The sequence below is a fragment of the Arthrobacter sp. P1_C12_2 genome, from assembly GCF_056406415.1.
On sequence record NZ_JBFUAF010000011.1, the window covers coordinates 1 to 56573 of the forward strand.

General features: G+C 68.2%; 49 protein-coding genes and 3 tRNA genes (1 of these 52 running past the window's edge). 23 read left to right on the forward strand and 29 right to left on the reverse strand.

Annotated features, from left to right (window positions below; all coding sequences use genetic code 11):
• Positions 1-95 precede the first annotated feature (95 nt).
• From AC1DZQ_RS12915 to AC1DZQ_RS12950, 8 genes are all read left to right on the forward strand, one after another.
• Positions 96-2072 carry an APC family permease gene (locus tag AC1DZQ_RS12915; RefSeq protein ID WP_476963905.1) on the forward strand — a complete coding sequence of 659 codons (1977 nt, stop codon included), beginning with the start codon at positions 96-98 and terminating at the stop codon, positions 2070-2072.
• 404 nt (positions 2073-2476) lie between these two features.
• Complete coding sequence (locus tag AC1DZQ_RS12920; protein ID WP_476963906.1) at positions 2477-2575, forward strand: potassium-transporting ATPase subunit F; 99 nt, start codon at positions 2477-2479, stop codon at positions 2573-2575.
• Positions 2576-2582: 7 nt separating this feature from the next.
• Positions 2583-4250: a potassium-transporting ATPase subunit KdpA gene (kdpA, locus tag AC1DZQ_RS12925; protein ID WP_476963907.1), complete on the forward strand. Its 1668-nt coding sequence runs from the start codon at positions 2583-2585 to the stop codon at positions 4248-4250.
• On the forward strand, positions 4247-6385 hold the full coding sequence (gene kdpB, locus AC1DZQ_RS12930; RefSeq protein ID WP_476963908.1) for a potassium-transporting ATPase subunit KdpB: 2139 nt from the start codon (positions 4247-4249) through the stop codon (positions 6383-6385). Before kdpA ends, kdpB begins: the two co-directional genes overlap by 4 nt.
• 7 nt (positions 6386-6392) lie before the next feature.
• Complete coding sequence (gene kdpC / locus AC1DZQ_RS12935; protein ID WP_476963909.1) at positions 6393-7022, forward strand: K(+)-transporting ATPase subunit C; 630 nt, start codon at positions 6393-6395, stop codon at positions 7020-7022.
• A gap of 12 nt (positions 7023-7034) precedes the next feature.
• Complete coding sequence (locus AC1DZQ_RS12940) at positions 7035-9725, forward strand: DUF4118 domain-containing protein (protein WP_476963910.1); 2691 nt, start codon at positions 7035-7037, stop codon at positions 9723-9725.
• Positions 9722-10396: a response regulator gene (locus AC1DZQ_RS12945; protein ID WP_476963911.1), complete on the forward strand. Its 675-nt coding sequence runs from the start codon at positions 9722-9724 to the stop codon at positions 10394-10396. Before AC1DZQ_RS12940 ends, AC1DZQ_RS12945 begins: the two co-directional genes overlap by 4 nt.
• Before the next feature lie 82 nt (positions 10397-10478).
• Positions 10479-12296 (forward strand): sensor domain-containing diguanylate cyclase, encoded by a 1818-nt coding sequence (locus AC1DZQ_RS12950; RefSeq protein ID WP_476963912.1) that lies wholly within the window; start codon positions 10479-10481, stop codon positions 12294-12296.
• Here AC1DZQ_RS12950 and AC1DZQ_RS12955 read toward each other — a convergent pair.
• Positions 12293-13426 (reverse strand): acyl-CoA dehydrogenase family protein, encoded by a 1134-nt coding sequence (locus AC1DZQ_RS12955; protein WP_476963913.1) that lies wholly within the window; start codon positions 13424-13426, stop codon positions 12293-12295. The genes AC1DZQ_RS12950 and AC1DZQ_RS12955 overlap by 4 nt on opposite strands.
• Positions 13427-13746: 320 nt before the next feature.
• Here AC1DZQ_RS12955 and AC1DZQ_RS12960 point away from each other — a divergent pair, with 320 nt between their 5' ends.
• Positions 13747-15492 (forward strand): AMP-binding protein, encoded by a 1746-nt coding sequence (locus tag AC1DZQ_RS12960; RefSeq protein WP_476963914.1) that lies wholly within the window; start codon positions 13747-13749, stop codon positions 15490-15492.
• A 2-nt stretch (positions 15493-15494) separates the two neighbouring features.
• Positions 15495-16001, forward strand: coding sequence for a MarR family winged helix-turn-helix transcriptional regulator (locus AC1DZQ_RS12965; protein ID WP_018775963.1), 507 nt, complete (start codon positions 15495-15497; stop codon positions 15999-16001).
• 70 nt (positions 16002-16071) lie between these two features.
• On the opposite strand, the gene AC1DZQ_RS12970 is transcribed toward AC1DZQ_RS12965, so the two are convergent.
• On the reverse strand, positions 16072-16425 hold the full coding sequence (locus AC1DZQ_RS12970; protein ID WP_476964036.1) for a hypothetical protein: 354 nt from the start codon (positions 16423-16425) through the stop codon (positions 16072-16074).
• A gap of 150 nt (positions 16426-16575) precedes the next feature.
• Between AC1DZQ_RS12970 and AC1DZQ_RS12975 the strand changes: the two genes are divergently transcribed.
• The gene (locus tag AC1DZQ_RS12975) at positions 16576-19755 is read left to right on the forward strand and encodes a bifunctional cytochrome P450/NADPH--P450 reductase (RefSeq protein WP_476963915.1); all 3180 of its coding nucleotides are present in this window, start codon (positions 16576-16578) and stop codon (positions 19753-19755) included.
• 18 nt (positions 19756-19773) lie between these two features.
• Here the strand turns inward: AC1DZQ_RS12975 and AC1DZQ_RS12980 are convergent, their stop codons facing one another.
• From AC1DZQ_RS12980 to AC1DZQ_RS12995, 4 genes are all read right to left on the reverse strand, one after another.
• A complete protein-coding gene (locus AC1DZQ_RS12980; RefSeq protein WP_476963916.1) occupies positions 19774-20553 on the reverse strand; it encodes an enoyl-CoA hydratase in 780 nt (259 codons plus the stop codon).
• A 67-nt stretch (positions 20554-20620) separates the two neighbouring features.
• Entirely contained in the window at positions 20621-21565 is a 945-nt protein-coding gene (mmsB, locus tag AC1DZQ_RS12985) for a 3-hydroxyisobutyrate dehydrogenase (protein WP_476963917.1), read from the reverse strand.
• Complete coding sequence (locus tag AC1DZQ_RS12990; protein WP_476963918.1) at positions 21558-22673, reverse strand: enoyl-CoA hydratase/isomerase family protein; 1116 nt, start codon at positions 22671-22673, stop codon at positions 21558-21560. The genes mmsB and AC1DZQ_RS12990 overlap by 8 nt, the downstream gene beginning before the upstream one ends.
• Positions 22673-24172, reverse strand: a complete 1500-nt coding sequence (locus AC1DZQ_RS12995) for a CoA-acylating methylmalonate-semialdehyde dehydrogenase (protein ID WP_476963919.1) — start codon at positions 24170-24172, stop codon at positions 22673-22675. The genes AC1DZQ_RS12990 and AC1DZQ_RS12995 overlap by 1 nt, the downstream gene beginning before the upstream one ends.
• A gap of 131 nt (positions 24173-24303) precedes the next feature.
• Between AC1DZQ_RS12995 and AC1DZQ_RS13000 the strand changes: the two genes are divergently transcribed.
• A complete protein-coding gene (locus tag AC1DZQ_RS13000; RefSeq protein ID WP_476963920.1) occupies positions 24304-25110 on the forward strand; it encodes an exodeoxyribonuclease III in 807 nt (268 codons plus the stop codon).
• A gap of 31 nt (positions 25111-25141) precedes the next feature.
• The gene (locus tag AC1DZQ_RS13005; protein WP_476963921.1) at positions 25142-26053 is read left to right on the forward strand and encodes a DUF8083 family protein; all 912 of its coding nucleotides are present in this window, start codon (positions 25142-25144) and stop codon (positions 26051-26053) included.
• 73 nt (positions 26054-26126) lie between these two features.
• On the opposite strand, the gene AC1DZQ_RS13010 is transcribed toward AC1DZQ_RS13005, so the two are convergent.
• The 14 genes from AC1DZQ_RS13010 to AC1DZQ_RS13075 form a co-directional block, all read right to left on the reverse strand.
• Positions 26127-27194, reverse strand: coding sequence for a LacI family DNA-binding transcriptional regulator (locus AC1DZQ_RS13010; RefSeq protein ID WP_476963922.1), 1068 nt, complete (start codon positions 27192-27194; stop codon positions 26127-26129).
• A gap of 100 nt (positions 27195-27294) precedes the next feature.
• Positions 27295-27549, reverse strand: coding sequence for a hypothetical protein (locus tag AC1DZQ_RS13015; protein ID WP_229993469.1), 255 nt, complete (start codon positions 27547-27549; stop codon positions 27295-27297).
• 10 nt (positions 27550-27559) lie between these two features.
• Positions 27560-28459 (reverse strand): carbohydrate ABC transporter permease, encoded by a 900-nt coding sequence (locus AC1DZQ_RS13020; RefSeq protein ID WP_476963923.1) that lies wholly within the window; start codon positions 28457-28459, stop codon positions 27560-27562.
• A complete protein-coding gene (locus AC1DZQ_RS13025; RefSeq protein ID WP_476963924.1) occupies positions 28456-29493 on the reverse strand; it encodes a carbohydrate ABC transporter permease in 1038 nt (345 codons plus the stop codon). Before AC1DZQ_RS13025 ends, AC1DZQ_RS13020 begins: the two co-directional genes overlap by 4 nt.
• 7 nt (positions 29494-29500) lie before the next feature.
• A complete protein-coding gene (locus AC1DZQ_RS13030; protein WP_476963925.1) occupies positions 29501-30784 on the reverse strand; it encodes an ABC transporter substrate-binding protein in 1284 nt (427 codons plus the stop codon).
• A gap of 148 nt (positions 30785-30932) precedes the next feature.
• Positions 30933-31544, reverse strand: coding sequence for a hypothetical protein (locus AC1DZQ_RS13035; RefSeq protein WP_476963926.1), 612 nt, complete (start codon positions 31542-31544; stop codon positions 30933-30935).
• On the reverse strand, positions 31541-32200 hold the full coding sequence (locus AC1DZQ_RS13040) for a hypothetical protein (RefSeq protein WP_476963927.1): 660 nt from the start codon (positions 32198-32200) through the stop codon (positions 31541-31543). The genes AC1DZQ_RS13035 and AC1DZQ_RS13040 overlap by 4 nt, the downstream gene beginning before the upstream one ends.
• Entirely contained in the window at positions 32197-32580 is a 384-nt protein-coding gene (locus AC1DZQ_RS13045; RefSeq protein ID WP_476963928.1) for a hypothetical protein, read from the reverse strand. The genes AC1DZQ_RS13040 and AC1DZQ_RS13045 overlap by 4 nt, the downstream gene beginning before the upstream one ends.
• Positions 32577-32768 carry a hypothetical protein gene (locus tag AC1DZQ_RS13050; protein ID WP_476963929.1) on the reverse strand — a complete coding sequence of 64 codons (192 nt, stop codon included), beginning with the start codon at positions 32766-32768 and terminating at the stop codon, positions 32577-32579. Before AC1DZQ_RS13050 ends, AC1DZQ_RS13045 begins: the two co-directional genes overlap by 4 nt.
• Positions 32765-33298 (reverse strand): Asp23/Gls24 family envelope stress response protein, encoded by a 534-nt coding sequence (locus AC1DZQ_RS13055; RefSeq protein WP_476963930.1) that lies wholly within the window; start codon positions 33296-33298, stop codon positions 32765-32767. Before AC1DZQ_RS13055 ends, AC1DZQ_RS13050 begins: the two co-directional genes overlap by 4 nt.
• A gap of 198 nt (positions 33299-33496) precedes the next feature.
• Complete coding sequence (locus tag AC1DZQ_RS13060; RefSeq protein ID WP_476963931.1) at positions 33497-33955, reverse strand: hypothetical protein; 459 nt, start codon at positions 33953-33955, stop codon at positions 33497-33499.
• Positions 33956-34293: 338 nt separating this feature from the next.
• A tRNA-Phe gene (locus tag AC1DZQ_RS13065) sits at positions 34294-34369 on the reverse strand.
• A gap of 48 nt (positions 34370-34417) precedes the next feature.
• Positions 34418-34491, reverse strand: a tRNA-Asp gene (locus tag AC1DZQ_RS13070).
• 105 nt (positions 34492-34596) lie between these two features.
• Positions 34597-34669: transfer RNA gene (locus AC1DZQ_RS13075), tRNA-Glu, on the reverse strand.
• Between the two features lie 167 nt (positions 34670-34836).
• Here AC1DZQ_RS13075 and AC1DZQ_RS13080 point away from each other — a divergent pair.
• Positions 34837-35856, forward strand: a complete 1020-nt coding sequence (locus AC1DZQ_RS13080; protein WP_476963932.1) for a PHP domain-containing protein — start codon at positions 34837-34839, stop codon at positions 35854-35856.
• 4 nt (positions 35857-35860) lie between these two features.
• On the opposite strand, the gene AC1DZQ_RS13085 is transcribed toward AC1DZQ_RS13080, so the two are convergent.
• Together AC1DZQ_RS13085 and AC1DZQ_RS13090 are read right to left on the reverse strand one after the other, a co-directional pair.
• Positions 35861-36406: a methyltransferase family protein gene (locus AC1DZQ_RS13085; RefSeq protein ID WP_476963933.1), complete on the reverse strand. Its 546-nt coding sequence runs from the start codon at positions 36404-36406 to the stop codon at positions 35861-35863.
• Between the two features lie 126 nt (positions 36407-36532).
• Positions 36533-37135, reverse strand: a complete 603-nt coding sequence (locus tag AC1DZQ_RS13090) for a LysE/ArgO family amino acid transporter (RefSeq protein WP_476963934.1) — start codon at positions 37133-37135, stop codon at positions 36533-36535.
• 69 nt (positions 37136-37204) lie between these two features.
• Between AC1DZQ_RS13090 and AC1DZQ_RS13095 the strand changes: the two genes are divergently transcribed.
• The 5 genes from AC1DZQ_RS13095 (at position 37205) to AC1DZQ_RS13115 (ending at position 42294) form a co-directional block, all read left to right on the forward strand.
• Complete coding sequence (locus tag AC1DZQ_RS13095) at positions 37205-38086, forward strand: ArgP/LysG family DNA-binding transcriptional regulator (RefSeq protein WP_476963935.1); 882 nt, start codon at positions 37205-37207, stop codon at positions 38084-38086.
• Between the two features lie 98 nt (positions 38087-38184).
• Positions 38185-39204, forward strand: coding sequence for a DMT family transporter (locus tag AC1DZQ_RS13100; protein ID WP_476963936.1), 1020 nt, complete (start codon positions 38185-38187; stop codon positions 39202-39204).
• 9 nt (positions 39205-39213) lie between these two features.
• The gene (locus AC1DZQ_RS13105) at positions 39214-39666 is read left to right on the forward strand and encodes a metallopeptidase family protein (RefSeq protein ID WP_476963937.1); all 453 of its coding nucleotides are present in this window, start codon (positions 39214-39216) and stop codon (positions 39664-39666) included.
• A 10-nt stretch (positions 39667-39676) separates the two neighbouring features.
• Entirely contained in the window at positions 39677-40597 is a 921-nt protein-coding gene (locus AC1DZQ_RS13110; RefSeq protein WP_476963938.1) for a cation diffusion facilitator family transporter, read from the forward strand.
• Positions 40598-40788: 191 nt separating this feature from the next.
• On the forward strand, positions 40789-42294 hold the full coding sequence (locus AC1DZQ_RS13115; protein WP_476963939.1) for a C40 family peptidase: 1506 nt from the start codon (positions 40789-40791) through the stop codon (positions 42292-42294).
• A 97-nt stretch (positions 42295-42391) separates the two neighbouring features.
• On the opposite strand, the gene AC1DZQ_RS13120 is transcribed toward AC1DZQ_RS13115, so the two are convergent.
• From AC1DZQ_RS13120 to AC1DZQ_RS13145, 6 genes are all read right to left on the reverse strand, one after another.
• Positions 42392-43141 carry an ABC transporter permease gene (locus AC1DZQ_RS13120; RefSeq protein ID WP_476964037.1) on the reverse strand — a complete coding sequence of 250 codons (750 nt, stop codon included), beginning with the start codon at positions 43139-43141 and terminating at the stop codon, positions 42392-42394.
• A gap of 187 nt (positions 43142-43328) precedes the next feature.
• Positions 43329-44405 carry an ABC transporter ATP-binding protein gene (locus tag AC1DZQ_RS13125; RefSeq protein WP_476964038.1) on the reverse strand — a complete coding sequence of 359 codons (1077 nt, stop codon included), beginning with the start codon at positions 44403-44405 and terminating at the stop codon, positions 43329-43331.
• Between the two features lie 56 nt (positions 44406-44461).
• The gene (locus AC1DZQ_RS13130) at positions 44462-45550 is read right to left on the reverse strand and encodes a LolA family protein (RefSeq protein WP_476963940.1); all 1089 of its coding nucleotides are present in this window, start codon (positions 45548-45550) and stop codon (positions 44462-44464) included.
• Positions 45551-45659: 109 nt separating this feature from the next.
• On the reverse strand, positions 45660-46442 hold the full coding sequence (locus AC1DZQ_RS13135) for a hypothetical protein (protein ID WP_476963941.1): 783 nt from the start codon (positions 46440-46442) through the stop codon (positions 45660-45662).
• A 78-nt stretch (positions 46443-46520) separates the two neighbouring features.
• A complete protein-coding gene (locus AC1DZQ_RS13140; RefSeq protein WP_476963942.1) occupies positions 46521-49283 on the reverse strand; it encodes a PEP/pyruvate-binding domain-containing protein in 2763 nt (920 codons plus the stop codon).
• A gap of 42 nt (positions 49284-49325) precedes the next feature.
• Positions 49326-50363, reverse strand: a complete 1038-nt coding sequence (locus tag AC1DZQ_RS13145; protein ID WP_476963943.1) for a universal stress protein — start codon at positions 50361-50363, stop codon at positions 49326-49328.
• 470 nt (positions 50364-50833) lie between these two features.
• On the opposite strand from AC1DZQ_RS13145, the gene AC1DZQ_RS13150 reads away from it, so the two are divergent.
• Complete coding sequence (locus tag AC1DZQ_RS13150) at positions 50834-51463, forward strand: FAD-binding protein (protein WP_476964039.1); 630 nt, start codon at positions 50834-50836, stop codon at positions 51461-51463.
• A 28-nt stretch (positions 51464-51491) separates the two neighbouring features.
• On the opposite strand, the gene AC1DZQ_RS13155 is transcribed toward AC1DZQ_RS13150, so the two are convergent.
• Positions 51492-52085, reverse strand: a complete 594-nt coding sequence (locus AC1DZQ_RS13155) for a copper resistance CopC family protein (RefSeq protein ID WP_476963944.1) — start codon at positions 52083-52085, stop codon at positions 51492-51494.
• A 121-nt stretch (positions 52086-52206) separates the two neighbouring features.
• Between AC1DZQ_RS13155 and AC1DZQ_RS13160 the strand changes: the two genes are divergently transcribed.
• From AC1DZQ_RS13160 to AC1DZQ_RS13170, 3 genes are all read left to right on the forward strand, one after another.
• A complete protein-coding gene (locus AC1DZQ_RS13160; protein ID WP_476964040.1) occupies positions 52207-53649 on the forward strand; it encodes an NCS2 family permease in 1443 nt (480 codons plus the stop codon).
• Positions 53650-53832: 183 nt separating this feature from the next.
• Positions 53833-54792: a formimidoylglutamase gene (gene hutG, locus AC1DZQ_RS13165; protein ID WP_476963945.1), complete on the forward strand. Its 960-nt coding sequence runs from the start codon at positions 53833-53835 to the stop codon at positions 54790-54792.
• 134 nt (positions 54793-54926) lie between these two features.
• Positions 54927-56573 carry the start of an NAD-glutamate dehydrogenase gene (locus AC1DZQ_RS13170; RefSeq protein WP_476963946.1) on the forward strand. It continues 3195 nt past the right edge of the window, so only the first 1647 of its 4842 coding nucleotides appear in the window; it begins with the start codon at positions 54927-54929; its stop codon lies beyond the right edge, outside the window.

Here is a 56573-nt window from a genome sequence, read left to right on the forward strand (position 1 = left end):
TCCGTCAAGATCGGCGCCGGGCCGGTGGCGGCTCCCGGAGCCGGTGTTATCGTCGGCAGTGAACACGATGGCGGGCATCGCGCGGAGAGGCACACATGACCACGATGAACAGGCCGCCTGCGGATCCTTCGGCGTTGCGGCCGGGAGCCAGGGAGAACTTCAGGAGCTGGCTGCTGTTCGGCCTGCAGGACGCCAAGGGAATCCATCAGGGCCCTGGCGCGGTGAGCGACTCCCACCTGAAGAAGCACTCGTGGTGGCAGGTGATGTGCCTGACCGGCGTCGATTACTTCTCCACCCTGGGCTACCAGCCCGCGATCGCGGCTCTGGCCGCCGGCGTAATCTCCCCGCTGGCCACCCTGGTGCTGGTGGCCGTTACCCTGCTGGGCGCCCTGCCGGTGTACCGCCGGGTTGCCGGGGAAAGCCACCGTGGGGAAGGCTCCATCGCCATGCTCGAGCGGCTGATGCCGCGCTGGGGTGGAAAGCTCCTGGTGCTGGTCCTGCTGGGGTTCGCCGCGACGGACTTCATGATCACCATGACGCTGTCCGCCGCTGACGCCACCGCTCACGCCATCCAGAACCCGCTCGCGCCGGCCTGGATGCAGGGCCAGAATGTCGCGGTCACACTGTTCCTGCTGGCCCTGCTGGGGGCCGTGTTCCTCCGCGGCTTCAAGGAGGCCATCGGTGTTGCGGTCGTTCTTGTCGGCATCTACCTGGCCCTGAATGTCGTCGTGGTGATAACGACGATCTTTGAAGTGTTCGCCCAGCCGGTTGCCGTCGACAACTGGTGGCTGGCCCTGACCACCCAGCATGGGAACTGGTTCATGGTGGTCGGGATCGCGCTGCTGGTCTTCCCCAAGCTGGCCCTGGGACTCTCAGGCTTCGAAACGGGCGTGGCCGTGATGCCCCAGATCCAGGGGCGCCCCGGTGACACCGAAGACAAGCCGGTAGGCCGGATCGAGGGGACCCGCCGGCTGCTTACAACTGCCGCCGTCATCATGAGCGCATTCCTCATCACGACCAGCTTCACCACGGTGATCCTGATCCCGGCGCAGGACTTCGAGCCCGGCGGGCCGGCGAACGGCCGCGCCCTGGCGTTCCTGGCCCACGAATACCTCGGGAACGGCTTCGGGACCGTCTATGACCTGAGCACCATCGCGATTCTGTGGTTCGCCGGCGCCTCCGCGATGGCGGGGCTGCTCAACCTCGTGCCCCGCTACCTGCCCCGCTACGGCATGGCTCCCGGCTGGGCCCGGGCCGTGCGGCCCCTGGTGCTGGTGTTCACGCTGATCGGTTTCCTGATCACCTGGCTGTTCGACGCCGACGTCGACGCCCAGGGCGGCGCCTACGCCACCGGCGTCCTGGTCCTGATGACCTCGGCCGCCGTCGCCGTCGCACTTTCGGCCCGCCGCCGGCAACAGCGCAAGCGCACCATCGGCTTCGGTGTCATCGCCGTGGTGTTCATCTACACCACGGTCGCCAACATCTTCGAACGGCCCGAAGGCATCAGGATCGCAGCGTTCTTTATCGTGGGCATCATCGTGATCTCCCTGCTCTCGCGCATCCGGCGCTCCTTCGAACTCCACGCCACCCATGTCCACTTGGACCGTCAGGCACTGGAGTTCATGTCCTCCAACCTGGACGGGCCCATCTCGCTCATCGCCCACGAGCCCCTCCGGCTCAGCCCCGAGGCCTACCGGGACAAACTGACTTCCGCGATCGAGGTCAGCCACCTGCCAGTGGACTACCAGGCGTTGTTCCTGGAAGTGATCGTGGACGATTCCTCCGACTTTGAGACGGCACTGGAGGTCCGCGGCGTGGTCCGGCACGGATACCAGATCCTGGAAGTCCACGGGCCCGTGGTGCCCAACACCATCGCATCGGTGCTGCTCCACATCAGGGACGTGACGGGGCTGATGCCCCACATCTACTTCCGCTGGACCGAGGGAAACCCGGTCACCAACCTGCTGCGCTTCCTCGCGTACGGTGAGGGCGAAATAGCCCCGGTCACCCGCGAGGTGCTCCGCGAAGCCGAGCCCGACGTCACACGGCGCCCCTGGGTCCACGTCGGCTGAGCCCCCTCTCGTCAGCTCCTGAAGGCCCACAGCCCGGGGAGTTCGTGGGGTCTTTTCCGCCCCGACCGTTCGGTTCCGGGGGAACGGATCCTTGCAGGAACGGACGCCGGCATGCCGGAAAGACGCGGGGATGGCGTCGAAAATCCACCCACCTTCCGCGCACGTTAGGACGGCGTCAAGATCCGCCCTGCGGGCGTTAAGAAACCATCAGGAACCGGCTTTTTCGCTCTGCAGAGGAGTTGACTTTCAGTAGCCCCGCAAACGGGGCGCGGATGAAAGGAAGCTGCAATGGCCGACCTGGCTGTTATCGGAATCCTCATGGTGGCCATGGGATTTGTCATGTGGATCGGCCACGTCCTGGCCGGGATGGTCGGCGGTGCCGATGACCCGCCGGAGAGTGGCAAGTGAGCGGCGACGCGATCATGTGGCTCGTCCTGCTGCTGGCCGGACTGGGTCTCTTCGGCTACCTGCTGGCCGTCCTGATCCATCCCGAAAAGTGGTGAGCGGATCATGACCTTCAACCCTGCATCCTTTGCTGTCCAGGTGGCGGCGCTGCTCATCGTCCTGGCGGCCGTGCACAAGCCTCTGGGCATCTACCTCGCCCGGGTTTTCGAGGGCACGACGTCCACCCGGCCCGAGCGCCTCTTCTACCGGCTCGCCGGGATCGACGCCGGTACCGACCAGACCTGGTCCGTGTACCTGCGCAGCGTCCTGGCGTTCTCGGCTGTTTCCATCCTGGCCGTGTTCGGCCTTCAGCGGCTGCAGGGCGTCCTGCCGGGCAGCGGATCCCTGCCTGGTGTGGATCCGTGGGTAGCCATGAACACCGCCATCTCCTTTGTCACCAACACGAACTGGCAGACCTACGTCCCGGAGACCACGGTGGGGATATTCGTGCAGATGTCTCTGCTGGCGGTGCAGAACTTCCTTTCGGCCGCCGTCGGCATCGTCGTCGCCGTCGCCCTGATCCGGGGCATTGCCCGGACCAGGACGCAGCGGCTGGGCAACTTCTGGGTGGACCTGGCCCGGACCTCGTTCCGGATCCTGCTGCCGCTCGCGTTCGTCGCTGCAGTGGTGATGGTCCTCGGCGGCGTGGTGCAGAACTTCTGGCCAACCGACGTCACCAACCAGGCGTCCGGGATCAGCCAGGTCATTCCCGGCGGCCCGGTGGCGTCCCAGGAAGCCATCAAGATCCTCGGGACCAACGGCGGCGGCTACTTCAACGCCAACTCCGCCCACCCATTCGAGAACCCCAGCGCCTTCATCAGCCTCTTCGAGGTGTTCCTGATCCTGCTCATCCCCTCCGCCCTGCCGTATGCCTTCGGCAGGATGGTCGGCGACCAGCGGCAGGGCTACACGGTCGCCGCCGTCATGGGCACCCTGTGGCTGGCTTCGACTGCCCTGATGGGATGGGCCGTGGCGTCCGGCGAGGGAACCGCGACGGCGGCCGCCGGCGGCCTCGGCGAAGGCTTTGAGCAGCGCTTCGGTCCCGTGCCGAGCGCGATCTTCGCCACCTCCACCACCCTGACCTCCACCGGCGCCGTCAACGTCGCCCACGACTCGCTGCCGCCGCTGGCCGGCGGAGTGGCCATGGTGAACATGATGCTCGGCGAGGTCGCCCCCGGCGGGACCGGTTCCGGGCTCTACGGGCTGCTGATCCTGTCCATCATCTCCGTGTTTATCGCCGGGCTGATGGTCGGGCGCACCCCGGAGTATCTGGGCAAGAAGATCGGCCCGACGGAAATGAAGCTGGCGGCCATGTACATCCTGGTCACCCCGATCGTGGTGCTAGCCCTGTCCGGCATCACCGTCATGCTGCCCGACATCATGGCCAACGCCCCCGCGACGGGTCCGCACCAGTTCAGCGAAGTGCTCTACGCCTTCACTTCAGGAGCCAACAACAACGGCTCCGCTTTCGGCGGGATTACCACCTCGGGCCCCTACCTCTCAACCATGCTGGGCCTGGGCATGCTGCTGGGCCGGTTCCTCCCGATTGTCCTGGTGCTCGCGCTGGCCGGGTCCCTGGCCCGGCAGGGCAAGGTGCCCGTCTCCGCCGGCACCGTCCCCACCCACGGGCCGCTGTTCGGCTCGCTGCTGCTCGGCGTGACCGTGATCATGACCGCCCTGAGCTACTTCCCTGCCCTTGCCCTCGGACCCCTCGCAGAAGGACTCCTCAAATGACCCGATCCAGCACGGCATCAGCCACGGACACCGCCGCCCAGACCTACGCCGACGGCAACCCCCTCGGCACGCCGGGCGAACACAAACACCACACCAAGGCCCCGGCGAAACTAACGCTCTCCTCCGTCGCGGCCGCCCTGCCACTCGCGGTCCGGAAACTCTCCCAGCGGCAAATGATCCATTCCCCGGTGATGTTCACAGTGGAAGTTGGTGCCGTACTCTGTACCGCGATCTGCTTGATCCGGCCCTCTGCCTTCAGCGTCGCGGTCACCGTCTGGCTGTGGCTTACCGTCCTCTTCGGCACGCTCTCGGAGTCCATCGCAGAGGGCCGCGGCAAGGCCCAGGCCGACAGCCTGCGCGCCAGCCGCAAAGGCGTCCAGGCCAGGCTCCGCCAGCCCGACGGCACCACGAACGCCGTCCCCGGCACGGAGCTGCGGCGGGGCGACATCGTCATCTGCGAAGCCGGGGACGTCATCCCCTCGGACGGCGAAATCATCGAAGGCCTCGCGAGCGTCGACGAATCGACCATCACCGGCGAATCAGCCCCGGTGATCCGCGAATCAGGCGGTGACCGGTCCTCCGTCACCGGCGGCACGAGGGTCCTCTCGGACCGCATCGTCATCCGGATCACCGCCGAGCCGGGTCAGACGTTCATCGACCGGATGATCAAGCTGGTCGAGGGCGCAGTGCGGCAGAAGACGCCCAACGAAATCGCGCTCCACGTGCTGCTGGTGTCCCTGACCATCGTGTTTCTGGCCGTCACCATGTCACTGGCCCCGTTCGCCGCCCTCGCCGGCGCCACCCCGTCCCCGATCGTGCTGGTCGCCCTATTGGTGTGCCTGATCCCGACCACTATCGGGGCCCTGGTACCCGCGATCGGCATCGCCGGCATGGACCGCCTGGTCCAGCACAACGTGCTCGCCACGTCCGGCCGTGCCGTGGAAACCGCCGGGGACATCACCACCCTGCTGCTGGACAAGACCGGAACTATTACGTACGGCAACCGCCGCGCCGTCAATTTCTTCCCCGCCAACCAGGTGGACAGGATCCGGCTCATCGAAGCGGCCCGGGTCTGCAGCCTGGCCGACGAAACCCCCGAGGGACGCTCCATCGTGGACCTCGCCGCGGACAAGGGCGTGACCGGATCCGATCTGGCCGCCCTCGAACGCGGCTGCGGCAATTTTGCCGTGGTCCCCTTCAGCGCCAGCACGCGCATGAGCGGGCTTGACCTTGACGGGCTGCAGATCCGGAAGGGCGCCGCCACCGCGGTAGCGGCCTTCGTGGCCGGCTACGGCGGGCACTCCCCGGCGGAGGTCGAGCACCGGGTGCAGGAAATCTCCGCTCAGGGGGRTACACCCCTGCTGGTCGCCCAGGTAGCCAAGGACGGCCGGGCGGACATCCTGGGCACCATCCACCTCGCCGACGTCGTCAAACCCGGCATGCACGCCCGCTTCGCCGAACTGCGGAAAATGGGCATCCGGACCGTGATGATCACCGGGGACAACCCCGTCACCGCCAAGGCGATCGCCGCCGAGGCCGGCGTCGATGATTTCCTGGCCGAAGCCACCCCGGAAGACAAACTCGCGGTCATCAAAAAAGAGCAGGCCGCAGGCCGGCTGGTGGCCATGACCGGTGACGGCACCAACGACGCCCCGGCCCTGGCCGCGGCAGACGTCGGCGTCGCCATGAACTCCGGCACCCCGGCCGCGAAGGACGCCGCGAACATGGTGGACCTCGACTCGGACCCCACCAAACTCATCAACATCGTCGGCATCGGCAAGCAGCTCCTCATCACCCGCGGCGCCCTCACCACGTTTTCCGTGGCAAACGACGTCGCGAAGTACTTCGCGATCGTCCCGGCCCTTTTCGCTGCCGCCTTCCCCGGGCTGGGACTGCTGAACATTATGGGTCTGGCCACCCCGTCCTCGGCCATCCTGTCCGCGGTGATCTTCAACGCCCTGATCATCATCGCCCTGGTCCCGCTCGCGCTCCGCGGCGTGAAATACCGCGCCGTTTCCGCCAATCAGGCACTGTCCCGGAACCTGTTGATCTACGGCCTGGGCGGGCTCATCGCACCCTTCATCGGCATCAAGATCATCGACCTGATGATTTCCCTCATCCCCGGAATCGGCTAGGAATCCCATGAACGCACTCACCGGCTACCTCCGGCAGGCAGGAACCGCCCTGCGCTTCCTGATCCTCGCCACATTGGTCCTCGGCGCGGCCTACCCCCTGGCCGTCTTCGGCGTCGGGCAGCTGATCGCCCCCTACCAGGCCAACGGCTCCATCCTCAAAGACGCTGCCGGCGCCCCGGCCGCGTCCGCCCTGATCGCCCAGGCCTCCGCCGATGACGCCGGCGCTCAGGACCCGCGCTGGTTTCACGCCCGGCCCTCGGCCGTGAAGTGGGACCCGGCGTCGTCCTCGGCGTCCAATTTGGGGCCCAACGATCAGAAACTGCTCGACGCCGTCACCGCCAACCGCTCCGCCGTCGCCGCCGCTGAAGGCGTGGGTGCGGCAGCGGTGCCGGCCGACGCCGTGACCGCCAGCGGTTCCGGGCTGGACCCGGACATCTCCCCGGCGTACGCCAAACTGCAGCTTGCGCGGGTGGCAGCAGCGAACGGCCTCAGCACCGACGCCGTTGCCTCCCTGGTGCAGCAGCACACCAGCAGTGGACTAGCCGCGTTTCTCGGCCAGCCGTCGGTCAACGTGACTGCCCTCAACCTCGCCGTGGCGGCGGCCGCCCCGCCGTCGCAGCCGGCACAATCCAAGTGAGAGAATGACGGCATGGCACGTGGAATGCTGCGGATCTTCCTGGGGGCGGCGCCGGGTGTGGGCAAGACCTACGAGATGCTCGAAGAAGCCCACCGTCTCGGCAAGCGCGGCGAGGACGTCGTGGTGGCGTTCGCCATGGACCACGGACGCAGCGAGACGCGGGCGCTCCTGGAGGGACTCGAAGTCATTCCGCCCAAGAGGCTGCCCTACCGGGGCACGGAGTTTGAGGAGATGGACCTCGACGCCGTTCTGGCCCGGGCGCCGGGGACCGCGGTTGTGGACGAATACGCCCACTCCAACATCCCCGGAAGCCGCAATCCCAAGCGCTGGCAGGACGTCGCTATGCTCCTTGACGCCGGCATCAACGTTCTTTCCACCGTCAACGTCCAGCATCTGGCGTCCCTCGGCGACGTCGTCAGCGCCATCACCGACGTCCATCAGGCGGAGACGGTGCCGGACGACGTCGTCCGCCGCGCAGATCAGATCCACCTCGTGGACATCTCCCCCGAACTGCTCCGCCAGCGCCTGGGCGACGGCAAGATCTACGCGGCCGACAAGATCGACGCCGCCCTCTCGAACTATTTCCGCTTGGGCAACCTCACGGCACTGCGCGAACTTGCCTTGCTGTGGCTGGCCGACCGGGTAGACGAGGGCCTGGCCAAGTACCGCGCCGAACAGGGCATCGACGAAAGCTGGCCGGCCCGGGAGCGAATCGTCGTTGGGCTGACCGGCGGCCCGGAAGGGGAAGTCCTGATCCGCCGGGGGGCCCGCATCCTCAACCGCGTCAATGGCGGAGACCTGCTGGCAGTACACGTCCGCGCCGCGGATGGTGTGGCCAGCGAATCCCCCCAGGCGCTGGAAGCCCAGCGCCGCCTGATCCAGGATCTGGGCGGCAGCTACCACATCGTGACCGGGGAGGATCCTGCTGCAGCCCTCCTGGACTTCGCCCGCAGCGTCAACGCGACCCAGATCGTCGTCGGCATCTCCCGCCACAAAAAGCTCGCCGGCCTGCTGGGAAACCTGCTCGGCGGCGGGGTAGGCACCCGGGTGGTCCGCGATTCCGGGGACATCGATGTCCATATGGTCTCCCATCCCCTCGGCGGCCGGGGAACCCGCCCGTCACGGCAGCGCGACCTTGGCCGCGTGCGGGTCGCCATCGGGTTCGGCCTTGCTGTGCTGCTCCCGGTGATCCTGCAACTCCTGCTTTCGTTCCTGAACCCAGACCGGAATGTGGCCGCCGCCATGCTGGTCCAGCTCACCGGTTCGGTGGCGGTGGCGCTCATCGGAGGGTTGTGGCCGGCCATCCTGGCCGCGCTGTGGAGCAGCCTCCTGGTGAACTACTTTTCGACTCCGCCGCTGGGCAACCTGACGATCAGCGATCCGCAGAACTTCCTGGCCCTTCTGGTGTTTGTGGGCGTCTCTGCCGCAGTTGCCGTTGTGGTCGACCTATCGGCCCGCCGCTCCAAGGAGGCGGCACGGGCCCGCGCCGAAGCCACGACGCTGGGGGACCTGACGCGCAGCGCCGCCGGCTTGGAGGACACGGTTCAGGCATTGCTGGAACAAGCCTTGAGCGTCTTCCAGGTGCGTGGTGCCGCTCTTTTCAGCCTTGGCTACGGCTTGCCGGACGACGGCGCAGACGACGGCGGCGGAGCAACACCAAACCGGCGGTGGCATCTTCAGGCCGCCGCCGGAGAAATTCCAGACCTGTCCCCTAGCGAGACAGAAACCGATGCCGCCCCGGACAACGTGGAAGAAATCGACGCCACCACCCGCCTTGTATTGTTCGGACGGATTTTGCCGGCAAGCGACCGGCGCCTCCTGGGGGCGTTCGGACTTCATCTGGGGGCACAGCTGGAACGCCAGCAGCTGGTGGCCAGCCGGCGGGAAATGCTTCGCTTGGCCGAGAGCAACACGATGCGTACCTCCATCCTCCGCGCCGTCTCGCACGACCTGCGCACCCCCTTGGCCGGGATCAAACTTGCAGTCGGCGGACTTCGGCACGGCGACGTCCATTTCACCAAGGAAGAGGAGCAGGAGCTGCTGGCGACGATAGAGGAGTGTTCGGACAGGTTGGACGCGCTGGTGGGCAATCTGCTGGACATGTCCCGGATCACCGCGGATGCCGTAAATCCCCTGCTCAGGCCCGTGCGCTGGTACGAAGTAATCCCGGGTTCCCTGGGCGCCGTCCCCGCGGGGAGAGTGCGGGTGGACCTGCCTCCCAACATGCCGGAGATCGAAGCCGACCCCGGAATGCTGGAACGGGTGATTGCGAACATCGTCGAGAACGCCGTGAAATATGCCCCTGATTCTGACATCGTCCTGGTCGGGGCGGCCGGCGGGCTGAGCCCGGCGACTCTCGAAGGGCGCCCCGCCGGCGAGCTGCGGGTCATCGATCACGGACGCGGAATCCCGGCGGAGAGTGTCTTGGAAATGTTCCGGCCATTCCAGCGGCTCGACGACGCGCCGCAAACCACCGGGATCGGGCTCGGGCTGGCGGTGGCGAAAGGGTTCACCGATGCCATGGGCGGCAGCCTGACTGCCGAAGCGACGCCCGGCGGCGGCTTGACGATGATTGTCCGGCTTCCGTTGTCCACGGGCACCCCGTATGACGGGCACCGCGCCCAGGCCCCGCTCGAGCCGCAGTCACTCATGACGCGCCGCGGCCATGCGCTGCCCCTTGCGTCCGGACCGGACGCAGCATGACGGCGGTACTGGTGGTCGACGACGACGCGCATCTGCTTCGGGCCCTCCGGATCACGCTCCAGGCCCACGGCTACGCCGTCACCACCGCGGTAGACGGGACCTCTGCGCTGCTGGCAGCCACCCAGAGCCCGCTCTCACTCATCATCCTGGACCTCGGCCTGCCTGACATTGACGGGACCCGCGTCCTGAAGGAGCTGCGCGGTTTCAGCAGTGTGCCGGTCCTGGTGCTGTCCGCCAGGCACGGCTCCGAAGACAAAGTCGAGGCTCTCGATGCCGGCGCGGATGACTACATCACCAAACCGTTCGGCCTGGACGAGCTCCTTGCCCGGCTCCGGGCCCTGCTGCGCCGCAGCGTCGAACCGGAACACGAAGCGGTGGTCAGGACCGATGCCTTCACCGTGGACCTTGCCAAGCACCGGGTGACCCGGGACGGCGGGGACGTCCGGCTGACCCCCACGGAATGGAAAATTCTGGAGGTTCTGGTCCGGAATCCGGAAAAACTCATCACGCAGCAACACCTGCTCTCCAAGGTCTGGGGCCCGGCGTACGCCAAGGAGACCAACTACCTCCGGGTCTACATGGCCCAACTGCGCCGCAAGCTGGAACCGGACACCGCCAGCCCCCGCCACCTACTCACAGAGGCCGGCATCGGCTACCGGTTCATGCCCTGACGGTTTTCCGATGCCGCGGCCTGCAGACGGTCTGTGATACTGCCGTTTCCCTCCAGGCAACCCGGCCATGGATACTTGGGCCATGACTAATCGCAGCCCACTCAACAGGGACGATGCCGGCGCATCCCCGCTGCCGGAGATCCCGGCGCAGCTGCGCGCCGTCCTCAACGGGATCCCGGCCCTCGTGGGCTACTGGGACACGGGACTGCGCAACCGCCTGGCCAACGACGCCTACTGCGAATGGTTCGGGATCGCGCCCCAGAAGCTTCACGGCATGCATGTCCGGGACGTGCTCGGCGAGACCGTCTTCGAGGCAAACCGGCCGCACATCGAGGGGGCGCTCGCCGGAGAGCTGCAACAGTTTGACCGCACACTGGTGGATGCCGCGGGCCGGTCCCGCTTCACCGAGGTGACGTACACCCCCGATGCCCAGGACGGCGCGGTGCAGGGCTTCTTCGTCCTGGTCACTGACATCACCGAGCGGGTGCTGGCCGACCGGCGCCGGCAACGGGACATGGACCGGTACCGTGCCCTGGCGCGGAGCGTCCCCGGCGTCTTCGTCCTCCTCTTCGACGCCGAGCTGCGCTACCTGATCGCCGAAGGCCAGGAGCTGGAGACCTTCGGCTACCGCAAGGAAGAGCTCGAAGGCCAACGCATCCAGGACGTGCTCAAGGGAAATCTCGCCAGCGAGCTCGAGCCGCGCTACCGTGCGGCCCTCGCCGGCCGCGAGGTCTCCTGGAGCCGGCAGATCGGGCACCGCACCTACCGGCTGAATGCCGGGCCGGTCTATTCCGACGATGAGGCCGCGGCCGGCATGGTGGTGGCGGTTGACATCACCGAGCGCCTGCAGCAACAAAAGGTTTGGCAGGCCCTGCACGAAATAGCCACCGAAGTCGCCCGCAACGCGGCCCCCGCAGACATTTCAGAGCGGGTCGCCGCGATTGTCCGCGATCTGTTCAACGTGGATTCCGCCGCCGTCGTCCGTTTCACGGGCGCGTCCTCGGCGGAAATCGTCGCTATGGCCCCGACGCTCCCGCCGACGCTGAGCCGGCGGCAGATCTTCGCCCGGACGGACGAGTCCGCCACCATCCGGGTGGCAGTGACCGGCAAGCCGGCCCTCGTTGTCTACCGGCCGGAGGGTGGACAGGCCGCAGAGGAGATGCGCGCCGGCGGTTTCCAGTCCGCCGCAGCGGCGCCGATCCGGGTCCGCGGCAGCCTGTGGGGTGCGGTCAGCCTGACCTCGAAGTCGCGCACAGGGGTCACGGAAGCGATGATGGAGCGGTTGGCCCAGTTCGCGGAGCTCGTCGAGATCGCCATCGGCAACACTGAGGCACGGACCGACCTGGAGCAGCAGGCCACGACCGATGCCCTCAGCGGCTTGCCCAACCGGCGCGCCTTAGAACGCCACCTCGCCGAACAGGTTGCGCTGGCCGGGAGCCGCGGGACCAGACTCAGTGCCGTCGTCCTGGACATCGATCACTTCAAGAGGGTCAACGACACCCACGGTCACCTAATGGGCGACGTCGTCCTGGCGGAGGTCGCGGCGAGGCTCCGGACGGTCGCCCGCGCCAAGGAGATCGTGGCCCGGTTCGGCGGCGAGGAGTTCGTGTGGCTGCTCCCGGAGACCGACGGCGTCGAGGCCCTGCGCGCGGCCGAACGTGCCCGCGAGGCCATCGCGTCAGAACCCTTCGGGGAAGTTGGTTTCCTGACGATCTCCGCCGGAGTCTGCGAGCAGGGCGACGCCGCCGCCGGCTCCCTCCTGGACTGCGCGGACCGGGCCCTGTACGAGGCCAAGAACGGCGGCCGCAACCGCACGTCCCGGTACGGCCACGCCAGCCCTGCCGCCCAGTCCGCTCAGGCAGGGCAAGCGCGGGACGGCACGGACACCCGGGGAGCCTAGACGAAAGCGGACTTCCCCGTCACGGCCCGCGCCACGATCAGTGAATTGATTTCGTAGCTCCCCTCATAGGTGTAGAGGATCTCGGCGTCGCCGAAGAGCTTGCCCATCTCATAGTCGCTGCTGATGCCGTTGCCGCCCATCAGGGACCGGCCCATCGCCACCGAGGCACGCGCCAGCCGCGTAGTGGTCGCTTTGGCCATGGCGGCCTGGACCATCTCAAGCTTGCCGTCTTCCTGGATTCGCGCCAGCTGTGCCATCAGCGCCAGGGAGGCGGTCGCGTTGCCCAGGATCTCGGCGAGCTGCTGCTGGATGAGCTGAAAGCGGGCCAGTTCCTTGCCGAACTGGCGGCGCTGCAGCGAATAGGCGCGCGCGACGTCGAACGCGGCCAGCTGGATGCCGGCGCCCTGCCAGCCCACCCAGGCCCGCGAATCGCGCAGGAGTTCGTTGGCCTTGGAGAAGTCGGTGGCGCCGGGCAGCAGGTTGGCCGCCGGGATGCGGACCTCGTCGAGGACAATGTCCGCGTTCTGCATGATGCGCAGGCCGATCTTATTGGCGATCTTCGTGGCGGTGTAGCCCGGACGGTCCGTCTCCACGATGAAGCCCTTGATGTGCTGGTCTGCGACGTCCCGGGCCCAAACGAGGGCGAAGTCCGCGATGGTGCCGGCGCCGATCCAACGCTTGGCGCCGTTGAGGACCCACTCGCCGCCGTCCAGCCGCGCGGTGGTTTCCAGGCCCCCGGCGATGTCCGAGCCGTGGTCCGGCTCCGTCAGGGCGAAGGCTCCGAGCTGGGTGAACGCGGTGAGGCCAGGGAGCCAGCGTGCCTTCTGGTCCTCCGAGCCCAGCTCATCGATCATGCCGACGATCAGCTCGTTGTGGATGCCGACGAGCGCCGAGAGGGAGACGTCGGCGCGGGCCACCTCGACGTACATGAGCCCCTTGAAGAGCTTGGACGTGCCGTCCGTTTGCAGCCCGCCCAGGCCGTATTTGCCGAGTTCGGCGAGCAGGCCGAAGGGAAACTCCTCGCGGTTCCAGTAGTCGATCGACGCGGCCCGGATCCGGGACTGCAGGAACTCCCGGACCTCCAGGTAGCGGAGCTTTTCGTCCGGCGGCAGCAGGTCAACGATGTACATGAGGTCGGCATCGGGAAACGGCGGCTGCACAACTGCTGCCGCGGCGCCTGTCGCCGACGCGACGCCCGCTGTGTCTGATCCGGCTACGCCTGATTCCGCTGGCGCTGGTTGTCCGCTGGCACGTCCTTGTGGCTGCACGGGCACGTATCCCTTCGTCATGCAACGCCTGCAGAGCAGCGCCGCTCTTCCAAACCCTTGGATGTCCTAGTATATTGCACAGTGACGGGGATCACTAGGCAGGCACCGCGCCGGGCCAGCGGATCCCAGGCAACGGCGCCGTGCCCGGAACGGCAGCGCCAGGGTACTTCGAAAGGTGCACCATGACCGTGACTGAGGAATTCCGGGCCGCACGGGACCGGCTGCTGGCCCTGCGCGGGGACTACGACGGCGCCCGCAGCGAATTCCAGTGGCCCCGCTTCGAGGAGTTCAACTTCGCACTGGACTGGTTCGACCAGCTCGCGGCAGACCCGGCTAAGGCGGACAAGCCGGCGCTGGTGATCGTCGAACAGGACGGGTCCGCGACCCGGCGCAGCTTCGCGGACCTCTCCCGGCGCTCGAACCAGGTGGCCAACTGGCTGCGCGGGCAGGGCGTGCGGCGCGGGGACCGGATGATCATCATGCTCGGCAACCAGGTGGAGCTCTGGGAACTCATGCTGGCCGGCATCAAGCTGGGCATCGTCATGATTCCCACCACCACACTGATGGGACCCGCCGACCTCCAGGACCGGGTAGAGCGCGGCGGCGCGGCCTGGGCCGCCGTCGGCAGCGCGAACATCGCCAAGTTCGCCGACGTCGCCGGTGACTACACGCTGATCGAAATCGGCGGGGGTCCCGCGAATCCCGCCGCAGCCCTGGAAACTGCCCGGCAGTACTACGGCGCTGACGCTGCCGCGGCCGGCACGGATTTCACCCCGGACGCCCCCACCCTGGCCGACGAGACCCTCCTGCTCTACTTCACCTCGGGCACCACGTCCAAGGCCAAGCTCGTGGAACACACGCACTCCTCCTACCCGGTGGGACACCTGTCCACGATGTTCTGGATCGGGATGGAACCGGGCGATGTGCACCTCAACGTGGCCTCGCCGGGCTGGGCCAAGCACGCCTGGTCCAATGTGTTCACCCCCTGGATCGCCGAGGCGTGCGTGTTCATCTACAACTACGAACGCTTCGACGCCAAGGCGCTCATGGAGCAGATGGACCGCGAATCCGTGACCAGCTTCTGCGCCCCGCCCACGGTCTGGCGGATGCTGATCCAGGCCGACCTCACCCTTCTGAAGAACCCGCCCACCAAAGTGGTGTCCGCCGGCGAACCGCTCAACGCCGAGGTGATCGACCAGGTCCACCGCGCGTGGGGGCAAACCATCCGGGACGGGTTCGGCCAGACCGAATCCACCGTGCAGATCGCGAACACCCCGGGCCAGCCGATCAAAATCGGCGCCATGGGCAAGCCGCTGCCCGGCTACGACGTCGTCCTCGTTGACCCCGCCACTGGTGAAGAGGCCGACGACGGCGAGCTCTGCCTGCGCCTCGACCCCCGCCCCGTGGGGCTCATGAAGGCCTACCACGGCGACCCGGAGAAGACGGCGGAGGCGTTCCGCGACGGCTACTACCACACGGGGGACATGGCGAGCCGGGACGAGCGCGGCATCATCACCTATGTGGGCCGCGGCGACGATGTCTTCAAGTCCTCCGACTACCGGCTGTCGCCCTTCGAACTGGAGAGCGTGCTGATCGAGCACCCGGCGGTGGCGGAGGCCGCCGTCGTCCCCTCCCCTGACCCGCTCAAGCTGTCGGTGCCGAAGGCGTTTGTGGTCCTGGCGGCCGGGCACCAGCCGGGCCCGGCGCTGGCCGAGGACATCCTGCGGTACTGCCGGGAGCACCTGGCCCCGTTCAAGCGGATCCGCCGGTTGGAGTTTGCCGAGCTCCCCAAGACGATCTCCGGCAAGATCCGGCGCGTGGAGCTGCGGCACAGCGAGGAAGTCCGCCACGGCGGCGGACCCGTTCCGGAAGGCCTCGGCGTCGAGTACTCCGACTCCGACTTCCCCGGGCTCAAGGGTCAGGGCTGAACGTGGGAACACCGCTTCCGCGAGATCCGATCGCCGACGCCCGGCTGAACTGGGAGCGCCACGGCTGGTCCGACGTCGCCGCCCCGATGGCCGCCATCACCGCGATCATGCGGACCCAGCAGATCCTGCTGGGTCGGATCGAGGCCGTGCTCAAGCCGTTCGGGCTCACCTTTGCCCGGTACGAGCTGCTGGCGTTGCTCAGCTTCGCCCGTAGCGGGGCGCTGCCCATGAACAAGGCGAGCGCGCTGCTGCAGGTCCATCCCACCTCGGTCACCAACGCCGTGGACCGGCTCCAGGAAGCCGGACTGGTGATCCGCTCGCCGCACCCCACGGACGGCCGCACCACCTTGATCGAGCTCACCTCCGACGGGCGCGCCCTGGCCAAACGGGCGACGGCGGTGCTGAACTCCGAGGTCTTCGGCCAGTCCGGCTTCGGGGACCAGGACGTGGACCAGCTGATCCGGATCCTGGGCACGTTCCGCCGGAACGCCGGGGATTTCAGCGGCTGACGCCCGAACAGTCCTGTCCGGTCCAAAACAGTCCGGGACAAACCTGTCCGGGACAATCAATCCGCCTCTATCAGCTCAAGGCCAGCCGGCGTTCGAGGATCTGCCCGGGCCAATCCTTGACCTTGAACGTCTCGGTGCGCTCGTAGCCGGCGGATTCGTAGAAGCGGACCAGGTCGCCCTGGCCTCCCCCGTAGCAGTCAACGCGGAGGAGCGGCACGCCTAGGCGGGTGGCTTCATCGTCCGCGTAGCCGAGCAGGAACCTGCCCACGCCCTTGCCTTCCGGGCGGCGTGAGCCGATCAGGACGCGCACATACAGTTCCTCGCCAGTAGCGGCCGGGACGAAGTCGTGGGCTTCGCCCAGAATGATCGCCCCGCAGACGCCGAGTCCCTTCCGCTCTGCCACCCAGGCGCCGTCCTCGGCCAGCCAGGACTGCCTCCCGTTCGACGGCTGAGGAACGCCCTATTTTGTCCGGAATCTGACGGGAGTATCGTGGTTCGGAGCCGGGCAGCGCCGCCCGGCCAGGCAGCAAGCAGTGCTCACAGCGCGTCCATTGGCGATCGCCTAGGAGTGGCCATGACTTCGCCCAGCGTCCCCATACCGCAGCCTCCCACGAAGCCGGTGGTCGGCAATTTGCCCGACATCGACTCCAGCAAGGGAATCCTGGGAATTGTGGAGGTGGCCGAGCGGTACGGCCCCATTGTCCGCATCCAGTTCTTCAACCGCAGCATCATCGCCATCTCTTCCCAGCAGCTCGTCAACGAAGTCTGCGACGAGTCCCGGTTCGGCAAGGTGCTGGGCGTTTCCCTTCGGCAGGTGCGGGAATTCATCGGCGACGGATTGTTCACCGCAAGAACAGAAGAACCAAACTGGCAAAAGGCGCACCGGATCCTGATGCCGGCATTCGGGCCAGCGGCCCTGACGCGGATGTTCAGCGGCATGGACGACATCGCCGAGCAATTGCTCCTGAAGTGGGAGCGACTCGGCCCGACGGCCCGGATCGACGTCCCGGACAACACCACCCGGCTGACCCTGGACACCATTGCCCTGTGCTCCTTCAGCTACCGTTTCAACAGCCTCTACCGGGAAGATATGCATCCCTTCGTCGGGGCCATGGTCCGTGGTCTGGTCGAGTCCGGGGATCGGGCGCGCAGGCTCCCGGTCCAGAACAAGATCATGCTGCGCAGGCGCCACCAGCTCGAGGAAGACCATGCCCTGATGTTCGAAGTCGCCGACCAGATGATCAGCGATCGTCGGCGCAACCCCAGCCCGCCCGGCAGCGAGGACATCCTGGACACCATGCTCAACGCCGCGGACCCGGTGACCGGCGAGCGGTTGAGCGAGGAAAACGTCCGCTACCAGATGGTTACCTTCCTGGTGGCCGGGCATGAGACCACCAGCGGCCTGCTCTCTTTCGCGCTCTACGAACTGCTGCGCCATCCGGTTGTCCTGGCCAAGGCGCGTGCCCAGGTGGACGAGGTCCTCGGCACCGAGAGCGCCCGGTTCGAGCACCTGCCCCGGCTGGGGTACCTGGACCAGATCTTGAAGGAAACGCTCCGGCTGTGGCCCACCGCCCCGGCGTTCAATGTCGCCCCGTACGAGGACACGACGCTTGGCGGCCGCTACGAGGTCCCGGCAGGCCAGCCCATCATGGTCCTGATCCCGCAGCTGCACCGGGACAAGGCGGCGTGGGGCGAGGACGCCGGGATCTTCGACCCCGACCGGTTCTCACCTGTTCGGGCCGCGGAAATCCCTGCCAATGCCTGGAAGCCCTTCGGCAACGGGCAGCGCTCCTGCATCGGCCGGGGATTTGCCCTGCAGGAGGCCATGCTCTTCCTGGCCAAGCTCCTGCAGCGCTTCGACGTCACTGCGGCGGACCCGGCGTATGAACTGCAGATCAAGCACACGCTGACGATGAAGCCAGAGGGGCTGTTCATCCACGTGCGCAGGCGGGACGTCACCATCACGGCCGGCCGGCAGGCCGCCGTCGAACACGCCCGGCAGGCCGATGCGGCAGCGGCGGCCGCCGCGCCCAACGGCGTCCCGATCCGCGTGCTCTACGGTTCCAATGCAGGCACGTCCAAGGACTTCGCCCAGCGCATCGCCAACGACGCCGGACGACGCGGCTACAGCCCCACTATCGGTCCGCTCGACGAGGCGGGCGGCGGGCTGCCATCGGAGGGGCTCGTCGCGATCGTGACGTCCTCCTACGAGGGGCAGCCGCCGGACAACGCCCGAAAATTCGTGACCTGGACCGAAGGCCTGCAGCCGGACGCCCTCGCCGGGGTGCGGTACACGGTCTTCGGCAACGGCAACAAGGACTGGGCGCGAACCTACCAGGAGGTGCCCAAGGCCGTCGACGCCCGGCTCGAGGCTGCCGGTGCCACCCGCATCTATGCCCGGGGCGAAGCCAACGCCCGCGGCGACTTCTTCGGCGATTTCGAAGAGTGGTACGCGGGATTCTGGCCCGCTGTGGACGCCGCCCTCGGACAGCGGACCAGCCCGCCGACAGCGCAGCCCGAGCTGGAACTGCAGTTCGTCGGCAACGTCCGGGACCCGATGCTGCGCCAGAACGGGCTGGCACTGGGTACCGTCGTCGCGAACCGGGAACTGGTCGATCTGGCCAAGCCCGGCGCCCGGTCCAAGCGGCATGTCGAGATCGCCCTGCCCGAGGGGATGAGCTACCGGACCGGAGACTATCTGGCCGTGCTGCCGCTGAATCCCAGCGAACTCGTGCAGCGGGCCCTGGCCCGGTTCAACCTCGACTACGACTCGCACGTCCAGCTGAGCATGGAGCACGGGGACACGTTCCTGCCCACGGGTGCGCCGGTGGCCGTGGGCGAACTGCTGAGCAGTTACGTGGAGCTCGCGGTCCCCGCCACCCGCACCCAGCTCGAGGACCTGGCTGATGTCGCGGCGGATCCTGACCACCGCCGGGAGCTGGAGGCCCTGGCGCAGGACCGCGGGCGCCATGCGGCCGAGATCCTCGACAAGCGCGTCTCCATCCTTGACCTGCTGGAGACGTATCCGTCATGCCAGCTGTCGTTCACCTCGTTCCTACAGCTGCTGACCCAGCTGACCCCGCGGCGGTACTCCATCTCCTCGTCCCCGCTCTGGAGCCCCGATCACGCGACCCTCACCTTCGCCGTCATCCAGGCTCCGGCCTGGTCCGGCCGCGGCGTCTTCGAAGGGGCCTCTTCCACCTACCTCGCCCAGGCCAGGCCCGGGTCAAGGGTCGCGGTTACGGTCCGCCCCTCGAACACGGCCTTCCACCCGCCGCAGTCCCTGGCGGTCCCGCTCATCATGGTCTGCGCCGGGACCGGGCTGGCACCCTTCCGCGGCTTCGTCCAGGACCGGGCGCTGCGGGCCGAGGCCGAGGCCACGACGCCGGCGCCTGCCCTGCTGTTCTTCGGCTGCCGGGCCCCGGACACCGACTTCCTCTACCGCGCGGAACTTGCGTCGTGGGCGGACCAAGCCAACCTCGACCTGCGGCCGGTCTTTTCGAGCGCACCCGAGGACGGCCTGAAGTACGTCCAGGACCGGCTGTGGGCGGACCGGGCCGACGTCGTCGAGCTGGTCCGGCAGGGCGCCACGGTCTACGTCTGCGGCGACGGCAAGCACATGGCGCCGCAGGTCCGGGAGACGTGCGTCCTCATCTACCAGGAAGCGACCGGCGCCACCAACGCGGAGGCCGAGGCCTGGATGGATGAGGTGGAGCGCACCCACGGCAGGTACGTGGCCGACATCTTCACGTAATGCCGGCGTATTGACCGGCTAGCGGTGGTTGAACTCCGGCTGGCGCTTTTCGGTGAAGGCGGCCATGCCTTCCTTCTGGTCCTCCGTGGCGAACAGCGAGTGAAACACGCGCCGTTCAAACAGCACGCCCTGGGCAAGCCCGGTCTCAAACGCTGCGTTCACCGCTTCCTTGGCCACCATCGCGACCGGCTTGGATTTCGACGCGATCACCCCGGCAGCCTTCAGCGCCTCCTCGACGACGTCCGCGGCGGGGACCACCCGGGACACCAGGCCCGCGCGTTCGGCCTCCTCGGCGTCCATGAAGCGGCCGGTCAGGATCATGTCCATCGCCTTGGCCTTGCCCACCGCGCGGGTCAGGCGCTGTGAGCCGCCCATGCCGGGAAGCACGCCAAGGTTGATTTCCGGCTGGCCGAACTTGGCGTTGTCCCCGGCGATGATGAAGTCGCACATCATCGCCAGCTCGCAGCCGCCGCCCAGCGCGAAGCCGGACACGGCTGCCACGACCGGGATGCGGAGCCGGGTGAAGTCCTCCCAGCCGCGGAACCAGTCCGCCGCGTACATGTCCATGTAGCCCTTGGACTGCATTTCCTTGATGTCAGCGCCGGCGGCGAAGGCCTTCGCCGAACCGGTCACCACGACGGCACCGACCTCCGGGTCCACGTCCATCCCGGCGACAGCCCTCACCAACTCTTCCATCGTGGCCTTGTTCAGGGCATTCAGGGCTTCGGGCCGGTTGAGCGTCACGAGGCCCACGCGACCGCGGCGCTCCACCAGGATATTTGCGTACTGTTCCGTCATGGGTGGTCCCCTTAGGTGGTGCTCGTCTGATTCTGGTTCTGGTTGTGCGTGCAGCTTCGGTCGGGGACTAGTGCCCGGCGGTACCGGATTCCGATTTGTCCCGGATGTCGGTGATGATGCCGGAGAAGTCCCGGCCGGCACCGCCTTCCGAGGCAAAGGTATCGTAAATCTCGGCCGCGAGCGGGCCGAGCCGGGCCGCGACGCCGGTGCTCTGCAGCGCGTTCAGGGCCAGGTTGAGGTCCTTGGCCATGAGCGCCCCGGCGAAGCCTGGCTGGTAGTCGCGGTTCGCGGGGCTCGTCGGGACGGGACCGGGCACCGGACAATTGGTGGTCAGCGCCCAGCACTGTCCCGAGGCGGCGGAAGCGACGTCGAACAGTGCCTGGTGGGTCAGTCCGAGCTTCTCGCCCAGCACAAAGGCCTCACTGACGGCGATCATCGAGACGCCCAGGATCATGTTGTTGCAGATCTTGGCCGCCTGCCCGGCACCGTGCGCGCCGCAGTGGACCACCCGCTTACCCATGACTTCCAGCAGCGGATTGACGGCCTCGAAGTCCTCGGGGAGGGCACCGACCATGAACGTGAGCGTGCCGGCTTCGGCGCCCACCACGCCTCCGGACACGGGGGCGTCGACGGCACGGTGACCGGCCGCGACCGCGAGTTCTGCGGCCTCGCGGGCCTCGTCCACGTTGATCGTGGAACAGTCCAGGAACATGGTGCCCGGAGCAGCCGCTTCCAGCAGGCCGGGCGCTCCGCCCGTGCCTCGGTAGGCGTCAAGGAGGTGCTTGCCGCTGGGCAGCATGGTCAGCACGACGGCGGCCCCCGCCGCCGCCTCGACTGCCGTCCCGGCGGTTGGAATGCCGTGCTCCCGGGCGGCGTCCAGGGCCGCCGGCACGACGTCGAAGCCGGTCACGCGGTAGCCGGCCTTCACCAGGTTGACGGCCATGGGGCCGCCCATGTGCCCCAGGCCCAGGAAGGCGATGGTGCCGGTAACAGGGACTCCTGCTTCAGACATTGTTCTTCTCCTTTGAAGAAAGCTTCAGTTCGCGCTCGCCCAGCGGGGCGAAATAGCCTGCGACGTCCGTTCCGGTGACCTCCGCGAGGGTGGCGGGCTTCCAGCGGGGGTTGCGGTCCTTGTCCACCACCTGGGCGCGGATGCCTTCGCGGAAGTCCGGCCCGGCGAGGAAACGCAGCCCGACGCGGTACTCCTCCTTGAGCGCCTGATCCAGGCTCAGTCCGCGGACCCGGCGGAGGGATTCCAATGCCACTTTGACCGCCGTCGGCGACTTGGCCTCGATGGTGTCCGCGGCTGCGGCGGCCTCCCCGCCCTCCTCTCCACCAAAGGCCCGGAGCCGGCGCAGGATCTCCTCGGCGTCGCCGCTGGAGTAGCAGGCGTCAATCCATTTCTGCTGTGCGGCCAGGACTGAGGCCGGAGCCGGTTCGGCGAAACGGGCGACGGCGGCTTCTGCCGCCTCGGTTTCGAGCGCTGCCGCCAGTTGCGGCAAACGGTCCGAGGGCACGAAGCAGTCGGCGAGGCCCAGGAACAGCGCGTCCGCGCCGCTCAGGTGGGCACCGGTCAGTGCCGCATGCGTGCCGGTCTCCCCCGGCGAGCCGGAGAGCAGCAGCGTGCCGCCGACGTCGGGAACGAACCCGATCGTCGTTTCGGGCATGCCTGTGCGGGTGCGTTCGGTGACGATCCGCACAGATCCGTGCGCCGAGATCCCCACGCCGCCGCCCAGGACCAGCCCGTCCATGAACGCCACGTACGGCTTGGGGTATTCCGAGATGAGCAGGTTCAGCCGGTACTCGACCGCCCAGAAGTCCGCGGTGGCGTCCCCGCCGTCGAGCATGTCCCGGTAGATCGCGACGATGTCGCCGCCGGCGCAGAGGCCCCGGTCACCGGCGCCGCGGACCAGCACCGCGGCGACGGCGTCGTCGTCGGCCCACAGGGTGAGTTGTTCCAGCATCGCGGCAGCCATGCCGGCCGTCAGGGCGTTGACGGCCGAGGGCCGGTTGAGGGTCACGACGCCGAGACGGCCGCGCCGTTCAAACAGGACTTCCCGGGTCAAGGCTTCACCGGCAGCTGCTCCACTGTCCGCTTCCTGCGCAGCCTCCGCCCCCATCAGCTGCCTTCCGGCATGACGAAGCTGGCGCCCTGGCGGATACCGGAAGGCCAGCGGCTGGTGACCGTCTTGGTCTTCGTGTAGAAGCGGAAGGCGTCGGCCCCGTGCTGGTTGAGGTCGCCGAAGCCGGAGGCCTTCCAGCCGCCGAAGGTGTAGTACGCGATCGGCACCGGGATGGGGACGTTGATGCCCACCATGCCCACCTGGACCCGGCTGGCGAAGTCGCGGGCGGCGTCGCCGTCGCGGGTGAAGATGGCCACGCCGTTGCCGAACTCGTGTTCGCTGCAGAGCCGGAGGGCCTCGTCGTAGTCTTCGGCGCGGAGCACGCTCAGGACCGGGCCGAAGATCTCCTCTTTGTAGATCTTCATGTCCTTCGTGACGTTGTCGAACAGCGTGGGGCCGACCCAGAAGCCGCCGTCGTAGCCTTCCACCTTCAGGCCGCGGCCATCGGTCACAAGGCTGGCGCCTTCTTCGACGCCGGAGGCGATGTAGCCTTCGATCCGGTCCTTCGCGGAGGCCGCCACTACCGGGCCGAAGTCGGAATCCTTGGCGAGGCTGTGGCCGACCTTGAGGCCGGCGATCCGCTCCTGCAGTTTCTCCACGAGGATGTCCGCGGTCTTGCGGCCGACCGGAACGGCCACCGAAATCGCCATGCAGCGCTCCCCCGCGGAGCCGAAGCCCGCCCCGATGAGGGCGTCCGCGGCCATGTCCAGGTCCGCGTCGGGCATGATCACCATGTGGTTTTTGGCGCCGCCGAAGCACTGCGCGCGCTTGCCGTTCGCTGCGGCGGTGGCGTAGATGTACTGGGCAATGGGCGTGGAGCCGACGAACCCGATGGCCTGGACCCGGGAATCCTCGAGCAGCGCATCAACAGCTTCCTTGTCCCCGTTGACCACGTTGAAGACGCCGTCGGGCAGGCCCGCCTCGGTGAAGAGTTCGGCCAGCCGCAGCGGGACGGAGGGGTCCCGTTCGGAGGGCTTGAGGATGAAGGCATTGCCGGCGGCGAGGGCCGGCCCGGACTTCCACAGCGGGATCATTGCCGGGAAGTTGAACGGCGTGATGCCGGCAACGACGCCGAGGGGCTGGCGCATCGAGTGCACGTCGACGCCGGTTCCGGCGTTGTCGGAGAACTCGCCCTTGAGCAGGTGCGGGGCACCGGCGGCGAACTCGACGACTTCGATGCCGCGCTGGATGTCACCCTTGGCGTCGGGGAAGGTCTTGCCGTGCTCGGAGGACAGCAGGGTGGCGAGCTCGTCCATGTGCTCGTTGACCAGGTCTACGAACTTGAGCAGGATCCGGCCGCGGCGCTGCGGATTCATCGCGGCCCATTCCACCTGCCCCTTTTCCGCGCTGGCAATCACGTTGCGCACTTCCTCTGTGCTGGCCAGCGGCAGCCGGGCCTGGACCTCGCCGGTGCAGGGATCATAGACATCGCTGAACCGGCCGGAGGTGCCTTCCACGCGCTGTCCGTCAATGTAATGGGATAGTTCTCGAACCATGACCGAATGCTCCTTTGCATGTGACCTAGATCATCTCTGCAGCCGAATATACTCGGACTTCCTACTAATTTCCAGAGGACGGAGGCGGCCGGCTGCTTCGTCCCGGGGCCAAGTTCGGTAAGTTAGGGACTGTGAAGATAGCTACCTGGAATGTGAACTCGCTCCGTGCCCGCGCCGACCGCGTGGAGGCCTGGCTTCAGCGCACCGACTGCGACGTCCTGGCCATCCAGGAAACCAAATGCAAGGACGAGAACTTCCCCTGGGAGCTCTTCGAGAACCTGGGCTACGAGGTGGCGCACTTCGGCCTGAGCCAGTGGAACGGCGTAGCGATCGCCTCCCGGGTGGGACTCGACGACGTCGAACGCACCTTTCTGGACCAGCCCGTGTTCGGCAAGAGCGGCAAGGACGCCGTCCAGGAGGCCCGCGCCATCGGCGCCACGTGCGGCGGTGTCCGGGTCTGGAGCCTCTACGTCCCCAACGGCCGCGCCCTCGACGACGAGCACATGCCCTACAAGCTCAACTGGCTGGACATCCTGAAAACCCACGCCGGCACCTGGGTCAAGGAGGACCCCCAGGCGCAGATTGCGCTGATGGGCGATTTCAATATCGCACCGCTGGACGACGACGTCTGGGACATCGACTACTTCCGCACCGAGGGCCTCACCCACGTCAGTGAGCCCGAGCGGGCCGCTTTCCATGCCTTCGAGGAGGCCGGCTTCCAGGATGTTGTCCGCCCACACACCCCGGGGCCCGGCGTCTACACCTACTGGGATTACACGCAGCTCCGCTTCCCGAAAAAGGAAGGAATGCGGATCGACTTCATCCTTGGTTCCCCGGCCCTGGCGGCACGGGTCACCGGTGCGGTGATCGACCGCGAGGAGCGCAAGGGCAAGGGCGCCTCGGACCACGCCCCGGTGATTGCGGAACTCACGGACTAATGGCTGCCGCCCAGGGAAGCGTCGTGATCCAATGACGGGGAGCATCTACCACGGACAGGCCGGGCTGCCGTTCTCTTCCGCGCTCCGGATCTACGAGCCCCTCGAGGCGTTCCCAGAGCAGCAGCAGGAAACCCTCAGGGCCGCCGGCGCCGGCCAGGGGTCCCGTGCGGCCGTGGAGAACGCCGAGCTGCTGGCCTCCCTGGGCCGCATCACCCGGCCTGACGGGGACCCGTTTCCCACCGGCCGGACCGATCTGGTGCGCGTTGTCCCGGCCCCGGCCAGGCGGGCGACGTCCGGTGCAGCGCACGACGGCGCCGAGTCCGGGACTGCCGCCGCACGGCAGGCCGACCGGTTGCTGTACTGCCCCAGCCAGCTGGTCCTCCGCGCCGGACTGGCCGCCAATGCCCTGATGGAAGGCATCCACGGGCCCCTGGCCCAGCTGCTGATCCCGGAAGAACAGCGGGACAAGCACCAGGAACGCATCGATGAGGTGCGGGCGCATGATGGCCTGAGCCGGGTCCACACCCGGGCGTCCACGTGGGGCATTCCCTTCAGCTGGTTCTGCCTCTTCCAGGAATCGGATCCCACCGACGTCGTCGAAGCCGAGGGCCACATTGCGACGGTCCGCATCCGTGCGGGCATCGGCAAGGCACTGGAGCGGGTGAGCTACGCGGTGGCCCACCTGGCCCTCGCCGCGCCCGATCTCGACATGCTCGAGGACCTGACCCAGCTCACGGAATGGCTCGAGCTCTTCCACCCGGATTCGGCCGTGGAACTCGATTACGGCGGGGTGGCAGACAAGGTTTATCCGGATGATTCGCCGCTGGACGTGCGCCTCGGCATCGAGTGCCTGGCGGAGGGGGACATGACCGGCGCCGCCGCGGCCTACCGCCGGCTGGCCTCGCGTTGGGTGCCGATCCGCCAGTTGGCCCGCGCCTCGTAGGCCGGGCCGTCCCGTCCGGCCTGCGGCCGGGGCGGGACTGCTGATACGGGATGGCTACTGCGGCCGAACCCCGTTAGCGGAGCCGCGCGGACTGGCGCAGCGGCGGCGCCGTCGTCGTCCGGACAATCAGCCGGTGCGGCGCCACGGCGGACTGCACGGACCCGGCAATCCCGTCGAGCTCGTCCAGCAGCATTTTGGTGCCGAGTTCGGCTTGCAGGTCCGGGCGCTGCCCGACCGTGGTGAGCCCCATGGCCTCGGCGAAGTCGTGGTCGTCGATGCCGATGACGGACAAATCCTCCGGAACGCGTACACCGGCCTTGTTGGCCTCGAAGATGACGCCCATGGCCATCTCATCGGAGGCGCAGAAGATGGCTGTGGGCTTGGGACCGTCGGCGACCCAGAGGCGGCGGAACGCCTCCTGTCCGCTGCGAACGGTGAAGTCCCCCCAGACGTCCCATTCGGCCCGGACCGGCAGCCGCGCCTCGCCCATGATGTCGTGGAAGGCCTGGATCCGGACCCTGGGGACGTCGAAGTTGAGGTCGGTTTCGTCGTCGCCGTGCAGGAGCGCGATGTTCGTGTGGCCCAGCCCGATCAGGTGGCGCACTGCGGTGGCGGCCGCGGCGTAGTCGTCGATGCCGATGTAGGGGCACTCCTCGACATGGCCTCCCACCACCACCAGCGGGATATCGATCTTCTGGAGATGTTCGATTTCCTCGTGGGTGAGCGCCATGCAGAGGACCAGCAGGGCGTCGATCTGCTTGTAAACCATGGTCTTGCTGAAGAGCCGCTCACGGTGGCTGCCGTGGCCGCCGAGGTTGAAGAGGGACAGGTTGTACTGCCGGGAGTGCAGTTCCCGGTCGGCGCCCTCGATGGCCTTGGAGAAGAACCAGCGGCTGACGAAGGGGGCCAGCACGCCGATGGTCTTGGTCCGGCCCGTCGCCAAGCCCGACGCGGAGGACGAGGCGACGTAGCCCAGGGATTCGGCAATGCCGAGGATCTTCTCCCGGGTTGCCGGGGAAACGCGGGGCAGTCCGCGGACGGCCCGGGATACGGTGGCCGTGGATACGCCGGCAGCGGCGGCTACATCCTCAATGCTGACGCCGGAGTGGCCGCCGCGCTGCGCCCTTTCTGTCCGTGCCACCTTTGTCCCCTTGTTGACGGTCTGTGGAAGCCTGCCGGCCCCGCCCGCAGACGTGTTCCGCCTCCCCCGCGGCAGTTGAATAATCCTGGCCCCTGGCTGCCTAGGCGCGCCGGCTGGCCGTCCGGCGCGGTAAGCGCCGGCGCAGCCGGATCATCCCGTAGAGGGCCAGCAGCATGGCAAGCAGACCCAGGGCCCAGAAGAGGGCCGGCTGGGCGGTCACCTCCATCCAGACGGTGACCACCAGCAACACCACGGCCCAGAAGCCGAGGAACCCGATGATGATGTCGAAGTCCTCGCCGGAGCGCACCTTTCGACGCGTCGCCGGCACGTGGCCCTGGTTCTGCTCGTCAGTCATCACGCCGCAATCACTTAACCGCGCCGGCTGTGAGGCCCGCGACAATCTTACGCTGGAACACCAGCACCAGGATGACCAAGGGAATGGTCACGATGGTGCCCGCAGCCATGATCGCGGTGTACGGAATCTGGTTGGGCTGCGCACCGGCGAAGCTTGCAATGGCCACAGTGACCGGCTGCGTTGCGTCGGACGAGAGCTGGCTGGCGATCAGGAATTCATTCCACGAGGAGATGAACGCCAGGATGGCGGTCGTGAAGATGGCCGGGGCGGCCAGCGGCATGATGACCCGCCGGAAGGCCTGTCCCTGCGTACAGCCGTCCACCCGGGCCGATTCCTCGAGTTCCCACGGCATCTCCCGGAAGAAGGACGTCATGGTGTAGACCGTGAGCGGCAGCACGAACGAGATGTTCGGGATGATCAGCGCCTGGTAGGTGCCCATCCAGCCGATGTTCGTGAAGAGCTGGAACAGCGGCGTGATGAGGGCGACGCCGGGGAACATGGAAGCCCCCAGGATGAAGCCCAGCACGAGGTACTTGAACTTGAAGTTCAAGCGGGCCAGGGCGTACGCGGCAAACACGCCGATCACCAGCGACACCAGGGTGACGACGGTGCCGATGAACAAGCTGTTGAGCAGGGCCTGGCCAAAGTGGTTGCCGAAGGACGTGTCGAACGCCGTCTTGAAGTTGTCCAGCGTCACGTGGGTCGGCAGGATCGAGGTGTCGTAGGTGTAGCCGACGTCGCGGAACGCCGTCACCACCATCCAGTAGGCCGGAGCCAGGCACCAGAAGAGGATCACGACCGCACTGATATACGTGCGGCTCTGGGCCCACTTCTCGCGGTTCTGCGCAGCCTTCCGCCCCCGGTCCTGCTCTGCGCGCAGCTCGGTTGCGGCGCTCGTCGCGGTGGTCATTTCTTCCCCTTACCTGCGCCGGTCTGCTGCTCCACGACGTTCGCTCCGAGGAAGCGTACGAAGATGAAAGCCACCAGAAAGATGATGATGAATGTGATGGTGGACAAAGCCGCCGCCGCGTTGAAGCCCTGCCTGATCTGGTTGATTACCAGGATGGACAGCGTGGTGGTGTTGTTCGCTCCACCCGTCAGGATGTACGGAAGGTCGAACATGCGCAGTGCATCCAGGGTGCGGAACAGGATGGCCACCATGAGCGCCGGCTTCACCAGCGGCAGGGTGATCATGCGGAACCGCTGCCAGGCGGAAGCGCCGTCGACCTTGGCCGCCTCGTACACTTCCGCGGGAATCATCTGCAGGCCGGCAAGAATCAGCAGCGCCATGAACGGCGTGGTCTTCCAGACGTCCGCGATGATCACGGCCCACCTGGCCGGCCATTCGCTGCCGGTCCACAGGACGGTGGTGTTGAAGAGTTTGTTGCCGATGCCTTCGAAGGCGAAGATGAACAGCCACAGCTTGGCCGTAACGGCGGTGGGGATGGCCCACGGCACCAGGACAGCCGCGCGGACCAGGCTGCGGCCCCTAAAGGCCCGCGCCATGATGACGGCCATCCAGAAGCCGAGCACCGTCTCCAGTCCCACCGTGACGATGGTGAAGAAGAAGGTGGTGGCGGTGGCGGACCAGAACTGCGCGCCGAGGGTTCCCGGCGGGCAGTCAACGGTTCCGCCGGACGGAGCCGGGCATTGCTGGAAGATCCAGTTGTAGTAGTTCGAGAAGCCGGCCGGCCCACCCTCAACGAAGAGACCCGTGGCGGGGTCCAGACCGGCATCTTTTTGGAATGACATCACAATGGCGGTGATGATCGGGTACACGATCACGATCGACAATGCGAGGATAGTGGGCGCCAGCAGCCAGGCTGCCCAGCGCCCCTGCGTCGCGATGCGGTTGTCCTCTCCTACACCCTTGGGTGCGTGGTGGATCGGAGCCCCGCCCGACGCCGGTGCCTTGACCGACGTCGGGCCTACTTCAGTTGCCATGATGGACCTACTGTCCCGCGCTAGCGGACTCGATGGACTTCTGCATGTCAGACAGGGCCGCGTCTACGGTCTTCTCGCCCTTGATGGCTGAGTAGGCGTTTTCCTGGATGGCCTTGGTGACGGCCGGGTAGAACGGGGTCACGGGACGGGGAACGGCGTTCTCGATCGAGGTCTTCAGGACCGGCAGGTACGGCAGCTTGGCGACGAGATCCTTGTCGTCGTAGAGCTTGCCGAGCACCGGGGCGAGTGAACCCTGCGTGGCGAAGAACTTCTGGGTCTCTTCCGTGGTGAGGAACTTCAGGAAGTCCACTGCGGTGGCCTTGTTCTTCGAGTAGACGCTGATCGCGGCGCTGTGGCCGCCGAGGGACGAGGCGCCCGGACCAGCCTTGCCGGGGAGGGCGGTCATGCCCAGGACGTCCTTGACCTTGGAGGAACCTTCGGTGGTGGCCAGGTTGTAGACGTAGGGCCAGTTGCGCAGGAACAGCAGCTTGCCGTCCTGGAACGCCTGGCGGCTTTCCTCCTCCTGGAAGGTGATGGCTTCCTTCGGGATTTCGCCGTCTGCGTAGGCCTTGGTCAGGTTCGCCATGCCAGCCTTGGCTTCCGCGGTGAGCAGGTTGGGCTTGCCGTTCTCGTCCAACACGGCTCCGCCGGCGGAGTTGATCGCCTCGGAGGCGTTGACGGTCAGTCCCTCATACTTCTTGAACTGGCCGGAGTAGCAGCCGATGTTGTTGGTCTTGGCGATGGAGCACATGCTCATCATCTCGTCCCAGGTCTTCGGGGGCGTGGGGACCAGGTCCTTGCGGTAGTACAGGATGCCGCCGTCGGAAGATTCCGGTGCCGCGTAAAGCGTGCCCTTGTAGGAGGCGGCGTCGACGGTCGGCTTCAGCATGGCCGAGGTGTCCAGCGCCATCTTGTCCTTGAGCGGCTGCAGCCAGCCCTTGGCGGCAAATTCGGCGGTCCAGACGACGTCGACGCTCGCAACGTCGTAGCCGGGGTCCTTGGCCTGGAAGTGCTGGACGAGGTCGTCGTGCTGCTGGTCGGCCTGGTCCGTCTGCTCCTTGAAGGTGACCTTCTGGTCCGGGTGGGCGGCGTTCCACTTGTCGATCAGCGGGCGGACCACGTTGCTGTTGTCCTTCCCCTGGACATAAGTGATGGGGCCGCGGCCGTCCAGGCCCTGCGAGGCGGCGTCGCTGCCGCTGGTAGTGCCGCCACCACCGCCGCCACAGGCCGAGAGCGTCATGGCCAAAACGCCTGCCGTGGCGATGGGAAGTAGGAGATTGCGGGTTTTCATACTGGAGTGCTCCTCGCTGAGTACCGGTGAAAAACGGCCGTACTGTTGGTGTGCCGACCATCACAGTAATCAACAGGCAGCCCGGAATGCAAGCGTTTACATGAAACCTTTATCCAAAGGAGATTCCGGGGCCCGTCGGGGAGCCTCCTCAGCGGACCCGCTCGGAACGGCCGAACCGCGACCGCGCCCCGGATCCGATGTGGATCAGGACCGGGGTGCGCTTGCCGATCACTGCGTCGAGTGCCTCGACGAGGGAGGAGATTTCGGCGGCGAGCCGGTGCGGGGCGACACCCTGGCGGGGCTCCACCCGGATCTTGAGGGCCGGCTCCCCCCTGATTTCGTAGGCGGCTACCGTGATGCCGGCCAGGTCGGGCCGATCCGCGAGGGCCGCGCGGAGCGTCTGCTCCGCCACGCCGCCGCCGATTCCGACGTTGCCGGGCACCTCACCTAGGCCGTCCTCGGCCACGAGCAGGCTGGTCCGGCCCTTGCCCTGCTGGGCAATCCAGGCGATCATCAGGCCAAGCACCACCACCAGCACCAGGCAAATGACAAGCCACAGCCAGCTTCCCTGGCGGCGGGGGAACTGCGTCCGTTCGAACAAACCAAGCCAGAAGCTCAAGACGCCGCCCGCCCACTCATGCCACCACACGCCGACTGCCGGGACGCTTGCAAGCAGCATCAGGAGGACGCCGATGGCGATGAGGCTGATGCCAAGGATGCCGATCAGGATGCGGTTCAGCACCCGCGGAGTGTTGTTCATGCCCCCACCACCCCTGCCGTGGATACCTGGATCCGCACTTCCGGCATGGGCCAGGGACCCATTTCCTGCAACTCGCTCCGCACAGCCTCCAGGACGGCGTCCGGGCGCAGCGGCACACCGGAGGTCGGCCGGACGTTGACCATGATCCGGTTCCGCGACACCACCACCATCACCTGTTCCTTAGCCACGTTGGCGGCCAGCCGGGCCCGCCGCGCCAGGGCAGCGGCGATCACCTCATCGTCCACCACGACGGCGGCCCGGCGGTCCGGAAGCAGGTGGCGTGCCCGCCGGCCAGGCAGCACGGCGTTGAGGAAGAAAAACAATCCGGCCATCGCGATCACGGCGCCCGTGACGCCGAGTAGAAGCGGCCCGATTCCCGCCGGGAGCGCGGCCACCCGCTCGGCCGCGGTCTGCGGATCCACCAGCCACGGCGGCTGCCCGATCGCACGGACCCCCGTCTCAAGCAGCGCATAGCCGAACACCGCCATGACCAGGGCGGCCGCGATCACGGAGACAACGGCCCGCGATGTGTGCGTCTCGCGCTTCAGTATCCGGTCCATGCCCGCGGCACCGGAACCGAGCGGGGCGCTCCCCGGCACCGCATCGGCGTCGTGCCCGCCGGAGCCGAGACCGGCGTTCTGGGTGTCCTGGCTCAACGCACCCGACCTCCCCCGCGCACGGTGGCCCCGCTGATGCGGATGTCCACCCGGCTCAGCTGCGCTCCGGTCAGTTCGGTCACGCGGCGCAGGATCTGGGCCTTGGCAGCCACGCTGCGCTCCAAGATGGAACCGCCGAAGCCGGCGACCCGGCCGGGATCGCGGAGGACCGCGGTGAGGTTCGGGACCGCGACGGGCATGACCAACGACAGCGCGAGCAGCCCGTCGTCGTCCGACCAGTCGGCGCGCACGTCGTGCGCCGGCACACCGAGGGCCTCGCCCGCGGCCGCCCGGGCCACGCTCGTCAGGGCCTGGGTGCTGATGCGGTTATGCCCGGCCATTGCGGCGCCTGGGATCGGCATTTCAACCTTGATGCTCATGAGGAGGAACGCCGGCCCGTGAGGGCGTCAAGCACGCTGCGCAGGTCCAACTTCCCCTCTGCGGCCCGGCCCAGGAGAGCGCCGATGCCCATGAAGAACAGGGCGCCGAGGAAGCCCCAGACACCGAACTGGAAGGACATGAAAGCCACGAAGGCCCCCATGGCGATTCCCACTACCGTCGGACTCATTGGATAGCCTCCCTGACCGGCCGGGCCTCGGCGGACGCGGCCGGTTTGGCCGGGCCGGGCACATAGACGTCATTGATCTCGATATTTACCTCGATCACCTCGAGCCCCACCAGTTCCTCGACGGCGGAGTAGACGGCGGCGCGGACCTGGTCCGCGAGGGCATGCAGGGGGGTGCCGTACACCGCGACAAGATCGATGTCCACGGCGACCTGCGTTTCGCCGACTTCCACGCGGACGCCCGCTGCGTGATCGACGTTGCCGACGGCGTCCCGGATGGCCCCGAGGGCGCGTGACGGGCCTGATCCCAGCGAGTAGACGCCGGGCACTGATCGGGCGGCGATGCCCGCGACCTTGGCGACGGCGGTTTCCGAGATGACCGTGCGGCCGGTGCCCGCCGGCGCGGACAGATCGTCCGCAGGACTGACCACAGCACCGGCCAAGGGCTGACCGGCCGCGAGGCTGGCAACGTGTTGACCGGGCGCGGGACTGACCGCAGCACCGGCATCGGGTTGAGAATTCTGGTATTCCATAACGCACTCCCCCTTCTCTTTGACACAACCCTAGTCCCTGCCTTGGGCCGCGCGGGGGAATCTTGCAGCGCCCGTTCCCACAGTCCATGCAGGTGGAGGGCGGGAACGGGCGAAGTGCACCGGGGGCAGGACCGGGCGGTTGTCAGCTGCGGGACGTCAGCCGGGAGTCGGTGCGGGCGAGGGGCCTGGGCGGATTCCCTACTTGCAGTTGGTGGCGATCCAAGTTGTTACGGGCGCCATGGCAGCCTGGAGCTTTCCGCTGGAGAACACCGTCTGGTCGGTGACGCCCGCGACGGCCACCTCCTTGAGGTTGGCGAAATCGGTCTTGAGGGTGTCCGGGACGAGCTCGGCCGTCTCGGCCAGTTCCGCTTTGAACTGTTCCAGTTCCGCCGTCTTGCCCTGGGCGGCGGACAGCGGAAGGAGCGTGGCACCGGTGGCCTGCTCCGAGATCTTGGAGCACGCCTCGGCGGCGCTGGTGAAGCCACCGAACGGTCCGGACGTTGTGCTGGGGCTCGGCGCAGCGGACGCGGAGGCGGTGGACGAGCCCGCGGCGGACGACGGCGCGCTGCCGGCCTGCGGGGCCGAACAGCCGGTGAGGGCCAGGGCTGCGAGGAGGGCGGTTGCGGCGAGAGGGCGGGCAATATTCTTCGAAGTCACGTTGCGGAATCACTTTTCGGTTGAGATTGCGCCGCCTGCCCGGACCGGGCTGCCGGCGGCCTTGGTGTTCTTTCCCCAGCGTGCGAGTCTAGCCCGGCCAGCTGGACGGCCCCCAACCGGTCACCGCCGTCGGACGCCGTCGGCCGCCCGTGGATACGCCGCGCGGTTCCCCGTGGATTCGCCGCGCGTCCCCCGCCGATGCGCCGCGCGGCACCCGCCGACTGCTCCGTAACTGCCCTTTTGACCGTCAGAAGGGCAGTTACGGAGCAGTCGATGGAGTTAAGGCGATGGTGTTAAAGAAGAAAAGCACCAGTTCTCAAAGAACTGATGCTTCCCAGTGGTGGCTCCGACCGGCGTCGATCCGGTGACCTTTCGATTTTCAGTCGAACGCTCTACCAACTGAGCTACAGAGCCTAGGTGACGTGTCACCTTGAAGGCCGGAATTTCTTCCGGCAATCAGAGCGACCCTGACGGGACTTGAACCCGCGACCTCCGCCGTGACAGGGCGGCGCGCTAACCAACTGCGCTACAGGGCCTTGCTTGTTTACTGCATTTTCTTGCTGTCTGCGGTATCGCTACCGCAAATTTTCAAGGCCTTTAGCCTACCAGACTTTTTCATCCGGCTTGACCAGTTCCTTGCGTACCCCCAACGGGATTCGAACCCGTGCCGCCGCCGTGAAAGGGCGGTGTCCTAGGCCGCTAGACGATGGGGGCCAGGACGCCATCCGGTTGAACACATCAGGGCAAAAATTAAGGGCCGAAGCCTGTCGTTTTTGTCCTTTCGGGTTCCTCCGAACTGGACTATAAAACTATAAGGGCAGACCCCCGGAATATCCAAAATCGGCCCTCCCTCATGTGCCAGGTGGGTGCAAGATGGACGGATGGATGCCGTTGATGCCCTCAATGAGATTGCCTTCTGGCTAGAACGCGAACTGGCCCCCACCTTTAAGATCCAGGCGTTCCGAAAGGCGGCCGGGATTATCGGCGCACTGGAACCGGACGAGGTCGCAGCGCGGGCACGCAACGGCAGGCTCAAGAGCATGAAGGGGATCGGGGACAGAACTTTCGAAGTCATCCGGCAGGCGGTCGACGGCGGGGTACCCGACTATCTTGAGGGCCTGCGCCAACGCGGGCAGCAGCCCCTCGCCAGCGGCGGCGCCGAGCTGCGCTCCGCCCTCCGCGGGGACCTGCACAGCCACAGCGACTGGTCCGACGGCGGGTCCCCGATCGGACTCATGGTTGAGGCCGCCCGAACGCTGGGCCGGGACTACCTCGCCCTGACGGACCACTCCCCCAACCTCAAGATCGCCAACGGCCTGAGCGCCGAACGGCTTCGGGAGCAGCTGGACGTTGTTGCGGACATCAACGGCGACGGCGGGGACTTCCGCCTCCTGGCCGGGATCGAGGTGGACATCCTGGAGGACGGCACCCTGGACCAGTCCCCGGAGATGCTGGACCAGCTGGACATCGTGGTGGCGAGCGTCCACTCGAAGCTCCGCTCCGACCGGCGCACCATGACCGAGCGGATGCTGGGCGCCATCAACGATCCGCACATGAACATCCTCGGCCACTGCACCGGCCGGCTACTGCAGGGCTCGAGGGGAACCCGGCCGCAGTCCGAGTTCGACGCGAAGCGCGTGTTCGCGGCGTGCGCCGAGAATAATGTCGCCGTCGAAATCAATTCCCGGCCCGAACGGCAGGATCCGCCGGACGAGCTGATCCGGCTGGCCCTCGAAGCCGGCTGCCTCTTCAGCATCGACAGTGACGCCCACGCGCCGGGCCAGCTGGATTTCCTGCAATACGGCGCCGAGCGCGCGGCCTCGAACGGGGTGCCCGCCGAGCGGATCGTCACCACCTGGCCGCTGGATCGGCTGCTGGAGTGGTCCGGACGCGGTCAGTGACGGCCTAGGCCCGGGACAGGTCCGGCCCCTCGGGCCGCCACGGTGTGGGCCTGGGCAGCCAGCGCGGGACGTTGCTGCGGTACTCCTCGTAGGCCGCACCGAACTTCCGGGTCAGTGCCGGCTCCTCGTACAGCCGGACGAAAGCCACCACCGGGATGGCGCCGATGCCCAGGGCCAGGAAGAGCTTCGGCTGGCCGAGCAGGAGCCCCTGCCCGGCGACGGCCGCGGCAACGGACACGTACATCGGATTCCGCACGTACCGGTAGAGCCCGCCCACCACAAGCTTTCTGGGCGGGGCAAATGGCGCGGGGGTCCCGATGCCCTCCACGGCGAAATGCACAAAGGAGTTCGCGATCACCGCGGCACCGGCCCCGATCAGCAGGGCGCCGGTGATCTGCGCGCGCACCCCGCCGGGGACCGGCGACTCCACTTTCCAGCGGGTCAGAAGCCACGGCACCACGCCGGCGGCCGTCGCGGGGGCAACGGCGAAGGCGGCTGTACCGATGGCTGCACGCCGTCGCTCGCGGGCCGAAGCTGAGGATGCGGTCATACCAGCAATCGTGGCCCCGCCGCATTAAGCGGACAAGGGCCTACCGGCCCCTCACCGATGGACCGCCAATGGAGCAGCTTGAGCTGTCCCTGCACTCGCGCCGGCGGGACGGTGGCAGGCGCGGGCTCAGGCAAGCAGCAACACGGCAAGGATGATCATCACGACGGCGATTCCGGCATCGAGCACGCGCCAGGCCGCCCGGCGCCGGAACAGGGACGCCAGGAAACGCGCCCCCGCGCCGAGGGCGGTGAACCAGGCAATGCTGCCAAGGCCGGCCCCGGCGGCGAACCACCAGCGCCCGGCTTCGCCTTGGGCGGCAGCGAGAGACCCGAGCAGCAACACCGTGTCCAGGTAGACGTGCGGGTTCAGCCAGGTGAAGGCCAGGCAGGTGCCAAGGACGGCGGCCCGGCCACCGGCCGGCTTGCCGCCGGGATTCTCCATCTGCTGCCCCCGGACCGCGCGCCGGGCCGCGAGCGCCCCGTAGACGAGGAGGAACGCGGCCCCGGCCCACCGGATCACCACGAGGGCAGCGGGCGCCCGGTCCAAGAGGACTCCGATGCCCGCGACGCCCAGCAGAATCAGCACGAGGTCCGAGACGGCGCAGACTGCCACCACCATGACGACGTGCGAGCGCTGGATGCCCTGCCGCAGGACAAAGGCGTTCTGCGCGCCGATGGCAACGATGAGGGACAGACCGGCGGAGAGGCCGGAAAACAGGGGGAGGATCACCAGATCCACGGTAGGCGCCCGCCAAGGATGAAACCAGTTAAAGATTCTGCTGATACGTAAGATGGGCTAATGATGGAGATTACCTCCGAGCAGGCCCGGACGCTGGCCGCAATTCTCACGCACGGGAGCTTCGACGCCGCAGCCGCCCACCTGTCCGTGACGCCCTCGGCCATCAGCCAGCGGGTCCGGGCTCTCGAGACCGCCGTCGGCCGGCCCGTCCTGACTCGGGCACGTCCGCCCGGGCTCACGGAGTCCGGCGAGGCCGTGGTGCGGTTCGCCCGGCAGCTGGAATTGCTCTCCGCGGACCTGGCCGAGGAACTGCAGCCGGAGCACCCCCGTGGCGGGACGCGCCTGACACTGGTGATCAACAGCGATTCCTTGCACACCTGGGCGTTGGCCGGCCTCGCGGCGGCCAGTGACAACGTCCAGCTCGAGATCCTGCGCGAAGACCAGGAGCACTCGTTGGACCTGCTGCGCGCCGGGGCCGCCGCCGCCGCCATCACGGAGACAGCCAAGCCCGTGCCCGGCTGCTCGTCCAGCAAGCTGGGCACCATGCGCTATCTGCCGGTGTGCGCTCCGGACTTCACCGGCCGCTGGTTTGGGGCCGGCGTGACCGGCGCGACGCTGGCCACGGCTCCCGTTGTGGTCTTTGACCGCAAGGACGATCTGCAGGACCGCTGGCTGCGCCGGTTCAGCCGCGCCTCCCTTCAGCCGCCGCGCCACTATGTGCCGGCCGCCCAGGAGTTTGGCGATGCCATCCGCTGGGGCATGGGCTGGGGCATGATGCCCGAGATCGAAATCGGCGAGGACCTGAAGGACGGCAGGCTCGAGGCGCTCGCCCCGCGAGCGCACGTGGACGTCGCCCTCTATTGGCAGCAGTGGCGGCGCGGCTCGGCGGCGCTGACCGACGTCGCGGCCGCTGTCCGGGCGGCGGCGCGCGTCCTGCGCTGAGGACGTCCGGCAGGTTTGCCGCATCTTTGGCGGGAAACCGCGCAGACGTGGCCGATTTCCGCCAGTACTGACCGGGCGGGAGCGGCTAGATTGGCAGCATGGCAACAACCGCAACAGGCTCATCCAGTCCGGACCACACCCAGCCGGCCGGCACTCATGAAGTGCCCTCCCAGGCGGCCACCCCCGCTTCCGTCCCGCCCCAGCCGAACCGCCCGTCCCCGGCCTCCCGCCCCAGCCCTTCCGGGCAGCCGGCACCGATCAGCAGGCTCGGCATCGCCGCCGTCGTCGTCACCGTGGTCCTGTGGGCCTCGGCCTTCGTGGGCATCCGCGCCGTGGGCCCGAGCTTCTCCCCCGGCCCCCTGACGCTCGGACGGCTTTCGGTTGCCGCCGTCGTGCTGGGCCTGCTGGTGGTGCCGAAGCTCAGGGGGCTGCCCCGGGGACGCGAGTGGTGGCCCATCCTGGCCTACGGCGTCATGTGGTTCGGAGGCTACAACGTGGCCCTGAACGCCGCCGAACACCTGCTCGACGCCGGCACCGCCGCCCTGCTGATCAACGTCAACCCGATCCTCGTCGCCGTGATGGCCGGCTTGATCCTGAAGGAAGGGTTCCCGCGCTGGCTGATCATCGGGAGCCTGATCGCGTTCGGCGGCGTGGCCGTGATTGCGCTTGGTTCCGGCCAGCGGTCGACGGCGGACGTGGCCGGCGTGCTGCTCTGTCTGCTCGCGGCCGGACTGGCCGCCGTGAGCGTGATCGTCCAAAAGCCGGTGCTCCGCAAGTTCCCGGCCGCCCAGGCCACGTGGTTCGGCATCATGGTGGGCGCCATCTGCTGCCTGCCCTTCAGCGGCCAGTTGATCGCCGAGCTGCAGGCCGCTCCCCTGCCGGCCACCCTGGGCCTGGTCTATCTGGGCATCTTCCCCACTGCGATCGCGTTCACCACGTGGGCCTATGCGCTCTCGATGATTGACGCGGGGCGCCTGGCCGCCACCACCTACCTGGTCCCTGGCACCACAATCCTGATCTCCTGGCTTGTCCTGGGCGAGATTCCGACCATCTGGGGCCTGGTGGGCGGCGCCATCTGCCTTGTGGGCGTGGGGCTGACCCGGCGCCGGTCCCGCTAGAGTTTGCCTATGCCCTCCTCCCTCCCGCCCGGCCTGCCGATCGTTCCGAGCGGCGGGGAGGACAGTGACGGCGGTGACGGCCCGGCCGACGGACCCTTCCCGATGTCCGAGGCCGATTTCGAGGCCGCGGTGAGTGATGCCCTGGACCAAATCCCGCCGGACCTGGCAAAGACCATGAGCAATGTCGCGATCTTCATCGAGGACGACTACACCCCGCAGCCCGGGGAGGATCCGGACACCGTGCTGCTGGGGCTCTACGAGGGCGTTCCGCTGACCGAACGGGACTCCTGGTGGGACGCCGGCTCCCTGCCGGACCGGATCACCATCTTCCGCCAACCCATCCTGGACATCTGCGCCTCCCGGGAGGACGTGATCGAGGAAGTCACCGTCACCGTGGTGCACGAGATCGCCCACCACTTCGGCATCAGCGACGCGCGCCTGCACGAGCTCGGCTGGGGATAGCCTTGTAGGCATGGGACACGACCACAGCCACTCGCACGGCATGACTGGCACAGCGAAGCACCGCAAGCGCCTGGTCGCCGTCCTGGCCATCACGCTCGCGGTGGTGCTCGTGCAGACGATTGGCGCCGTGGTCTCCGGGTCCCTGGCCCTGCTGGCCGACGCCGGGCACATGCTCTCTGACGCCGCGGGCGTCTTCATCGCCCTGCTGGCCGCGTGGATCGCCGCCCGGCCAGCCAGTGATCTGCGCACCTACGGTTACCAGCGCGCCGAGGTCCTGGCGGCGCTGGCAAACGCCCTGGTCCTGATCGTCATCTCGGTAGTCATCTTCACCGAGGCCATCCGCCGGCTCGGCGCCACCCCGGAGGTCCACACCGACATCATGCTGGCCGCGGCGGTCCTCGGCGCCGTCGCCAACCTGGTCTCCCTGCTGATCCTGCGCGGCGCCCAGAAGGAAAGCCTGAACGTCCGCGGCGCCTACCTCGAAGTCTTGGGAGATCTGCTGGGGTCCTTTGCCGTCATCGCGGCGGCGGTGGTCATCATGGTCACCGGGTTCCAGGCGGCCGACACCATTGCGTCGATCCTCATCGCCCTCATGATCCTGCCCCGGGCCTGGCACCTGCTGCGCGACGTCGTGGACGTGCTCCTCGAGGCCACGCCCAAGGGCGTGGACGTTCAGATGATCCGCGAGCACATCCTCGCGGTGGACGGAGTGGTGTCCGTCCACGACATCCACATCTGGACCATTACCTCCGGGGTCCCCGTCTTCTCTGCCCACGTGGTGGTGGAGGACGCTGCGCTCGGCGCCAAGGGCGCCGACCGGGTCCTGGACAAGCTCACCAGCTGCCTGGGCTCCCATTTCGACACCGAGCACTGCACGTTCCAGCTCGAGCCCGCCACGCATTCGGAGCACGAGGCCCACCAGCACGCCTGACCGGCGGCGGGACACACCCGCGGCGGATGTGGCCAAATGACACTCGTGTTGTTTATGTTATTCATGTGACTCGTGTTGCCAAAGGGGCCTTTGGCACGTAGCCTCATGCCTGCTGGGTGATCCGCAGAGGGCTTTCACGCGCCAAATCCGACCTCGCTCATTCCAGCCTGAGACTTCAGCGAGGTTTGCCCATGAGTTGGTCCGGTTCCGGTCGCAAGACGGCCGTGCTCTGCACCGCCGTCGTCTTCCTTGGAACGCTCGCACTCCCGGCCCAGGCCGCACCACTGACTTCCGCATCAGTGCGCCCACCGCTGGCGGCTGCCGGCAGGGTTCCGGCATCGCCGGAGATCCCCTCACCGGAGGAGATTGCTGCCGCCAAGTCCAGTGCGAGCTCGACGGCGGCGGAGGTCACCAGGATCGACGGGCTACTGGCCGACGCGTCGGCCGGCCAGGAAACCAGCCTCGCCGCATCCCTGCAAGCAAACAACGCGTACGGCGAGGCCCTCGTGGAGCTGGCCACACGCCGTGACGCGGCGGCTGTGGCGGCCGCCAGGGCTGCCGCCGCCGGGGCGGAACAGGCCAAGTCCCGCAAGCAGGTTGGCCAGCTGGCCGGAGATCTGTACCGCAACGGCGGCCTGAATCCTGCCCTGAGCAGCTTCGTCAGCGGCACCGGACGGGCCCTCGAGGATGCCGCCACGCTGGAGGCTGTAACGGCCGGACGCGCGCGGGCTTTCGAGTCCGCGGAAAACGCGGCCACTGCCGCGCAGTCGCTGACCGAAGCCGCAGCGGACGCCAACCGCGCCGCCGACGAGGCGGCCGCGACCGCGGAGGACCGCAAGGCCGACGCCGACCGCGCCGCCGCGGCCCAGCGCCAGGTCGTGGCCGACGCCAAAGCGCAGCGCAGCGCGCTCGTGGACCAGCTGGCAAGCCTGCGAAACACCACGGCTGCGCTGGAATCGGCCCGGGTGGATGCCCTCGACCGCCAGCGCCAGGAGGCGCGGCTCGCTGCACTGACCGCGGCGGCCGGCCCGGCACCCCAGCCTGGCCCGGGATCACAGCCTGGCACGGGTTCACAGCCTGCCCCGGCATCGCCGGGACGGGACGATTCGGCCGCAGGGCAGCCGCCCGCTCCGGCTCCTGCACCCGCGTCCGTACCGGCTCCCGTTGCAGCGCCGGCCGCGCCCGCACCCGCCCCTGCACCTGCACCTGCGCCGGCTCCGGCGTCCGCCCCGGATCCCGCGCCTGCCCCCGTTCCGGTCCCGGCGCCCGTTCCTGCGCCCGTTCCTGCGCCAGTGCCCGTTCCGGTTCCGGCGCCGATTTCCGGCGGGTCAAACCAGACAGCGATTTCGGTTGCGCTCGGCAAGACCGGATCGCCGTTCTTCTACCAGTACGGCGGAACCGGCTCGTATGGGTTTGACTGCTCGGGCCTGGTGCAGAATGCGTTCGCCGCGGCCGGCAAGTACCTGCCCCGCACGGCCTCCCAGCAGTTCGCGCAGGCCCCCGTCCATGTCCCGCTCTCCCAGGCGCGTCCCGGCGATTTGCTTGTCTGGGGTTCGGCGCCGGGCTTCTACCACGTGGCCATCTACCTCGGTGGCGGCCGCGTGGTCCAGGCGCTGAACCCCGACGCCGGCATTACCGTGACCGATGTTGCCGCCATGTCCGGGATGCAGCTGTACGGCTACGTGGCCCGCTACTGAGATCCCGTTCCGGGTCCCGTGCCCGGAGTCCCGTGCCTGAGGTCCCGTGCCCGGAGTCCCGTGACTGAGGCCCTGTGCCCGGCGGCCTGTCCGGCGGCTAGGAGAGCACGTCCTTGGTGATGAACCTGCCGTAGGCCAGCGCGCCGAAGACGGCGACGTAGCCACCCTGGAGGAGGGCATTGACGGCAAAGGAGTCCCAGGAAACCGGCTGCCGGAGGAGATCACCAAAGTCCAGCCAGTAGTGGCTGAACAGCCAGGGATGCAGCCACTCGAGCTGCGGCAGCGCGTCCAGGACCTGCGCGACGACCGAAAGCACCACAGTGGCCGCCATGGCCCCCACCGGAACGTCGGTCAGGGTGGAGATGAACAGGCCTATCGCTGACAACCCCAGCAGCGAAACCGCCAGATAAGCGGCGATCAGCAGGAGCCGGACCATGGCCTCGCCGGTGCCGATCGTGTCGCCGGACAACAAGGTCACCGGCCCCACGGGGAAGAGTGCCACGCCGATTCCGGCCCCGGTCAGGGCCACGACGAGCGGGGCAACGACAACGAACACAGCCGCCCCGGCATATTTGACGATCAGTAAGCGGATCCGCCCGGCGGGAGCCACCAGCAGGTACCGCAGGGTTCCCTGCCCGGCCTCGCCGGCGATCGTGTCTCCGGCCACGACGCCGACGGTAAGGGGCAGGAACAGCGGAACGGAGACCACCATGGCCGTGACGCCTACGAACAGGCCGTTCTGGGCGATCCGGTCCAGGAAGGCCGGCCCGCGGCCCGGCTGCACGGCCGAGGAGACCCGCACCGCCACCGCGATCAGGATCGGGATGGCCGCCAGCGCGCACAACATGGCCCACGTCCTGCGGCGGCGGAAAAGCACCCCGAGCTCGGACGCCAGCAGTCCGCGAGTCAGGGACCCGCGCCGGACCGGCGGTGCGCCTGCCCCGCCGTCGCCGGCGGCGGCACCGGGCGTTCCGCTGCGGCCCGCCACCGGGGCGGCCGTTGGGCCGGCTGATGGATCGCCCAAGGATGGGCTGTCACTGGACAACGTCGAACCCCTCCCCCGTCAATGCCACAAAGCGGTCCTCAAGGCTGGCCTGCTCGGTGGCGAAGCCGCGGACCCGCACCCCCGCCGCCACAAGGGCAGCCACCACGGCTTCCGGCTGTACGGCCTGCCGTTCCACGGCCTGGGCCGGTCCCCCGTCTTCCCGGGCGGCTGCACCTGGCGGAGCCGCAGCCGGAGCCTCAGGCAGAGACGCGAACAAGGCCGCGTCCGTGCCGGAGCCGGCGGCACCGGAACCAGCGCCACCGGAAGTACGGCCGTCGGTACTCAGGGTTGCGGTCAAGCCCAGGCCGGCCAGCACCTGCGCCGCGGTACCCGGATCCGGGGTCAGCACGCGGATCCGTGCCTGGCCCGCCCCGCGCAGTTCCGCCAGGGTTCCCTGCGCCACAAGCCGGCCCGCGCTCATGATGGCCGCATGCGTGCAGATCTGCTCGACCTCGGCCAGCAGGTGGCTGGAGACGAACACCGTGGCGCCGTCCGCCGCGAGCGATCGCACCAGGTTCCGCACCTCACGGGTGCCCTGGGGATCCAGTCCGTTGGTGGGCTCGTCCAGCACCAGCAGGTCCCGCGGGGCGAGCAGGGCGTTGGCGATCCCCAGACGCTGCTTCATCCCTAGCGAATAGGCCCGGACCAATTTGTCTGCGGCGTGCGTCAAACCCACCCGTTCCAGGGCTGACTGGACGCGGGCACGCCGAGTCGCGGCCGAACCGTAGGGGTCCGCGGCGTCCATGCGGCGCAGATTGGCGGCGCCGGAGAGGAACGGGTAGAACGCCGGTCCCTCCACCAGCGCCCCGACCCGGGGAAGCACGTCACCCAGTTGCCGGGGCATCTCCTCGCCCAGGACGCGCATGGAGCCGCCGGTGGCCGTGGCCAGGCCGAGCAGGAGCCTGATGGTGGTGGTCTTCCCCGAGCCGTTCGGGCCCAGGAAACCAAAGACCGCGCCTTTCGGCACGGCCAGGTCGACGCCGTCGACAGCCAACTGCTGGCCGAACCGTTTAGTCAGGCCCCTGGTCTCAATGCTCAGCTCGGCCCCCGGCCCGGCGGCGCTCACGCCGCCGTCACCGGACAGCCGCCGGATACCGGCCCCGGTATTCACGTCTGCGCGGCTCACTTCTGCAAGGCAGCGGCCTGGAGCCGCTCCACCGGCACGGAGCCGGCGACCACCTGACCGTCGTCGAGCACCAACACGTTCACCAGCGCAGTGGACAAGAGCCGGCCGCCCTGGACCGGTACGGTGGCCTGTTCGAGCAGGGCCGTGGCGTCCGACGCCGGTCCGGCCGTTCCCGCCGGGAACTCAACCACCGTGTCCCAGCCGGAGCCGGTGACGGCCGGCTTGCGGGCGGCGTCCTTGGCTGCCGGCGCCGTGGGCTTCCCGGCGTCGTTTCCGTGCTTGTGCTCCCTCAGCGGGATCTCCTGGACCGTGGCGCCCGGCGGCGGGCTGAACGTGAAGACCGATGCGTCGGGGGCTCCGAGGGTCAGGCTCGTATAGGCGACGCGGAAGGCGGGATCCGACTCCCCGCGGGCCTTGATCTCGACGCCCAGCGGCAGCCCGGTCTGGCCGTCAACGGCTACTGCAATGGACCCGACCAGCGTCGCATCGGACTTCGGCGTGAGCACCAGGTTGTAGGCGGCCCGGCCGGCTACCTGGACATCGGCGCCCACCGCCACGTCCGTGCCCGGTTCGATCTTGGCCAAAAGCATCGCCGCGAGCTGGTCGGGGGTAGCCGTGACATCACTGCCGTAGCTGGGTTGGCCGGTGGCATCGGCGTCGTCGGCCGGGAGCCGGACATGGGCGGCCGTGTTGTCCTTGGAGTTGTAGAACCAAACGTCGTTGCCGTGCCGGACGGCGTTGCGTTCGGCCAGCCGGTCCATCACCTGGATGCGGGCGTTGTCCGGGCCGTCGCGATAAACGCGCGCGGTGTGCGGACCTGTCAGCAGTTCGAGCCATGCCGTGCTTGACGCGCCCGGGCCGGTACCGGTCTTGGGCAGCTCAGGAAGCCCGAGCTCAGAGGACTGTTCCAGGGTTCCGGAGAGGGCCGGCTCGCGGTGCTGGGCGATAAGCTGCAGCACCTGCTCCGGCGTCTTTGGCGGCAGGGGATCCCCGGCGCTGGCGGGCAGGGATCCGGCCAGCGCGCCGGCGGCAATGACGGCAGGAACGGCGACGGCGGGCAGCCAGCGCAGCCACTTGCGGGTCATCGTGACCGCGCCCCGGGAAGAGATGTTCCAAATGTCCGCGCCTGAGGAATGCGCGCTTCAGTGCAGCTCATAGGTCAACAGTACGCCTGGCCCCGGCAGCCCGGTTATCCTACTTGAGGACATTCAAGGTGAGCTCCACTGAGCCGAGCAGGAGCGCAAGCACCGAGGTGCCCAGGCCCGCCACGAGCAGCAGCCCGGGATGGGCCAGGCCCACCACCACCCGCCTTATCCGCGGCCTGTCCCGGAGGAACTTCTTGGGCACGGTGCCGGGTTCCGGTGTTTGTTTCCAGCCCCGGAGCCTGCGCAGGAACCAGGCGCAGCGGATGATGAAGGCCAGCCACAGCACGGAGACCACCAGCGGGATCCCGGCCAGCAGGAGGTTGAAGCCCACCGCGGTGACCTCGCGTTCGGACTCGCCAACGAGCGACTGGACCGTGGTTGAGATCGAGGCGCTCATGACCACGGATACGCCCCACACGAGGAAGGCGGCGATCAGGGCAAGGAAGCGGACAAAGAAGTGGCCCAGGACCGAGTCCCGGTGCGGTTTCAGGTAGCGGCGCGGGGTGGCGTGCAGCAGGGCCAGGCTTGCCAGCAGCGTCGGCAGGGCGGCCAGGCCGACCAGCACATACCAGGACCAGCCGGCCAGATCCAGGAATTCGTCGGCCACGATCAGCGCTGCCCAGAATCCCGTCCACGCCCAGCCGGCCGTCAACGGATGCCCCACGAGCCATGCCGGCAGCCACGCGTCCCGGTCCGCGGGCGCGGGTGTTCCGGTCCCGGGTGTTCCGGACGCGGGGCTTTCGGGCGGCCGGGTATCAGGCGCCGGGGCGTCCGCCGCGGGCATTCTGGCGGTCCCGGGCTCCTGGCCCTCGGAACCGCGCACTTCGCTCATGGCCCCACTGTAGCGAGCCGGCCGACCGGATGGTGTGGCGCCCGCCGCCGCTTGCAGCCCGGCACTACCTGGCTGGCGTCACGGTGCCGGCGGCGTCGCCGGCGTCACGGTGCCGGCGGCGCCGTCGACCGTGATGCTGTGGCCCGTGGCGATCCTCGCCGTCGCGTCGGGGACCCCCACCACGGCGGGGATCCCGTATTCCCGTGCGACGACGGCGCCGTGGGAGTTGGGCCCGCCCATTTCCATCACGAGGCCGCCGGCCGTCAGGAACAAGGGCGTCCAGCCCGGATCCGTGGACGGCGCCACGAGGATCTCGCCCGGTTCCAAGTGCGCGCCCTCGGGGTCCAGGATCACACGTGCCCGGGCCGTGACGATGCCGGCCGAGGCCGGCGTCCCGGAGAGCCGCCCCGCGCCGCCGTCAGAACCCGCCGGGCCCCGTCCGCCGGCTCCAGACTGAGCAGCGCCGGTCAGCCCTGCGTTGGTCTGCACGGCCTCGGGCTCGGTGCCGTCCGAGAGCAGCACGCGGGGAATGTGCCGGCGGCCCAGTTCAGCCGCGTACGCTTCCCGGCGCTGCGTCACGAGCCCCTGCAGCGCGGCGCCGCCGAGTCCCCGGTGCGCGTCGGTTAGGTCAACGAAGAAGATATCGTCAGCCGCATCGATGGCCCCGGCCGCAGCGAGTTCGGCCCCGACGGCCGCAAGCTGCTGCCGGACGGCGCCGAGCGCTTCCACGAGGTGGTACTTGGGCAGCTCACGCAGCCCGGCGAACATCCGGGTCCGCCGCAGCGCGGCCCGCACGAGTGCACCGCGAAGGCGGCTGCGCTGCCCCGCCGCGGCCACAAGCCGCGCTACCTGCGCTTCCGCCTCGCGGGCCGCCTTGCCGAACTGCCGGTCCGGGGCGAGCGCAGGATCATCCATGCGCAGATAGTTGGCCAGGACCCCGAGGATGTGGGTCGGGTCGTCAGACCAGCGGGGCATTCCGACGTCGATCTCCGCCACGGCACGGTGGCCGTACCGGCCCAGGAACTCCGACAGCCCCGATTGCACGACGCCGGGAAGATCCGCCGCCCGGTACCTCCGGGCTATCTCGGGCAATGTGGCTTCCCCGAACACCGCCGCGGACGCCGGGTCGTTGCGGATGGCGGTAGCCAGCGACCAGAGCTCCAGGTCCATTTCGGTGGTCACGTTGTTGGGCAGGCCCCGCAGGACTTCCTGCAGCGTCCCGTTCCCCGGGTTCCCGGCGAGTTTTCCGGCCAGGGCCAGCAAAGCGAACCCCAGGGCGGGCAGCGGCATGATCGCGGGAACCACGGGAAAGAGAGCGTGGCCGAGGATCCGCTCGACATGGTCCAGGCGCTGCGTGGCGGTGGCGCCGGCAGGCACAGCTAGTGCGGCCCGGAGCTGATCGCCCACACGGTCGGCCCGGCGCAGTGCCTCCTCGGGCCGGATGAGGCCGCGGATCAAGGTCTCCGGGACTTTCGCCCGCGCCGCCACGGGGGCGACGTGGCGAAGGAGCGGCCACGGCGATTTTGTGGTGACGGAGAACCTGGGATCAGCGAAAAGGTTGCGCAGCACGGCGGCCGAGCGCGCCTCCATGACGTCGAATACCCGGGGGACGATCGCGCGCCCGGTCTGGCTCCGGACCACCGGTGTGAGATCGAAGAAGATACGCTGACCGGCCTCCGCGAACGGTGCGGGCCCGTCACGGGGCACCGGCACCGGGAAATGCGCCGCCCCCGCAACCGCGGACGCAATCAGCCGGATGCCGGCGAGGCCCATCGGAGTGAGGGGCCTGGTCAGCCCCTGGGCCAGGCTGAAGCACAAATAGACGCGTGGCGCCGGCCCTGAGGGAGGCCTGTCCGGCATCGGATAGAGCGTGGTGATGGGCCTGGACTGCGTCAGCCACACGGCACCGTCCCGGCCGATGGCCCATTCAAGGTCCTGCGGGGAGCCGAAGTGCACCTCCGCGCGGCGGCCCAGGAGCTCAAGCGCGGCCAGCTGGGCATCGTCCAGACTGGGCGCCGATCCTGCGTCCGGTTGCGCCACCCGCTCGGTGCCGCCACCGAGCAGGGGACGGATGAGCATGCCCTTGTCCCCAATTCGCCGCTCGAGGATCCGTCCCGTGGCGCCGTCGAGCACGAAGTGGTCAGGGTTGACCGCCCCGGACACCACGGCCTCGCCCAGCCCCGGACTGGCGTCGATGACGGCCTCGTGCCGCCGGCCGGTCACGGGATTGGCCGTGAACAGCACCCCGGCCACGGCCGCGTCCACCATGCGCTGGACGACCACGGCGAGGGACACCGCGGAGGGCTCGATCCCCTGCACCGCCCGGTACGCCACCGCGCGGTCTGTCCACAGCGAGGCCCAGCACCGGCGGACGGCAGCCAGCACGGCATCCGCGCCGACCACGTTCAGGAACGTGTCCTGCTGGCCGGCGAAACTGGCGAACGGCAGGTCTTCGGCGGTCGCGGAGGACCGCACCGCGACTGCGGTGTCCGTGCCCAGCGCCGCATAGGCGGCGCGCACGGCGGCGTCGGTGCCGGCGGGGACGTCGGCGTCGAGCACCAGCGCGCGGGCCGTCGCGGCGAGCGAAGCCAGCCCCGCAAGGTCATCGGGGGCTGTTGCGGCGAGGGAACGGTGCACGTCCGCAAGCGCCGGGGACGCCGTGGCGTCCAGGTAGGCCCGGGTCGTCAGGCAGAAGCCGGCGGGTACCGGAAGGCCGGCGCGTGCCAGCTCGCCCAGGTTGGCCGCCTTGCCGCCGACCGTGGCCAGCATGTCCGGGCCAAGGCATTCAAGGGCCAGGACCGGCCCGCCCTCGGCAGGGTCCGGCGTCCCGGGGTGCTCCATTCGCAAACCGTCCCTCCGACGCCGGGTCCGTGGCCCCGGATCCTAGGAGTCGCCGAGCATCGGGCCGAAGCTGGCCCTGTCCGCCAGCCGGGGGTCGTCGCGGTCCGGCACCACCATGACCGGACCCTTGGAGTGGTGGAGGACGCCGTCGGACGTTGAGCCCAGCAGCATCCCGGTGAAACCGCCGCGCCCGCGGGTGCCGACCACCACGAGCTCCACGTGCCGGCTGGCGTCGACGAGGATGTCGACGGGCGAGCCGTCCAGGAGCTGGGTCTCCACCTGCAGGGCCGGGAAGTGGCTCCGCAGCCAGGCCACGCCGGCGTCGAGCTGGACCTTGATGTCGGCGAACAGCGCATCCCGGTCCATTGGTGTGGGCACCCACGCCAGCGAGCCGGTGTACTGCGGCACGGCGCACACAACGCGCAGCCGGGCGGAGAGCCGCTCGGCTTGGGCTGCAGCCTCCAGCACCGCGACGCGGGCCTGCTCCGAGCCGTCGACGCCGACCACCACGACGTTCTCGATCGGCTGGTAGCCCAGCTTCGCCCGTTCGGCGAGGACATGCTTGTCGTCAGTGGTTTCGCCCAGGCGGTCCGCGCAGATCAGCGGCACAGTCACGGTGGGGCACTTCGAGTGGGCGGGCAGCGCGCTGCTGACGGAGCCGAGCAGCCGGCCCACAAAGCCGCCCCGGCCGCGGGTGCCGAAGACCAGAAGCTCCGCGGTTTCGCTGATCTCCAGCAGCACGCCGGACGCGTCCCCGTTTTCGACGGACGCGTCGACGTCGATGTTGTAAAACGCGATCTTGTCCATGGCGTGCTTGAGGATGGCCTCGGCGCCCTCGCGGATCACGGAGTCGTCCACCGTGGCGTAGCCGCCGTCGAGCCCGGAAGCGGCGAAGATCGGAACGGAATAGGCGGTCACGATGTGCAGGGGGCGGCGACGGCGCTCAGCCTCGCGAGCCGCCCACACCAGGGCGCAGTGGCTGTGGTCCGAGCCATCCACTCCCACAACGATTCCCCGGGGAGGCGCCGGCTCGCCACCGGTCTCCCATGCCGGGTCCGGATGCACCTGTTCACGGCCCATTGGGTCCGCCTCCTCGCGATTCTTGCCTGATGTTGCGGCTATTCTGCCAGAAGTACCGCCGCCCGGCGTCCACCGGCGAGACGACCCGGAATCTGCGCGCAAGAACCCCTGTTTTTCCTCACTATTCTCGGTTAATTGCGAACATTCAAGACGGCGGCCGGGCGTCCCTGGCGGGCCGCGCCCGAAGGATTTACGCAGAGTTAACACGCCGTTTCGTAGCCCGGAATCCCGGGCCTTCGGGACGGTTTCCGCAGGATCCCGAGCACGGAAACCGCCGAAATCCGGGACTACAGCCAATGTCCTACCTCCTCTATCCACGGGCGGGAATCTTAGGTATCCTTCGAGGCATTGCTGAACCGAGACTGGTATTTCAGAAAGCAGCCGCTGGGCTGTGGAACCAGGCTAGGTTGGCGTCCGGGGTTTCCCCCGCGACTGGCACCATTTCAAGGAGGTACCCTGCAGTGTCGAGCATGCCTTTGTACGGCGGGATCGAGCGGACCACCGCCGTAGTGATCGGGACGGGGCTCTCCGGCCTGGCTGTAGCCAGCGAGCTCCAACGCCGGGGTGTTGCATCCATCATTGTGGACGGGCTCGACCTCCTGGGTGCCGGCCATCCGGCCAACACCTCCTCCCTCCAGCGCTGCGACGCGGCGGACGCCGCCAGCCTGAGGGAGCGCAACGAAATCCTGCGGCACCTGCGCAACTACGCCGCAAGCCACAAGCTCGACGTTCGGAACAACATCCGTGCCCTGCAGCTGGATCTCCTCGAGACCGGTCCGGAGGGGTTACCTACGGAGAAGTGGGCCGTCCAGACCCCGGGCGGCGTCCTTCTGGCCGATCACCTTGTCCTGACCCGCTGCGCCCACAGCCAGCTGCGCCGCATGCTCTCTGACCTGGGCATGGCAGCCGGGCAGAACCTCATGGCGGCGATGCATGCCCTCGGGATGTACCTCGTGGGGGTGGGCGAGCTTATTACCCCGACGCCCAAGGAAGTCCTGCGCCAGGCCAAGGTGGTGGGACAGGCGATCTCCGCCAAGGTCCACCCGAACGGGGTCCCCATGCTGCTGCCTGGCGGCTTTGCCCTGGCCGCCCCCGCCTAGCAACGCGGGGTCGTCGCGCTGGCTTGGGTCAGCCCTCGGTGTCGTTGCCCTCGTCCGGTGTGAGGCGGCGTTTGGCCATCAGGCCCAGGGCCACCAGGATGCCGACCCCCACGGCGACGAAGACCATGACGCTCCAGGGAAACTGCTCCGACCCGGCCGGCGAAGGGGCGGCCGCCGGCGTGGTGCCGGGTTGGGCGGTGCCCATCGTGGGGACCGCGGCAGCCGCCGTCGTGCCCGCTGCAGCGGCCGTCGCGGTGAAGGTGAAGCTGCCCTCGATCGGGTGGCCGTCGGAACTGGCCACCCGCCAGTGCACGGTGTACTGCCCTGCAGGGGCGCCGGACTTCAGCTTCTGCGCGGCGACGTTGTCCACGATCTGCACCGGCCCGTCCGACCAGTTGGCGCCCGTGGCGTCGTTGACCAGGATCTGCGAGCCCAGGGCGAGCGGATTGTGGTTGAACGTGACCGAGACCTGCTCCGGCGGTGCCGCGACGGTTGCTCCGGTGGCCGGGCTGGTGGACTCCGCGGTATCGTGCGCCGACGCCGGGCTCACGGCTCCGAGCAGGACGGCCGCGAGGACGACGGCGCCCAGCAGGGCACTGCGAAGCTGTCGGATGAGGCGCATGGGCAGGCTACTCCTAGTGTTGGCTTCCTTACAGACTAGGCGAAAACGCAGGGTTGGCCGCCGGGCGCCAAATAGGATTTAGGCAACACCCATCACTCCCGGAGGACTAATGCAAGACCTAATGCTCAAGCAGGGCTCCGCACTCGACCGGTATTTCAAGATATCCGAGCGGGGGTCGAACGTCTCGCGCGAAATCCGCGGAGGGTTCGCCACGTTCTTCGCCATGAGCTACATCGTGGTGCTGAATCCGCTGATCCTCTCCGGGCCTGACTCCACGGGCGCGACGCTGGGCTTCCCCGCCGTCGCCGCCGTAACCGCGTTCGTGGCCGGCATCCTGACAATCCTCATGGGCGCGTGGGCCAAGCATCCCTTCGCACTTGCCACCGGGCTCGGCGTCAACGCGTTCGTCGCCGTCACGGTGGCCACGAACCCGGGCCTTAGCTGGCCGGACATGATGGGCCTGGTGATGCTCTCGGGCATCACCATGCTGATTCTGGTCCTCACCGGTTTCCGGACGGCTGTGTTCAAGGCCGTTCCCGAGGGGCTGAAGACCGCGATCGTGGTGGGCATCGGCCTGTTCATCGCCCTGATCGGTCTGGTCAACGCGGGCTTCGTGCGCCGCATCCCGGATGTCGCCGGCACCATCGTTCCGGTCGGCCTGGGTTTCGACGGCAAGCTCCTGGGCTGGCCCACCTTCGTGTTCGTCTTCGGCCTGGTCCTGACCATCGCCCTGGTGGTCCGCAAGGTCAAGGGCGCCATCCTGATCGGCATCGTCGCCTCGACAATCCTGTCCGTGATCCTCGAATCCATCCTGCACATCGGGCCCAGCTTTGACGGCAAGAACCACAACCCGCAGGGCTGGTCCCTCGTGGCCCCGCAGTTCTCCGAGTGGGCGGCCCCGGACCTGTCCCTGATCGGCAAGGCCAACCCCTTCGGCGCCTTTGAGCACCTCGGCTTCGTCGCGGCGACGCTGCTGGCGTTCGTGATCCTGCTCAGCATCTTCTTCGATGCCATGGGCACGATGGTGGGCCTGGCCACCGAGGCCGGCACCATCGACAAGGACGGCAACATCCCCGACGTCGACCGCGTGCTGCAGGTCGACGCCCTGGGCGCGATCATCGGCGGCGGCGCCTCCGTCTCCTCGAACCAGATCTACGTCGAGTCCGGTGCCGGCATCGGCGAAGGCGCACGCACCGGCCTGGCATCGGTCGTCACCGGTCTGCTGTTCCTCGTGGCGATGTTCTTCACCCCGCTGATCAACCTCGTGCCGTTCGAGGCCGTGGCCCCCGCGCTCGTGATCGTGGGCTTCATGATGGTCTCGCAGGTGGGCAAAATCGACTGGCAGGACTGGGGCATCGCGATCCCGGCCTTCCTGACGTTCACCCTCATGCCGTTCACCTACTCGATCGCCAACGGCCTGGGCGCGGGCTTCATCACTTTCGTGCTGATCCGGCTGTTCGAGGGCCGGGCCCGCGAGGTGCACCCGCTGATGTGGGCCGTGGCTGCGGCCTTCCTGCTGTTCTTCGCGATCGGTCCGATCGAGGCGGCCCTCGGGTTGCACTAGGGCCTGCTCTTCCCGCGATCCCGTCCGCTCCCGTCCGCCGAGACGGCAGGTCACGGCAGTGTTTCCTGAAAACATTGCCGTGAAATGCCGTCTCGGCGGTGTTTAAGAGCAGTTTCCGGGATTCCGGACAGTCTGACGGCGGCGCCGCTGGTCTTCCGGCCCGGGCTGCGGTGAGCTAGGGGCATGGTTTCTCCCGCGCTCCCCGTTGATGTCCCGTCCCAGCCCTGGACCGGCCGGTTCGACGGCGACGGCGACGAGCATCGGCGCTGGTGGCAGGCGGTGACCCCCTACGCTCCCCGCACCGTTCCGGCGGGTTCCCCTGATGCGCGCCCCGCCGTCATCCTCGGCTTCGGCAGCGACGCCGGGGTGCGGCGCAACAAGGGCCGCACCGGCGCCGCGACCGCCCCCGCCGCCATCCGGGCCGCCCTCGGCCCGCTCGCGTTCCACCTCTCGCGGGATGTTCACGACGCCGGCGACGTCACCGTGGCCGGGGACGCGCTGGAGGCAGGACAGGCACGTGCCGGGCTCGCCATCACCAGGCTGCTCGACGCCGGCCAGCTTCCCGTGGTGTTGGGCGGCGGCCATGAGACCGCCTTTGCCAGCTATCTCGGCGTGGCCGGGTCAGCCGCCGTGCGCGAGGGCCTGAGCGTCGGGGTGCTGAACCTCGACGCGCACTTCGACCTCCGCGATGAGCCCGTGCCCAGCTCCGGCACTCCGTTCCTGCAGATGGCCCGCGCGGAAGCCGCCGCCGGCCGCGAACTGCGCTACGCCGTCGTCGGGATTTCCGAGCCGAACAACACCCGGGCGCTGTTCCGGACGGCAAAGGAACTCGGCGTGGACTACCTGCTGGACGAGGACTGCTCGGCGGAGGCCGCGCACGCGTTTGTGGCGGCCTTCCTGGCGCAGGTGGACGCGTTGTACCTGACCATCGATCTGGACGTGCTGCCGGCCTCTGTGGCCCCGGGGGTGAGCGCTCCTGCTGCCTATGGTGTCCCGCTGCCGGTGATCAGTGCCGTGTGCCGGCAGGTGGCCGCGAGCGGGAAGCTCCTGCATCTGGATATCGCCGAGCTGAACCCGGAGTTTGATATCGACGGCCGCACCGCCAAAGTGGCCGCACGGCTGGTCAATACGCTGCTGGCGTAGGCGGGGCCCGGAGGCGTCGCTCCGGCCCCGCGGGGATGGACTGCCTGCCCCGCGCCAGCCATCATGAAAATAGGCGCGAGGTTTCGGCGACCGCAGCAGCACGGCCTCTCCTTGCGCGATGGAGGCGCAGCGCAATGTCCCCAGAATCCGGCCCTGCCGACGCCCAGGACACGTTCCTGACGGACTACTACGAGCATGTGGCCGACGACGACATCCGGAACTACACTGCTGAATCGCTCCGGAACCGTGCGGAATACCATCGGTCTCTGGCCGCAACCCGGGGCCCGGGCCAGTCCGTCATCGGAGTGCTGAGTGAAACCGACGCCAGCGTCGTGGCAATCGTGGCTGAGGACATGCCGTATCTACTTCCCTCCATCACGGCGGCACTCGCCCGTGACAATACCGCCATACGCTCGCTGGTCCACCCCACCTTCACTGTTGGCAGGGCCCGCGGGACGAACGAGCTCGTGGACATCCAGCCGGTACCGTTGCGCACTGCTTTGCCGGTGGGGAACGAGCCTTTCGCGATGCCGTCGCCGCCTGAATCCAATGGAGATTTGCCCCGCACGGAGGCCTGGATCGCCGTCGAAATCGCCAGACTGCCGGATCAGGCCAGCGCCGATCGGCTCATTCTCAATCTCCAGGCGGTCCTGGCCGATGTTCGGGCGGCCGCAGAGGATTCCGCAGCCATCCATCGGCACGTGGCCGAGGAAGTTGCCGCCCTGGATGCCAATGCCGCTGCGGCCACCGCTGCGGATGCAGTGGACGTAACAGCGCAGGAGTCCAAGGACTTGCTGCGCTGGCTGGACGACGGCAACTTCGTGTTCCTCGGGTACCGCGGGTATGACATAGTGGCCGACGGGATGCCGGTCCTCGCGGCGCAGCCGGGGCCCGGCCTCGGGCTCCTCCGGCACCGGGAGCAGAGCCGGCCGCTGCAAGGTTCCGCCAAGCCGGGGCCCCGGGGTCCGGCCTTGGCCCTCACGAAAGCAGGCATCCGTTCCACAGTCCTCCGGGACGCTTACTTGGACGAAGTCAGCCTCCTGAGGTTTGACAGGGCCGGCAACCCTGCCGGGGAAGTGTGCTTTGTTGGCCTTTTCGCCCTCAGCGCTGCAAGCCGGTCCGTGCAACAGACCCCGGTCATCCGGGACAAGGTGGCCTCGGTACTGGACCGCTTCGGATCCCCGCCCGGGTCCCATGCCGGCAAGGAACTGCTGGCCGTCATCGAGGCCTATCCGCGCGACGAGCTCTTCCACATCGACGCAAACGAGCTGGCCAGCCATGCGCGCGAAATCCTGCGCCTCCAGGAACGCCACAGCACCCGGCTGTTCCTCAGGCCCGATTCCTATGGACGCTTCATGTCCGCCCTGGTATTCCTTCCCCGCAGCCGCTACAGCACGGCGGTCAGGCTCAACATCGAACGGGAACTGCGGGAGACTTTCAACTCGAAAGCCGTCGAGTTCGAACTTCGTCTCAGCGAATCGGCCATGGCCCGCGTGTTTTTCCGGATCCTGCTTCCGGGCGGAGGACGGCCTGCCGTCGACGCCTCAGCACTGGAGCTGCGCATCATTGCTGCCACGAGGTCATGGGCCGAGGGCTTGGACGAGGCTCTGCAGCACAGATTCCCCGCTGGCGACGCCGCCCGGCTGTCCGTGCAGTGGGCCCAGGCGTTTCCGGCCAGCTATAAGGCTGACTACGGGGCGGAGGACGCCGTCGAGGACATCATCAAATTCGAAAGCCTGGACGGGCCGGACGGCAGGAACCGCGATGACCCGCTGCTTTCT

What these genes read in the sequence shown, in the direction of transcription:
- AC1DZQ_RS12915 (WP_476963905.1), top strand. Translation starts at nt 96, where the DNA reads ATGACCACGATGAACAGGCCGCCTGCGGATCCTTCGGCGTTGCGGCCG.
- kdpA (WP_476963907.1), top strand. Translation starts at nt 2,583, where the DNA reads ATGACCTTCAACCCTGCATCCTTTGCTGTCCAGGTGGCGGCGCTGCTC.
- kdpC (WP_476963909.1), top strand. Translation starts at nt 6,393, where the DNA reads ATGAACGCACTCACCGGCTACCTCCGGCAGGCAGGAACCGCCCTGCGC.
- AC1DZQ_RS12940 (WP_476963910.1), top strand. Translation starts at nt 7,035, where the DNA reads ATGGCACGTGGAATGCTGCGGATCTTCCTGGGGGCGGCGCCGGGTGTG.
- AC1DZQ_RS12945 (WP_476963911.1), top strand. Translation starts at nt 9,722, where the DNA reads ATGACGGCGGTACTGGTGGTCGACGACGACGCGCATCTGCTTCGGGCC.
- AC1DZQ_RS12950 (WP_476963912.1), top strand. Translation starts at nt 10,479, where the DNA reads ATGACTAATCGCAGCCCACTCAACAGGGACGATGCCGGCGCATCCCCG.
- AC1DZQ_RS12955 (WP_476963913.1), bottom strand. Translation starts at nt 13,426, where the DNA reads ATGTACATCGTTGACCTGCTGCCGCCGGACGAAAAGCTCCGCTACCTG.
- AC1DZQ_RS12960 (WP_476963914.1), top strand. Translation starts at nt 13,747, where the DNA reads ATGACCGTGACTGAGGAATTCCGGGCCGCACGGGACCGGCTGCTGGCC.
- AC1DZQ_RS12975 (WP_476963915.1), top strand. Translation starts at nt 16,576, where the DNA reads ATGACTTCGCCCAGCGTCCCCATACCGCAGCCTCCCACGAAGCCGGTG.
- AC1DZQ_RS12980 (WP_476963916.1), bottom strand. Translation starts at nt 20,553, where the DNA reads ATGACGGAACAGTACGCAAATATCCTGGTGGAGCGCCGCGGTCGCGTG.
- mmsB (WP_476963917.1), bottom strand. Translation starts at nt 21,565, where the DNA reads ATGTCTGAAGCAGGAGTCCCTGTTACCGGCACCATCGCCTTCCTGGGC.
- AC1DZQ_RS12990 (WP_476963918.1), bottom strand. Translation starts at nt 22,673, where the DNA reads ATGGGGGCGGAGGCTGCGCAGGAAGCGGACAGTGGAGCAGCTGCCGGT.
- AC1DZQ_RS12995 (WP_476963919.1), bottom strand. Translation starts at nt 24,172, where the DNA reads ATGGTTCGAGAACTATCCCATTACATTGACGGACAGCGCGTGGAAGGC.
- AC1DZQ_RS13005 (WP_476963921.1), top strand. Translation starts at nt 25,142, where the DNA reads ATGACGGGGAGCATCTACCACGGACAGGCCGGGCTGCCGTTCTCTTCC.
- AC1DZQ_RS13015 (WP_229993469.1), bottom strand. Translation starts at nt 27,549, where the DNA reads ATGACTGACGAGCAGAACCAGGGCCACGTGCCGGCGACGCGTCGAAAG.
- AC1DZQ_RS13020 (WP_476963923.1), bottom strand. Translation starts at nt 28,459, where the DNA reads ATGACCACCGCGACGAGCGCCGCAACCGAGCTGCGCGCAGAGCAGGAC.
- AC1DZQ_RS13025 (WP_476963924.1), bottom strand. Translation starts at nt 29,493, where the DNA reads ATGGCAACTGAAGTAGGCCCGACGTCGGTCAAGGCACCGGCGTCGGGC.
- AC1DZQ_RS13030 (WP_476963925.1), bottom strand. Translation starts at nt 30,784, where the DNA reads ATGAAAACCCGCAATCTCCTACTTCCCATCGCCACGGCAGGCGTTTTG.
- AC1DZQ_RS13035 (WP_476963926.1), bottom strand. Translation starts at nt 31,544, where the DNA reads ATGAACAACACTCCGCGGGTGCTGAACCGCATCCTGATCGGCATCCTT.
- AC1DZQ_RS13045 (WP_476963928.1), bottom strand. Translation starts at nt 32,580, where the DNA reads ATGAGCATCAAGGTTGAAATGCCGATCCCAGGCGCCGCAATGGCCGGG.
- AC1DZQ_RS13050 (WP_476963929.1), bottom strand. Translation starts at nt 32,768, where the DNA reads ATGAGTCCGACGGTAGTGGGAATCGCCATGGGGGCCTTCGTGGCTTTC.
- AC1DZQ_RS13055 (WP_476963930.1), bottom strand. Translation starts at nt 33,298, where the DNA reads ATGGAATACCAGAATTCTCAACCCGATGCCGGTGCTGCGGTCAGTCCC.
- AC1DZQ_RS13080 (WP_476963932.1), top strand. Translation starts at nt 34,837, where the DNA reads ATGGATGCCGTTGATGCCCTCAATGAGATTGCCTTCTGGCTAGAACGC.
- AC1DZQ_RS13085 (WP_476963933.1), bottom strand. Translation starts at nt 36,406, where the DNA reads ATGACCGCATCCTCAGCTTCGGCCCGCGAGCGACGGCGTGCAGCCATC.
- AC1DZQ_RS13095 (WP_476963935.1), top strand. Translation starts at nt 37,205, where the DNA reads ATGATGGAGATTACCTCCGAGCAGGCCCGGACGCTGGCCGCAATTCTC.
- AC1DZQ_RS13100 (WP_476963936.1), top strand. Translation starts at nt 38,185, where the DNA reads ATGGCAACAACCGCAACAGGCTCATCCAGTCCGGACCACACCCAGCCG.
- AC1DZQ_RS13105 (WP_476963937.1), top strand. Translation starts at nt 39,214, where the DNA reads ATGCCCTCCTCCCTCCCGCCCGGCCTGCCGATCGTTCCGAGCGGCGGG.
- AC1DZQ_RS13110 (WP_476963938.1), top strand. Translation starts at nt 39,677, where the DNA reads ATGGGACACGACCACAGCCACTCGCACGGCATGACTGGCACAGCGAAG.
- AC1DZQ_RS13115 (WP_476963939.1), top strand. Translation starts at nt 40,789, where the DNA reads ATGAGTTGGTCCGGTTCCGGTCGCAAGACGGCCGTGCTCTGCACCGCC.
- AC1DZQ_RS13120 (WP_476964037.1), bottom strand. Translation starts at nt 43,141, where the DNA reads ATGTTGTGCGCGCTGGCGGCCATCCCGATCCTGATCGCGGTGGCGGTG.
- AC1DZQ_RS13130 (WP_476963940.1), bottom strand. Translation starts at nt 45,550, where the DNA reads ATGACCCGCAAGTGGCTGCGCTGGCTGCCCGCCGTCGCCGTTCCTGCC.
- AC1DZQ_RS13135 (WP_476963941.1), bottom strand. Translation starts at nt 46,442, where the DNA reads ATGAGCGAAGTGCGCGGTTCCGAGGGCCAGGAGCCCGGGACCGCCAGA.
- AC1DZQ_RS13140 (WP_476963942.1), bottom strand. Translation starts at nt 49,283, where the DNA reads ATGGAGCACCCCGGGACGCCGGACCCTGCCGAGGGCGGGCCGGTCCTG.
- AC1DZQ_RS13145 (WP_476963943.1), bottom strand. Translation starts at nt 50,363, where the DNA reads ATGGGCCGTGAACAGGTGCATCCGGACCCGGCATGGGAGACCGGTGGC.
- AC1DZQ_RS13150 (WP_476964039.1), top strand. Translation starts at nt 50,834, where the DNA reads ATGCCTTTGTACGGCGGGATCGAGCGGACCACCGCCGTAGTGATCGGG.
- AC1DZQ_RS13155 (WP_476963944.1), bottom strand. Translation starts at nt 52,085, where the DNA reads ATGCGCCTCATCCGACAGCTTCGCAGTGCCCTGCTGGGCGCCGTCGTC.
- AC1DZQ_RS13160 (WP_476964040.1), top strand. Translation starts at nt 52,207, where the DNA reads ATGCTCAAGCAGGGCTCCGCACTCGACCGGTATTTCAAGATATCCGAG.
- hutG (WP_476963945.1), top strand. Translation starts at nt 53,833, where the DNA reads ATGGTTTCTCCCGCGCTCCCCGTTGATGTCCCGTCCCAGCCCTGGACC.